This window comes from Paenibacillus sp. BIHB 4019, from assembly GCF_002741035.1.
Lineage (GTDB): Bacteria > Bacillota > Bacilli > Paenibacillales > Paenibacillaceae > Pristimantibacillus.
The window spans coordinates 922,607-980,277 of sequence record NZ_CP016808.1; the positions used below are offsets into that span (position 1 = coordinate 922,607).

Annotated in this window: 45 protein-coding genes (2 of these 45 running past the window's edge); 11 read left to right on the forward strand and 34 right to left on the reverse strand. The window is 49.9% G+C overall.

Annotated elements, in window-relative coordinates; translation table 11 throughout:
- The 16 genes from BBD42_RS04010 to BBD42_RS04085 form a co-directional block, all read right to left on the reverse strand.
- Positions 1–1,611, reverse strand: partial view of an ATPase, T2SS/T4P/T4SS family gene (locus tag BBD42_RS04010; RefSeq protein WP_099517099.1) — the 5' portion only. It extends 237 nt beyond the left edge of the window; the window shows 1,611 of its 1,848 coding nt (coding positions 1–1,611); its start codon is at positions 1,609–1,611; its stop codon lies off the left edge, out of view.
- On the reverse strand, positions 1,604–2,434 hold the full coding sequence (locus BBD42_RS04015) for a hypothetical protein (protein WP_099517100.1): 831 nt from the start codon (positions 2,432–2,434) through the stop codon (positions 1,604–1,606). The genes BBD42_RS04010 and BBD42_RS04015 overlap by 8 nt, the downstream gene beginning before the upstream one ends.
- Entirely contained in the window at positions 2,435–3,007 is a 573-nt protein-coding gene (locus tag BBD42_RS04020) for a hypothetical protein (protein ID WP_099517101.1), read from the reverse strand.
- A 5-nt stretch (positions 3,008–3,012) separates the two neighbouring features.
- A complete protein-coding gene (locus BBD42_RS04025; RefSeq protein ID WP_150131507.1) occupies positions 3,013–4,080 on the reverse strand; it encodes a hypothetical protein in 1,068 nt (355 codons plus the stop codon).
- A gap of 50 nt (positions 4,081–4,130) precedes the next feature.
- A complete protein-coding gene (locus BBD42_RS04030) occupies positions 4,131–4,472 on the reverse strand; it encodes a WXG100 family type VII secretion target (protein ID WP_099517103.1) in 342 nt (113 codons plus the stop codon).
- 53 nt (positions 4,473–4,525) lie between these two features.
- Complete coding sequence (locus tag BBD42_RS04035; RefSeq protein WP_099517104.1) at positions 4,526–5,869, reverse strand: hypothetical protein; 1,344 nt, start codon at positions 5,867–5,869, stop codon at positions 4,526–4,528.
- Positions 5,870–5,998: 129 nt separating this feature from the next.
- On the reverse strand, positions 5,999–6,253 hold the full coding sequence (locus tag BBD42_RS04040) for a hypothetical protein (protein WP_099517105.1): 255 nt from the start codon (positions 6,251–6,253) through the stop codon (positions 5,999–6,001).
- 35 nt (positions 6,254–6,288) lie between these two features.
- Positions 6,289–6,981, reverse strand: coding sequence for a hypothetical protein (locus tag BBD42_RS04045; RefSeq protein ID WP_099517106.1), 693 nt, complete (start codon positions 6,979–6,981; stop codon positions 6,289–6,291).
- A 46-nt stretch (positions 6,982–7,027) separates the two neighbouring features.
- A complete protein-coding gene (essC, locus tag BBD42_RS04050; protein ID WP_172455381.1) occupies positions 7,028–11,020 on the reverse strand; it encodes a type VII secretion protein EssC in 3,993 nt (1,330 codons plus the stop codon).
- A gap of 724 nt (positions 11,021–11,744) precedes the next feature.
- On the reverse strand, positions 11,745–13,085 hold the full coding sequence (locus BBD42_RS04055) for a jacalin-like lectin (RefSeq protein ID WP_099517108.1): 1,341 nt from the start codon (positions 13,083–13,085) through the stop codon (positions 11,745–11,747).
- A 17-nt stretch (positions 13,086–13,102) separates the two neighbouring features.
- The gene (locus BBD42_RS04060) at positions 13,103–14,047 is read right to left on the reverse strand and encodes a sugar phosphate isomerase/epimerase family protein (RefSeq protein ID WP_099517109.1); all 945 of its coding nucleotides are present in this window, start codon (positions 14,045–14,047) and stop codon (positions 13,103–13,105) included.
- Positions 14,047–15,708 (reverse strand): extracellular solute-binding protein, encoded by a 1,662-nt coding sequence (locus tag BBD42_RS04065; protein ID WP_099517110.1) that lies wholly within the window; start codon positions 15,706–15,708, stop codon positions 14,047–14,049. The genes BBD42_RS04060 and BBD42_RS04065 overlap by 1 nt, the downstream gene beginning before the upstream one ends.
- Before the next feature lie 72 nt (positions 15,709–15,780).
- Positions 15,781–16,653 carry a carbohydrate ABC transporter permease gene (locus tag BBD42_RS04070; RefSeq protein ID WP_099517111.1) on the reverse strand — a complete coding sequence of 291 codons (873 nt, stop codon included), beginning with the start codon at positions 16,651–16,653 and terminating at the stop codon, positions 15,781–15,783.
- 282 nt (positions 16,654–16,935) lie between these two features.
- Complete coding sequence (locus BBD42_RS04075; RefSeq protein WP_099517112.1) at positions 16,936–17,853, reverse strand: ABC transporter permease; 918 nt, start codon at positions 17,851–17,853, stop codon at positions 16,936–16,938.
- A 120-nt stretch (positions 17,854–17,973) separates the two neighbouring features.
- A complete protein-coding gene (locus BBD42_RS04080; protein ID WP_099517113.1) occupies positions 17,974–18,819 on the reverse strand; it encodes a response regulator transcription factor in 846 nt (281 codons plus the stop codon).
- 25 nt (positions 18,820–18,844) lie between these two features.
- On the reverse strand, positions 18,845–20,890 hold the full coding sequence (locus BBD42_RS04085) for a sensor histidine kinase (protein WP_099517114.1): 2,046 nt from the start codon (positions 20,888–20,890) through the stop codon (positions 18,845–18,847).
- A 263-nt stretch (positions 20,891–21,153) separates the two neighbouring features.
- Between BBD42_RS04085 and BBD42_RS04090 the strand changes: the two genes are divergently transcribed.
- The 5 genes from BBD42_RS04090 to BBD42_RS04110 all read left to right on the forward strand — a co-directional run bounded on the left by BBD42_RS04090 (position 21,154) and on the right by BBD42_RS04110 (position 27,822).
- Positions 21,154–22,236, forward strand: a complete 1,083-nt coding sequence (locus BBD42_RS04090) for a Gfo/Idh/MocA family protein (protein WP_099517115.1) — start codon at positions 21,154–21,156, stop codon at positions 22,234–22,236.
- Between the two features lie 17 nt (positions 22,237–22,253).
- Positions 22,254–23,276, forward strand: a complete 1,023-nt coding sequence (locus BBD42_RS04095; RefSeq protein ID WP_099517116.1) for a Gfo/Idh/MocA family protein — start codon at positions 22,254–22,256, stop codon at positions 23,274–23,276.
- Positions 23,277–23,373: 97 nt separating this feature from the next.
- Complete coding sequence (locus tag BBD42_RS04100; protein WP_099521441.1) at positions 23,374–24,393, forward strand: AraC family transcriptional regulator; 1,020 nt, start codon at positions 23,374–23,376, stop codon at positions 24,391–24,393.
- A 14-nt stretch (positions 24,394–24,407) separates the two neighbouring features.
- A complete protein-coding gene (locus tag BBD42_RS04105; protein WP_099517117.1) occupies positions 24,408–26,174 on the forward strand; it encodes a hypothetical protein in 1,767 nt (588 codons plus the stop codon).
- Positions 26,175–26,544: 370 nt separating this feature from the next.
- The gene (locus tag BBD42_RS04110; protein ID WP_099517118.1) at positions 26,545–27,822 is read left to right on the forward strand and encodes a glycoside hydrolase family 18 protein; all 1,278 of its coding nucleotides are present in this window, start codon (positions 26,545–26,547) and stop codon (positions 27,820–27,822) included.
- A gap of 101 nt (positions 27,823–27,923) precedes the next feature.
- Here the strand turns inward: BBD42_RS04110 and BBD42_RS04115 are convergent, their stop codons facing one another.
- The 4 genes from BBD42_RS04115 to BBD42_RS04130 all read right to left on the reverse strand — a co-directional run bounded on the left by BBD42_RS04115 (position 27,924) and on the right by BBD42_RS04130 (position 31,826).
- Positions 27,924–28,415, reverse strand: coding sequence for a GyrI-like domain-containing protein (locus BBD42_RS04115; protein WP_099517119.1), 492 nt, complete (start codon positions 28,413–28,415; stop codon positions 27,924–27,926).
- A gap of 175 nt (positions 28,416–28,590) precedes the next feature.
- Positions 28,591–30,240 carry an MDR family MFS transporter gene (locus tag BBD42_RS04120; protein WP_099517120.1) on the reverse strand — a complete coding sequence of 550 codons (1,650 nt, stop codon included), beginning with the start codon at positions 30,238–30,240 and terminating at the stop codon, positions 28,591–28,593.
- A gap of 32 nt (positions 30,241–30,272) precedes the next feature.
- A complete protein-coding gene (locus tag BBD42_RS04125) occupies positions 30,273–30,701 on the reverse strand; it encodes a MarR family winged helix-turn-helix transcriptional regulator (protein ID WP_056030685.1) in 429 nt (142 codons plus the stop codon).
- A 273-nt stretch (positions 30,702–30,974) separates the two neighbouring features.
- Positions 30,975–31,826 (reverse strand): sugar phosphate isomerase/epimerase family protein, encoded by an 852-nt coding sequence (locus tag BBD42_RS04130; protein ID WP_099517121.1) that lies wholly within the window; start codon positions 31,824–31,826, stop codon positions 30,975–30,977.
- A 246-nt stretch (positions 31,827–32,072) separates the two neighbouring features.
- Here BBD42_RS04130 and BBD42_RS32790 point away from each other — a divergent pair, with 246 nt between their 5' ends.
- Positions 32,073–32,126 carry a hypothetical protein gene (locus BBD42_RS32790; protein ID WP_481855961.1) on the forward strand — a complete coding sequence of 18 codons (54 nt, stop codon included), beginning with the start codon at positions 32,073–32,075 and terminating at the stop codon, positions 32,124–32,126.
- Positions 32,127–32,322: 196 nt separating this feature from the next.
- Here the strand turns inward: BBD42_RS32790 and glpK are convergent, their stop codons facing one another.
- The 5 genes from glpK to BBD42_RS04155 form a co-directional block, all read right to left on the reverse strand.
- The gene (gene glpK, locus BBD42_RS04135; RefSeq protein WP_099517122.1) at positions 32,323–33,828 is read right to left on the reverse strand and encodes a glycerol kinase GlpK; all 1,506 of its coding nucleotides are present in this window, start codon (positions 33,826–33,828) and stop codon (positions 32,323–32,325) included.
- A gap of 12 nt (positions 33,829–33,840) precedes the next feature.
- Positions 33,841–34,779: a transketolase family protein gene (locus tag BBD42_RS04140; RefSeq protein ID WP_099517123.1), complete on the reverse strand. Its 939-nt coding sequence runs from the start codon at positions 34,777–34,779 to the stop codon at positions 33,841–33,843.
- Positions 34,780–34,782: 3 nt separating this feature from the next.
- Positions 34,783–35,628: a transketolase gene (locus BBD42_RS04145; protein WP_099521442.1), complete on the reverse strand. Its 846-nt coding sequence runs from the start codon at positions 35,626–35,628 to the stop codon at positions 34,783–34,785.
- 64 nt (positions 35,629–35,692) lie between these two features.
- Positions 35,693–37,126 (reverse strand): L-fucose/L-arabinose isomerase family protein, encoded by a 1,434-nt coding sequence (locus BBD42_RS04150; RefSeq protein ID WP_099517124.1) that lies wholly within the window; start codon positions 37,124–37,126, stop codon positions 35,693–35,695.
- Between the two features lie 47 nt (positions 37,127–37,173).
- Positions 37,174–38,967: a DUF5605 domain-containing protein gene (locus BBD42_RS04155; protein WP_099517125.1), complete on the reverse strand. Its 1,794-nt coding sequence runs from the start codon at positions 38,965–38,967 to the stop codon at positions 37,174–37,176.
- Positions 38,968–39,250: 283 nt separating this feature from the next.
- On the opposite strand from BBD42_RS04155, the gene BBD42_RS04160 reads away from it, so the two are divergent.
- A complete protein-coding gene (locus BBD42_RS04160; RefSeq protein ID WP_172455382.1) occupies positions 39,251–40,291 on the forward strand; it encodes a LacI family DNA-binding transcriptional regulator in 1,041 nt (346 codons plus the stop codon).
- Between the two features lie 673 nt (positions 40,292–40,964).
- Here the strand turns inward: BBD42_RS04160 and BBD42_RS04170 are convergent.
- From BBD42_RS04170 to BBD42_RS04190, 5 genes are all read right to left on the reverse strand, one after another.
- Positions 40,965–42,506: a GH35 family beta-galactosidase gene (locus BBD42_RS04170; RefSeq protein ID WP_172455383.1), complete on the reverse strand. Its 1,542-nt coding sequence runs from the start codon at positions 42,504–42,506 to the stop codon at positions 40,965–40,967.
- Between the two features lie 151 nt (positions 42,507–42,657).
- Positions 42,658–45,297 carry a glycosyl hydrolase gene (locus BBD42_RS04175; RefSeq protein WP_099517128.1) on the reverse strand — a complete coding sequence of 880 codons (2,640 nt, stop codon included), beginning with the start codon at positions 45,295–45,297 and terminating at the stop codon, positions 42,658–42,660.
- 13 nt (positions 45,298–45,310) lie between these two features.
- A complete protein-coding gene (locus BBD42_RS04180) occupies positions 45,311–46,198 on the reverse strand; it encodes a carbohydrate ABC transporter permease (protein ID WP_099517129.1) in 888 nt (295 codons plus the stop codon).
- A 12-nt stretch (positions 46,199–46,210) separates the two neighbouring features.
- Positions 46,211–47,080, reverse strand: a complete 870-nt coding sequence (locus tag BBD42_RS04185) for an ABC transporter permease (protein WP_099521444.1) — start codon at positions 47,078–47,080, stop codon at positions 46,211–46,213.
- Positions 47,081–47,426: 346 nt separating this feature from the next.
- Positions 47,427–48,473 (reverse strand): 2,3-butanediol dehydrogenase, encoded by a 1,047-nt coding sequence (locus BBD42_RS04190; RefSeq protein WP_099517130.1) that lies wholly within the window; start codon positions 48,471–48,473, stop codon positions 47,427–47,429.
- A 134-nt stretch (positions 48,474–48,607) separates the two neighbouring features.
- Here BBD42_RS04190 and BBD42_RS04195 point away from each other — a divergent pair, with 134 nt between their 5' ends.
- Positions 48,608–49,507, forward strand: coding sequence for a LysR family transcriptional regulator (locus BBD42_RS04195; RefSeq protein ID WP_099517131.1), 900 nt, complete (start codon positions 48,608–48,610; stop codon positions 49,505–49,507).
- A 111-nt stretch (positions 49,508–49,618) separates the two neighbouring features.
- Here BBD42_RS04195 and BBD42_RS04200 read toward each other — a convergent pair whose 3' ends face one another.
- Positions 49,619–50,479 carry a YheC/YheD family protein gene (locus BBD42_RS04200; RefSeq protein ID WP_237163364.1) on the reverse strand — a complete coding sequence of 287 codons (861 nt, stop codon included), beginning with the start codon at positions 50,477–50,479 and terminating at the stop codon, positions 49,619–49,621.
- Between the two features lie 287 nt (positions 50,480–50,766).
- Here BBD42_RS04200 and BBD42_RS04205 point away from each other — a divergent pair, with 287 nt between their 5' ends.
- The 3 genes from BBD42_RS04205 to BBD42_RS04215 are packed head-to-tail and all read left to right on the forward strand — an operon-like array spanning position 50,767 to position 54,027.
- A complete protein-coding gene (locus BBD42_RS04205) occupies positions 50,767–51,987 on the forward strand; it encodes a phenylacetate--CoA ligase family protein (protein WP_099517132.1) in 1,221 nt (406 codons plus the stop codon).
- Between the two features lie 16 nt (positions 51,988–52,003).
- Positions 52,004–52,972 (forward strand): 2,3-diaminopropionate biosynthesis protein SbnA, encoded by a 969-nt coding sequence (sbnA, locus tag BBD42_RS04210; protein WP_099517133.1) that lies wholly within the window; start codon positions 52,004–52,006, stop codon positions 52,970–52,972.
- Positions 52,969–54,027, forward strand: a complete 1,059-nt coding sequence (locus tag BBD42_RS04215; RefSeq protein ID WP_099517134.1) for a 2,3-diaminopropionate biosynthesis protein SbnB — start codon at positions 52,969–52,971, stop codon at positions 54,025–54,027. The genes sbnA and BBD42_RS04215 overlap by 4 nt, the downstream gene beginning before the upstream one ends.
- Positions 54,028–54,108: 81 nt before the next feature.
- Here the strand turns inward: BBD42_RS04215 and BBD42_RS04220 are convergent, their stop codons facing one another.
- The 3 genes from BBD42_RS04220 to BBD42_RS04230 all read right to left on the reverse strand — a co-directional run.
- Positions 54,109–55,626, reverse strand: coding sequence for an ABC transporter substrate-binding protein (locus tag BBD42_RS04220; RefSeq protein ID WP_237163365.1), 1,518 nt, complete (start codon positions 55,624–55,626; stop codon positions 54,109–54,111).
- A 152-nt stretch (positions 55,627–55,778) separates the two neighbouring features.
- The gene (locus BBD42_RS04225) at positions 55,779–57,389 is read right to left on the reverse strand and encodes a response regulator transcription factor (protein ID WP_099517136.1); all 1,611 of its coding nucleotides are present in this window, start codon (positions 57,387–57,389) and stop codon (positions 55,779–55,781) included.
- Between the two features lie 16 nt (positions 57,390–57,405).
- Positions 57,406–57,671, reverse strand: partial view of a sensor histidine kinase gene (locus BBD42_RS04230; protein ID WP_099517137.1) — the end only. Its footprint extends 1,486 nt past the window's final position; the window shows 266 of its 1,752 coding nt (coding positions 1,487–1,752); its start codon lies beyond the right edge, outside the window — the gene reads right to left on this strand; it ends in the stop codon at positions 57,406–57,408.

Below are 57,671 nucleotides of genomic sequence, written 5' to 3' on the forward strand. Positions count from 1 at the left end.
AGCCTCTTTATACGTTTTAGGATATTCGTATTGCGTATCAACAGGAATGATTTCCGTAACACGCTCCACGAACCGCTTCCCCGAACGAAGAACCAAATGAACATTAAAGCCCAATGCCTCAACAACCTGGCTTTCAGCGATTTTTTCATTGGAAAATGCGCCTGAAGCAATTAAGCTGTTACGAAGCGCATTTATCAAGTTCGCTAATGTTTTGCCATGATGCGTGAACAAGGTATACTCGGAAGCAACCTGTGCTGCCTGGATGACATAACTAACGACAGAATGGGTAGCCGCCTCACCGACAATGTTAACCGCACCATCCGTCTTCTTCTGAACATCCAGCCCATCTTGTCCACTAACGGTTGGCGTTTCTCTAAAGGACAAAATATTTTTGTGGGGATACATTTTCCGTGCCCAAATTTCAAACGACGTCTCCTGAATCCGGATGTTTTTAGCATAAATATACTTGATTAAAGCTTTAAGCAGTGTTGTTTTACCAGACCCCTGCCTGCCGGTTATAGCCGTAACCTGATGCCCCAAAATAAGATAAATGAGCATATTTATAACTAGCTCGGATCCTTCATCCTTAATCTGTTCTTCTAAATCAACAAGCGAATCATTGAATTTACGAACAAAAAAGGCCCAGCTTTCCGCCATTTTCGGTCTGACGACAACGACCCGGCTGCCATCTGCCATATCGTTGATAATGTAGCCTCGTGCCTCATTGAGCTGTCCCGGATTGCCAAATCCATAAATATTTTGACAAACACGCTTCAATTCTTGCTCGGAGCCGAAGCTCAAAAACTCCAGCTGCAGGGATTTCCCCCGATAAAAAATCCATATTGCATCGTAAGAGCGAGCAATAAATCTTTGCTGATTTACATAATGATTAATATCAATATTTTGCACGACATCTGGAGGCATGCCGCTTGTCCCGCCATTGATTCCGTCTATATTCTGATCACGAAGTTCATCAATGGCACCCAGGCCTTTATAAATTTGATAGGCTCTTTGTACAATAATGTCGACTTTATCTTGAAAAGTAAGCCTCGGTTTTTCCGCGAAATAAATGCTGCGAATTTGTTCCTCTGTTATGCGATAGCCTTTGGAGCCATCCTCCAGCTTCACAAGCTGGTCCAGATTATATTTATCGATGATTTTATTAAAAGCTTCTTGGCGATGATCTTTCTGAAAAACATGCAATAAAATTTCAAAGCAATCCTGAGTGCTAAGCTTATCCATATAATCAAATCTAATGACGGTATTTACATTCGTCTCATTTAAACCATACGTATTCAATAGCAGGTCGCGCATATAAAGCTTCACAAATTTTTTGGCTGACAGGTCTCCATGCATGCAGGAACGCAGCGCCTTCTGCAACTCCCTCCTGCGCGCCTTCCTGCGGTTGTATTCTTCCACCCCTGGACTGCCTTCATATAATGAAGAAGCGATAATTTCTTCAAATGCTTTCCTAATGAACACAACAATTTCATTCATGTCATATTTCAAATAGTTAGCTGACTCTTCCTTTGAATTCCGCTTAGTCATCCAGAAATATACAAACACGATAATGGCGATAATGACAATGACAATCAAAATAAAATTAATCATTGCCGTCATCCTCCACAGTTGTATACATATTTAAAGCGCTAAGAATCTGCGTCCCAACATGACGTATAGAGCTTGTGAAATAAGCATCCTCATTAAACTCAAGAAACCTTTTTTTGGCTATCCTTGCTTTTAACAAATAATTAATAATATTTTGATCATTTTGCGCATCCATATAACGCACATTATGGGGCACATAACCGATCTGTTTCTTGTTAATGCCATATTCCCTTGCTATGCGTTCTATTGTCATTTTAGAGTTCCGTTCGTACGAACCTATACAATACACGACTGGTTTTTCGTTCAACACAGAGGGCCAATCCTCTTTTCCAAAAAAGGAGTCCAGCACTGAGCGATTTTGACTCAAGTTAATAACAATGAGGTCGGCATGCTGCATTACTAACGTTGACATTTCATTACGCGTGCCCGAAGAAACATCCATAAATAACAATTCATAAAACTGTTTATAGGTCTCAAAAATATGAGGAAGCACCTGCCGCAAGGAATCTTCATCTTGATTAGAGGGACCTGCGATCAAATCAAGCCTGTCCTTCAAAATGGACTCTGAATTGTCCCTGACACCTTCCGCCGTCAGCATCCCGCATTGTACGAGCCGCTCAATCGCTCCCATTCCAACAGCGGACAAGGAGGAGGTGCTCGTTTGCCTTAAATTGCTATACGCCTTCTCCAAGGTTGAACGCTCAAAGTGGGTATGTGTCATTAAAATTCTTAAATGATGATCAAGCGCTATAGTGGTAGCAGCAGCAATCATGTTAGAGGTTGTTCGAACCTGTCCATGGACAGGTCCCCAGAAAGCTACAAGCATTTATTTCCCCCACTTCCGTGCAAACTTCCAAAGCTTCTTCATGTCTTCTTTTGGAACATTACAAAATTCAATTAAGAACTCACTAATAGCATCCGCAAAATCCGAGTCAACCTTCATCGTAATATGTCCGTCATGCACCCAATCAATCGTCCGCTTGGAGCTTGCAATATAACTAATAATGGACATAATCATCGGAAAGGACTTTTCAATAAATCTCACGTCCAAGACGCTATCTTCTTCTATAACGAGCAATGCGCTCGGAATCACTTGCTTACTTAAAAGCATCTCTACATGCTCGATTGACTTCCGTTCGTAAGTTGTGGCGAAGATAATCGTCGCATCCGAAACGCCTTCCGGGATATTTGCATGCCAATCATATAAAATAATATCCGCCTGTATCGGCTGTCCCGCCGTTCCAATCATCACTCCAGATACTTCGCCTTCAAAATAATCATAGTTTCTGGAGTTATCCGTCATGATTGCAACTTGCTTCTCCGTATGCAGCTTTAACATCACAGCTGCTGCTAGAATAAAGTCATGTTTAAGACAATCACCAGTCACGACAACATTCATTCTTTTTATTGTCCTCCTAATACTTCCGAGTCTATCTCTGTAGTTGTTTGATCATTAAGATTAGGCTTATCGACGTTCGGATTGATAGAACCTCCATTTTCAAATGATTGTTCCTGTCCAGTGCCCGTTTCGACTCTTTCGACAATGCCATTGACGGATTGGGAATCATCGGTTTGCACTTCAACTGCCCCTTCTTGAACAATTCGCGATGTTACACCGCTTCCGATTGGCGCGCTAGCCCCTATTCTAAATCGGTCGTCCGGTTTGATGAGCGCCAGTCTTTTCTCCAAATCAATACGTATGCTTTCGGTTAAATCCCATTTAGCTTGATCGACAATCATTGGATTGGTTCTAATTAACTGAATTACGTCAATATTCGGAATATAAGTAGCAATCGGTTTTGGTTGGAGCTCAGGCTCCACATATTGCTTCATATATAGCTCTGCATCATTGATATAGGCATCAACTAATGCAGCTTGCAGCAATACCGCTTCTTCTTCCGTATCATTAAAGAATGCATATTGCTTGTTTAATTCGATTTCTTCCAATTTCTTTTTCGCTACAATGATATAATCCTCGCCGTTTGGAAACACAATTCGAATATCGACTACATCATGCTTCTTCGCTTTCAGAGGAAGCTTAATATACTGGGTCTCTTCTTTACGTTCTGAAGGGTCGAGTTCCGCTGCATCCCTAACCATTTCCGATGTTACAGCCGTCCCATATTCCGCATCTATTTTTAAATGCTTGCCTACAATATCCTCTTTCTTCACAATCAAATTACTTGGTGTAGCAAACCCAGGAAGAAAATCTTCTATAAAATCATCTTCTTCAATGACTTCGCCGGCATATTTCATAGTAGCTAGAATAAAAGCCTTATTTGAGGGATCGCGATACCTGTCTAAAACTTCATTTTGCTCGGCAAGCTGTTGTTCATAAGCAAATCTTTCATCAATTAGCTTGGCATTGTAATAACGAGAGCTCATAAACCACACACCTGAAGTTAATAGAGCAGCTAGCCCTCCTGAAATGATGATATTTTTCATCATCTTCTTATTTCTACGTACAGCCAATTTACAACCTCCATCTATATAGTCTGACAACTATTTATGTATGTGATCAATCACTTAGCCTTTACAGTAGTTGACGATTTGGCAGCATTTCTTGCAGCTGCTTCTTGCTCACGCTGCCTTGCTGCCTCACGTTCTTTAGCAAGCTCCTCTTGCTTCAATTGGTTAGAATATTGATTAAGGCTTGTCTGCACTTGCGATAGCTGCCGCTGAACTTCATTCATCGCTTTAATCCAGCTTTGACATTCTGCCGCGAATTGAGCTTGGCCCATTTCATTCCAATAGGAAGTCATGCCTTTAATGGATTGACTCATTTCACTGCTGCATGCTTGAGCACTCCTTATTAGCTCCGTGCATTGGGTGCTATAGCCACTAACCTGTGAAGAAGTAACCATGGTTTACCCTCCCCCGTTATTTTATGAATACACTAATTAGGTAATCGAAGCCTTTACTGGCTTTCAGGAACTATCGCAATTCCCATAAACACTAAAAGTAAGGTAATAAAAATAACAGCCCCGATAATAATCCAATTAATAACCGGCTTACGAAATAGCTTTTTTTGACTACCAAGCAATTCGCTTGCCCATTCTACAGCTGTATCACTCGGGTATAGCGGATCATCATGATCGGGAAGCAATGTCGCCTGGATATCTGCAAAATCCTTCTTTAGCTTTCGCAAAACATCCTGATGCCCTTTTTCTAAAAGCAATCTGCATCTTTTGCGTTCATGCGGTGTGAGCGTATTAAGCTTCTCCTTCAATAACTCATATTTCCACATCGCCCCATTACCGACCATAATAGGGATTTGAGAGTTCCACCATAACTCTAGGGCGCTTATCCCTCTGCGTTCTTTATGAATATCCACCCACAAAATAATATGAGTAAAGCCACTAGTCATTAGCTCCGAAATATCCCACATGTATCCTCGTCTAAAAAAGGTCACACCCTCATACTCAAACATTTTCGAAGTAGAATCTTCCTTTTCGCCGTCGAAGGCCACTTCTTCCAAAGAACTGATTTCCGGCCTATCATCCCCGCAAACTAGAGGCTTCCAGCCAAGCTTCACTAAGCCCGCAGCCATTAAAAATGCTGCCGCACCGACATCCTCTTCACCACCAACTCCACAAACCCCTATAATGAGAGGCAAGTGACTGCCTGTCATAATTCTTGCTGCCGCCGATACCGGAGCTGCGTCTATGTCATCATCTTGCTCAATTTCTTGCAGCGGCAAAGGGTTTTCTGTTCTTGGCCGTATAGTTGAGGGCGCGCTCCGCTGTTCATTTCTTATGCTCCCTGATGGAGAAGGAGGCGAAGGCGGATTCACTCTCCCTCCAGATGCCCCCGAAGGCTGCGGCCTTGTTAAGGATTGCAAAGAACCATTATCTGGAGGAGGAACAGCACCGCCTCCCGCGCCTTGACCAGTCTGGTCTTGACTAGCTGAACGGATAAAGGGAATTCGCCATTTCTTTTTCCCTAGTATGTTGTAGTAATCTCTAGTCGTTTTCTTTTCTTTAATCCAGTTCAGAATATCATCGCTTTTAAATTCAATGGTAAATTGAAGATCATGTACCCCCATGTTGACCATTGCTCTTATAAATTCAACATCGGTTTGCAGCCCAGCTTCCAATTGAACAATAAGGCGAGTATATTTGAGACGTTTTCTTACAGCTTGAATTAAGGCTACAACCTCATTCGGATTAACAGGGCTTCTGAGCCCTGCCCCGCCTTGAATAATAATAGTGGCTGAGGAATCTACTTCCTTCGAGCGCAAACCCTCAATCAGCTTGCTCAAATTATCATGGCTACCCGAAATAACGAACCCTTCCATTTCTAGCGTTCGAGAGAGCAGTAAAGTGAGCTCGGGAGCGCAGACTAAATGTATCTTTTTAATAGGACACCCTCCTTACCTAAAAAAATAAATTCAAATTAAAATAATGCGAATTAACGATCCATCTCCAAAAATAACATTGGAAAGCATTTCGCCGTCCTCAAGGCTGTTCCATTCTTCTCCTGTAGCACTGAATTCGCATTTAAATTGATGCTGTTCAGGCAATAAATAAGCCGTTTGCAACAGGACAAGCAATTGCTTTAGCGTTATGCCGAGCGAAATTTCTAAGTCTTGCACGGTTTCCGTTTGTCCCGAATTGATAATAAAAGTGATGATTGCACTTTGCATACGTTTTACCACCTGCCGATTTCAACTTTAAACTGCTAGAACCATGAATAAATTTCGTTAATTGCTGCGGGCAAACTCAATAATGAACGATCATAATTTTCATGTTCATCCCTCTCAATTTTCCACAGCTGCTTTCCCTCTTTTAAAATAGCAAACCAGCTTACAAGCTCGCTGTGTTCCCCAGACACCTCAAACAAGCAGAGTTTTGTTAAAAACGCCTCTTTTTCCATAGCTTCTACTAACCACTCTTGCACTTCTTCAGAGCTCTTCGTTTCATTCTCAAGCACTTCTCCCTCATCCAGCGAGAAGCGCTCTGCTATTTCGACTTGTATCTCTTGCAAGCTATAAAATTTTCTAACGATATAACATTGTTGCTCCTCATCATAATGCATGCCGAACACAGAAGGCTGAGCTACAAAATAAAACACTTCCCGCTCGGTCCGCTTGCCAAGCTCAATAGATTGACTGTAATAATTTGCTGAGGAGGTCGCGAGCTCAATGAATTCATGCAAGGTAGCATTAACTTTAGCAACGCCATCAAAATCAATTTCCATTAGCTGCTTATTTTCCAAGGAGCGCTGCTGCGTATTCATAACTGAGCGAATTTCACTATCTGATTCGAATTCAAGCTTTAAACGAACACCAGGAATTCCCGTCCCTCCGATTAAGGAGGTTAAATAAACAAGCTCATACTCGCTTAATTGAAAAGTCTCTCTAATGATATCCATGATTCTCCACCTATAAAATCTATTGGTCCTACTCCGCAGTACTGCTTCACAATACGGTCGGCATTTTCAATCTTTTAATTTCAGTGCCTATCACAAACCTTGCTTCGCCTTCTTGCATCTTGCGATTTAATTCCTGGAAATCACCTTTATAGCTGTCCCCAATGAGCGTTGTATGTTCAAATGGCTTGCCACCGACCAGCATCTTAGATTCCCCCTCAGCTAGTAACGGCACCAATGACGTCACCAACTGCAGCTGGTCTATTTCTTCCGCAAGCCCGCCAATCAATAAATGGACTCCTAAGCCCCCGCCAAAACGGGCTATTCTCTCCATATGCTGCAGGGAGTCACTATCCATTCGTTCAATAGAAGCTTTAATATCTGGAAGACAAATGATGAACAGTGGATATCGGCTGAGTATATAGTCACTTTCGTTAAACTGGTCAGGATCGTCCATATTCGCAACATATTCGCGGGAATCATTTTTCCTAATTTGCAATTGCTCTATAACAGAATGGGTTAATAATGAGAACTCGCCTTCCGTTCGCATATAATGAACATGTTCCAAATTAATATTTCCACTTGACTTAAGAACAGTTGAACTATCAAAAACATTGATTTTCACCCGTTCCGAATCGAGAAAAGCACTCATGGAGTGAAGCAAAGAAGCAAACAACAGCTCTGCATTTACAGATGGAGCATAAGAAAGAAGAAGATTGTTTGTGCTGCTTACATCCATCGCAAAGGGAAGAGTGCTATCCCAATCCAGCCCTACTGGAAAAGCATACTTCTGTTCACCTTGGCCGCCAGCATGGCTTTTTACATTTTCAATAAATTCCTTAATGCTCAGCTCATCCGGGATAATAGCAATCGTTTTTACTTGTTTCTTTTTCCATTTGTCCTTCATTTGCCCTGAGAGTACACGAATCCCTTCGGCAATCTGATCATCACTCTCCCCTTCAACAGGGGTAGCTCCTTGGAATTCCAAAGGCATTTGGTCTTTAACAAGTCCTCGTCCAACAACCTTCGCTGGCTCGAGCCCCTCTGTACGTCCAACAATGCTTGAATAATCGGAAGAATCCACCATCTGAAATACAATAGATTGCTTTATATTTTGCGCAATTCGGTAAGGGAACGTGTTTATTGCATTGCCTGTAAAAACAAAATAAATGCCGTAGTTTCCGCCTTCTCTTACTAGCTTCCCTAGCTCCAGCACTTGTTCCACATAGCTTTCAGCGAACCCCGTGTAATTATCTAGAGCAACAACGATAGAAGGAATCTCTTCTTTTGTATAAGAACGGTAAGCAACCAAATTACTAATCCCTAGCTTGGAAAATTTCCGCTTGCGATCTTCTAATTCGGTTAACAGCAATTGGAGTAATTTATCTACTTTTTGCTCATCTTCTGGATAAATAACGTCGCCTAGATGGGGGATATCGTTAAAAACACCTAGTGTCCTCGTACCAAAATCCAAAATGTAAAAATGCACGTAATCTGGATTGTATTTTAGGGCAAGTGACATCAAAATCGTTTTTAACATCGTTGTTTTCCCACTGCTTGGCGCACCATAGATTAGCAAATGCCCGTCTCGTCCAAAATCGATTTTGAGCTGGTACTGTGCTTGCTGTGAAGGGTTATCTATCAATCCCACAGGAGCAACTAGATAATCGCCCGGTTCCGTCCACTGCTGCCCATTCCATCCCTCTTCATTAACCAGCAGCTCTTGCAAGCTCAATAATTCCGGCAAAGGAGGAAGCCACAATTGGAAGGCTTCTCGAATATTTTGTTCTTCAGACACTCTATTAATATATTTCACTACGGATTCCAGCTGATTTAAGCGTTTAGACTCATTATGATTACTGACTTTAGGCAAAAGCCGTTTACGCTCCCCATTGATACTAAGCGAATTGGCTTTAATGGCTACCTCTTCCTCGCTATCCGTATTATTATAAGGAGCACCACTCCAGGAGGATTGGAATAAGGTAAACACTTCATTATTGCCTACTTGCAAATAGCCCCTGCCTTTTTCCTTTATCTCAGCAGCATCAGGACGCTTTAACATTTCCTGACTATCCGATGGCGTTTGGACCTTCAAGCATAATTTGAATCTGGAGTTACTCCATATTTGATCATCAACTACACCCGAGGGCTTTTGAGTGGCCAAAATAAGATGGATGCCTAGGCTTCGGCCAACCCTAGCCGCACTAACGAGCTCTTTCATAAACTCGGGTTGATCAGATTTCAGCTCAGCGAACTCATCCACAACGATAATTAAATGAGGCAGCGGCAATTGAACTTTATGCTCACGGTACAACACAATATAATCATCAATACTGGTTACGCCCGCTTCACCAAATAGACGTTGTCTACGCAAAAGCTCACTTTTAATGGAGGCAAGCGCTCTATTAATCTGGTTGCCGCCTAAATTCGTAATCGTTCCAACTAGGTGAGGCAGACCAGCAAAAGCATTTGCCATCCCGCCGCCTTTATAATCAATGAGAACGAAAGCAATTTCATGCGGATGGTAATTAACAGCCAAAGCAAGCAATAAGGATTGCAATAGCTCACTTTTCCCCGATCCCGTTGTACCGGCCACTAAACCATGAGGGCCATAATTTTTTTCATGCATATCAAAAAGCAACGTTTTGCCCGCACTAGCTTGACCGAGAGGCACAGCTAACGTCCGATTCGCTTGATTTTCTCCCCAGCGGTTAGTAATGTTCAATTCCTCAACCAGCTTCACATTAAAGCTATCCAGAAAAGTAACCATTGGAGGAATAAAGCTGTTATTTTTTGTCTCTTTAATCGTTAGAGGGGCCAACATTCTAGAAAAATGCTCTGCCCTCTTGCAGCTCACGCTATCTGATAAAAAATGATAAGTGGCTTGGCCCATACAGTTATTTTGATCTTTTCTCGTCATGCCTTGACCATTCTTCACTTCAATAATGACTTGGGAATTCAAAGGAAGCGCAACATCAATTCTCTCTGAGATAAAGATGCTTGTTATCCCTAACGAATCATTGTTAGAAACAATGTATTTCATTAGATCGGAGTCTTCCCACAAAGTGGGAGCCAGCATGAGAAAAACGTAATGCGGCAGCTTAATCGTCTTCGTACCATACGAGGGCTTATCCTCATCTCTCCGCTTCATTTCAGCTAATAGGACATCCGCAAGAATAGAAGCTTCGTATTCATTGCTAGCCAAAAAACGAATTTCACGATCTTTATCCCATGTGTGCGGAAGCCACTTCGTCCAGCCCCACATCTCCATTTCAGCCTGATCAAACAACCCCACAATTTTCACATCATCGAAGCCATGATGAGTTGTCAAATGAACAAGTAGGGCATTCAAAAACTCGCTAACTTCCGCCCTTTTTCCAAACAACCCTAACGTGCTAATCGACTGTAACGGAATTTGAACGGGGACATCCTGTACAAAGGCCATTTCCTCACAAATGGTGCTCGCTATTTTTTCTAATGGATTATCTTCATCTACTGCTTTTGTATTGGACGTGTATGTAGGATTAAGAGCTAAAGGCTGCATGCCATTCCCCATTCTGACTGACAAGAAATCAGTTTCAATTGCAGTCCTTTCCCACAATTGCTTCTGTCTCTGTTTAACGATGGAGATACATTCATCTATCGAGGGAGATATAACGCGGAGTGCTTCCCGTTGCTGATTAGATGCTTCCAATAATTCATAGCGGATATTAAATAAATAATCGAGGTACTTCTTTTCCTGCTTTTTCGTTTGCTCTTCATGTTTCTTAACCGTAGACCTGTAATTCAATATGGATACAACGACGGTAACAGTCGTCATTCCAATTGTAGAAATTAACATAATATGTGATTTAGTAAGAGTTGACATAAATATAGCAACAACAAGCATGGCAAGCGGCGGAACTAAAATCGTAAGCCATGAAAATGTCGGCTTGCCCAGCGGCCTCGCGGGGTCCTGAAGAACTAGTTCTCCATCTGGGTAATAAGGCATAATTCGAGGTGTTCTTTGAATTTGAGTGTCACTTGCGCTTTTTATATCCATATTTCTTACCACCATTTATCATATTTTTTATTTGGGAATAAAATAAAAATCATAATTTAAAATGTTAATTTAAATTAAATGAAATACTTATTCATTCATTAAATTGATTTTAATGGATGAAGTCCGGACATTTTCTTTCGCCTAAGCTCCTTTAAGGGAATTACATTTTGCGATAATTTCCAACATAATTTTTGTTTTTATTATACACCCAATTCTTTGAAAATTTCAATACATTAAATTACTCTCTGTACTAATGAAATAAATTTCTAAATCCTTGGTTTTAAACAGAAATTAATTGAAATTCATATTACATTTAAATTACTTTATTTAGGTTATTAAAACGCCGTTTTTATTTACGAATAATTAAAAGGAGACTTAAGGAGGGTGAAATTAGTCCTATTAAAACACTTTATGATTTAAACGGCTTCTAACATTCATTAAAAATAGGAAAATTAACCTATATCTAAAATTAGCTCTTTTCTTCATAATTCTTCCTCCATTTCAGCTTTTATGTGATACGAAATTCATCATCTGTATCAGTTATGAACCACAAATTCCAAAACTTTGATGTAAACACGTCTCTTTTACATTCCCATCTGTAATATAGCCAAATATCTCTTTTTAAGATTTTCTTCACTCGTTTTTTGGAACACAAATATAGGGCAGCAGGATTCTTTCCCTACTGCCCTGTATTTAAAATGCTATTCCCTCCCTGCCGTTTCCCTTACAGCTTCTTATAAATGACGCCCAACCGATCCATCTCACTATCCGCTTTGCCATAAAACCCGGCAATATACCAGCCTTCCGGCGCGGTATAGGTTGCCGCATCGGACGTCGTAGTGCCGCCAGACAGCACTTGCCCTTTGTTAGTCGTAAACTTGGCATAGAAGATGCGCATGCCGCCGTTGCGGCTGCCTTGGTTCAGCACTACACTTTTCACATACTCATCCGAAGCGAGTTGAATGCTGCTCTGCGCAGCTGACGTTCCCCCAGCACTCAGCACCACCCCGCTTGCAAACCCCAGCTGGATGCCATCCAGACGCGAGCCGCTGCGGATGCTGAGCGAGGTCAGCCGCTGACCGCCCGGCAAATGCGCCAGCTGGTTGAAATGCTCGCCGCCAGTGCCGCCGAACGGCGCACTGAGCGAAATCTGCGCCGACAGCTGGTAGTTAAACTTTGTACTAATGGCAAAATGATCCGAAAGCTGATTGCCCGCAGCGTCCACAAATTTCGTATCCTCCAGCTTATACTGGGCCGGGGTCAGCGTAATCGCTGGACCGCTGCGATAGAAGATTTTATCAACGACCTCATTGTTCGGGCCATTGCGATTTGTTGCATCAATAAGCGCGTCGCCCATAGCAGGCACGCTGCCGCCGCGAACCAGCTGCACCCATACGTCGGTCAGCCCCGTCGCTGCCGTCATTTCCTGCAGCAGGGCGAGCTCCCGCGTATACCTCGTATTCGTATCCCCGAATACGATAACGGCATTGCCGTCCGAATGCTGATTGATATATGCATACATTTGGCGAATATTCGAAGCCCGCGCCGCCATGGAGCCGGGATCAACATCCGCGTCGGCATGCAGATTGTACACATCGACATAAGCGCCTGGGGCTAGCTCATGCCGGGATGCGGTAAAGCCCTTCGGCGTAAGCTGGTCGCTGCCGCTGTCAAATACGCCGTAGGCTTCCTTCCATTTTACCCGTGCCAAATCGGTAAAAGGAAACTTGGACAGCATGTTCAGTCCGCTCCCAATAAGTGCCGGGCCACTCGTCGCAGTCTTATAAGAATGGTTCGCAGCAGAGATCAGCTGGCTGTGGTAATTGAAGTCTTCCTGCACATTCACAATATCAAAATCATTGAGCAAAGGACTGATCTGTGTAGTGAACTGCTCCGGATTGGAGCTGGATAAAAAACCTGGCAGCCCGCCTACATTGTAGCTAAGCACCGAGAAGCTTCCCGATTCCCCCGCAGCGTTAGCAACGCTTCCTCCGAAAGGAACAAAACCAACTACTAATGAAACCGACAATGCCACTGCCAAGCCAACGCGTCTGAGACTTCCCATTTGATCGCTCTCCTCCACTATTTCACAAGTATTTTACCCGTGATCCGCTCATGACTGAGATGAATGTCTTCTGGCGTGCACTTATCTTTAAGCTCATACACTTTAATCGGAGCCGCAGCAATAATAGCGATGAAGTTGTCAAAATAGTTCTCGTCTCCGCTATGAATATACGGGCACCAATGATCGGACAAGCCGACGGTCTCATGAATATGGACGCCGAGTATTTTATCCTTAAGCGCATTCGCTTCCTTCACATTATCGTAAAGGCCCATGCGGTCCATCATCATGCCATGCCCGATGTCGTACCACAGATAAAGCGGCGCTCCAGCCAACTGCTTGATTAAATAACCGGCTTCCTGAAGCGTCGGCATTTGGTAGCAGCGCGAGCGTGTCTCAATGCCGATTCCCATGTGAATGTTGCGCGCCGCGAGCTGCTCGAACACCTGCTCCAAGCTTTCCTGCATCAGCCGCAAATACGTGCCGCTCTCCTTCGTCCGCACTTCCAGCATTTCGTTCCACAGCTTCTGGTAAGCTGCCGAATCGCGGCCCTCTGCATGGTAAATCCGCTTCAATTCCTCATCAATGTTGTAGGGAAAAGGAACCTCCCCCGGATGCACGACTACGCCTTCCGCTCCGTAACGTACCGCATGTTCCACCGTCTGAATAAGCAGCTCCACCGCCCGTGCGCGCATAGCCTTATCCGGATAGCCAAGCATTAAGGAGTCCGTGTCGAACTCCTTGCCTGGCAAATGCGGGAACACATGATGCACGCTTGATACGCCAATGTCGCCTCGCGCTATCATCGGTTCAATCGTCTTCATCAGCTCTGCCGTCACATTGTAATTAAGCTCAACCCTGCGGAAGCCGAGGCTTTTAATTTCCTCGATCATCTCGCTCCCTGTTTGATGCCTTTTGATGTTCCAACAGGTAGAAAATGAATATTCCGCTTTGTCTATGCTCATTATTTTGCCAGCTCCTTTTGTTGTTCGACTATCGTCCAAATATCATCGGACAGAAAAGCCGTATCTTTGTTCGTCTCGTACCACTCATTCATAAAATCTATGATTTTTTGTCCGCCTGCTTTTTCCCATGCTGCCTTGGCATCCTTAACCGCCTGCTCGGCGCTGTAGCCTTTGCCATTCACAACTGCCTTGACGTAAATATCCGTAATTTCCTTCAGAGTGTTCGTACGGATCACATCAAGATCGCTAGACAGGCCTGGAATGTGATCGCCAAGCGTAAAGCCCGGATATTCCTTCGTTGGATCTAAGTACATATCTTTCGCCTTTAGATACATGTCCAAGCCTTCCTTCTGCACCGGATCGCCAGGGTCGAATTGATTAGCAACAAAGTTGCATTTATCCGTTCCTCTGCTCAGGAACAAGCCGTAGCCGCCCGCATAGCCAGCTTCCGTCTGCCATTTGTCCGCATCAGGGATGACGGCGCAGCCGTTGTCGCCCTCTGTCCAGTGCACCCCTTTCTCACCCTTCAGCAGCATTTCAGTTGTAGACGGCTCTAAAATAAAATTAATATATTCAGCAGCCGCTTGCGGATTTTTTGTATTTGCATTAAATACCGTCGTCATTTGAATGGGGTTGTCAATCGCACCAGTATATTGGCCGAACGGCGATTTCGGATACGCCAGCGGCTCTACCACGGCCGTAGGCACGTTGCCCTTCAACGTCACCAAATCCTTCGTCGTAAACTCAAACCACGATACGCTGTAATTGACATAAATGCCGAGCTTGCCTGTCAGAAAATCCTGTTTCGCCTTTGTTCCGTCTTTATCGCTAATATAATCGCGGTCGATGGCACCTTGCTCATACAGCTGCTTTTTAAACGTAAGCGCAGCCAGTTCTTTATCCCATTGGCGCACAATTTTTCCATCCTGCAGACCCCAGCTGTGCTCCTGCTGAATGCCGAATAGCTCGTTGACCGCCCCATCGGAGTAATAGCTGATGTTGATGCCATACGTATCGCGCTTGCCATTTTTATCCGGGTCCTTATCTGCAAACGCCTGGGCAACCTGCAGCAGCTCCTCCGTCGTCTTCGGCATTTCCAATCCAAGCTCCTTCAGCCAATCGGTTCGGATGAACAAAATATGCAGCGGATTCGCCTCATTGACGCGGCCCATTTCGTACAGCTTGCCGTCCGGCTTCGTGCCGACCTGCTTAAGCTGCGGATATTCATCCATCAGCGCCTTGTAATTCGGCATGTATTGCAGCAGATCATCGAGCGGCAGCAACTGCTTTTGCTCATAAATGTTGTTGCGGAATGCGGCATTTGTCTCATTAATAATGTCGGGCGCCGAGCCGGATGCGAACATCATATTGAGCAGCTTTTTGGACTCGCTGCGCAGGACAGGCACAAAGGTCGGATCGACCGGGCCCGTGTCCTTGATCCACTTCGTCCAGCGATTGCTCTCATACGAGCCTTCCGTTGAAGCGACCGATCCTCGGTCTTGAACGACGACCGACACTTGTCCCTTCGCCGCTGCTGCGCTGACTCCACCGCCTGCTGCTTGCGTGCCTCCTGCTTCCTTCTCCGAGCTGCATCCGCCAATTGCCAGACCTGCTGCCAGCAGCGAAACGCCTGCGAGCTTCTTCCAACTGTTTCTCATCATCACCGGTTTATCCCTCCGAATGGTTTGAATGGTGGTAGCCTTGCTTATTCAGCCATGACGCCATCAGCCTATTTAGCCTTTAATGGAGCCCAGCATAACACCCTTTACGAAGTACTTTTGCAAAAAAGGATAAATCATCAGCATCGGCACAACCATGAACACGACGCCGACCGCGCGAATCATTTCATTCGTCAGCTTCTGCTGGTCCTGCATGTCATTGGCGGCATTGACGAGCATATCGTTCGACTTGAGCACCGCCTGCACGACAACGGTAAAATTTTGCATGTCGCTTTGGTTGATATACATTAACACATGCATGAACGAATTCCAGTAGCCTACGCCATAAAATAAAGCGAGCGTCGCGATGATCGGCATCGACAGCGGCAAAATAATCCTCGTCAGCAATGTGAATTCGCCGCTGCCATCCATTCTCGCGGATTCATCAATTTCACGCGGAATATTTTCGAAATAACTGCGCATTAGCAGCATGTTGTACGTACTGACGAGCCCAACCAGCCATAGCGACCAGTACGAGTTGATCAGCCCAAGGTTTTTCACGACGATATAGGTCGGAATAATGCCCCCGGAGAACAGCATCGTGAACACCATCGCCAGCAGCATGAAGCGCCGCCCGACCAAATAAGGACGGGATAGCGGATACGCCGCTAGAATTGTAGCTGCCATGCTGAGCAGCACGCCGCCTATCGTAATGATGGCACTGTTTTTCAGCGCCCGAAGTGCTGGCGTTCCTTCGAAGAAAAAGGAATAGGCGGTAAACTGAAAGCCTACCGGCCACAGAAACACATGGCCCGATTCGACCGCACCCCGCTCGCTGAGCGAAACGGCGACAATATGAATAAATGGCAGCAGACAGGTTAGCCCCAGCAGCGCCAGCAGCAAATAGTTAATGACATAAAACACGCGTTCTCCAAGACTACTCCTCATCTCTTATTCCTCCCAAAAATGTAACAAGCATAAACGGTGTGTTCGCTTCCGTTCTTTTTTCCCCCTTTTAAAAGGAGGGTGAAAAAGGCGAAGCGGAATGAAAAGGTTGAGCTGGAGAAACGGTAGTGTTCGCTTAAAGCTTTCCGTAGGAAAGCAGCTTCGGAAGCATATGCTTTTACCCTTGAATTTCCCCTTAGGGAAATATAATTCGGAGAAATTCAAGGGTAATGGCGATCGGAAGCCAAGCTTTTCATGCAGCACAGCCTCTTTTTCACCACACTTTTAAAACAGCCCTTGGTCGTATTTGCGAGCAATCCTATTCACCCCAATAACGAGCAGGAAAGCGATTAACGATTCGAACAAGCCCATCGCCGTCGTCAGGCTGAACTGCGCCTGCTGCAAGCCCATTTTATAAATATAGGTGCTGATGACCTCCGACACGCCGGATACCGCATCATTTTGCAAATTGTACACTTGGTCAAAGCCGACCTCCATCACCCGGCCCATCGCCAAAATCAGCAGCAGCACAATCGTGTGCCGAATGCCTGGCAGCGTAATATGCCAAATTTGCCGCCACTTGGTCGCACCGTCGATGCTCGACGATTCATAAAGCGCCGGGTTGATCGTTGTAAGCGCTGCCAAATATATGATCGTATTGAAGCCCATTTCCTTCCAAACACCGGCGCCGACGAAAATCGCTGTCCACGAAAACGAATCGTACAGGAAGGAGCGCGTCTCCACCGAAAACAGCTCTAAAATTTTATTAATCGACCCGCCGTCGGTTGCGAACAGCGTCAGAACGATGCCCGCCACAATAACCCATGAGAAAAAATGCGGCAAATAGACGATCGTTTGAATCCATTTTTTAAACCAGGATCGTCCGATCTCGTTAATCATGAGCGCCAGCACGATCGGAATCGGGAAGCCGAACGCCAGATTGAGCAGACTGAGCCAGAAGGTGTTCCAAATAATTTGCGTCGTGTTTGCTGTCGTGAACAGCAGCTCATAGTTTTTCCAGCCGACCCACGGACTGCCGAGAATGCCGTCAGCGAAATTATAGCTTTTGAAAGCAATAATCAGCCCGCCCATCGGGATGTACTTAAAAATCACATAAAACGCTATGACCGGCAGCAGCATCGCATAGAGCCATAGATTTTGCTTGAATTTCAGCGTGCTTATCGTTTGCCTTGGTGTGCTCATGTGGCCCTCCTGTCTGCTTTGGCTTTCATCTACCTCAAGTATAAACAGCGCAAAAAAAAGAACCCTTAAAAAATTATAGATAAAAACTATAACTTTTTTGGCTCTTTTCCAAACTCGTGCCTAGTGGCCGCGGCGGCATTCCTTTGGCGATATTTGATAATATTGCTTGAACACGTTGGTAAAATAGTTCGGCTCATCGAAGCCGGTCGCACTCGATATTTCGAAAATTTTCAAATCAGTCGTTTTCAGCAAATGCATCGCCTGCTCCATGCGAACCCGGGTGACGAAGCTCGTGAAGCTTTCACCCGTCGTCTTCTTGAACAAGACGCTGAAATAGCTCGGATTCAGGTGTATGTGTGCGGCAACCTCCGCCATGCGGCAGGCCTCGGCAAAATGCTGCCCGACATAGGCGATTGCCTTGTCAATCGCGCTTTCCGGCTTCCCTTGCATGAGCTGGGCGAGCTTCGCCTCATGCGAGGTTGCAGGGCTGGATGAAGAATGTACAACTGACAAACTTGCCTGCTCACCAAGCGGCAGCGTACTCGCGAGCGCCGCCGTCTGCTGTTCCCGCTCCATCAGCTGCCTGCTCTGGAAGCGTTCATTGGCTTTGCCAAGCACGAGCCGCACATCCTCCTCCGTGCAGGGCTTGACTAGATAGTCCAGCACGCCAAGCTTAAGCGCCGCCTGCGCATAGTCGAAGCTGCGAAAACCCGTCAGGACGATGACAATCGTATCCGGATGGCAGCGCCGCAAATGGGTTACCAGCTCAATGCCATCCATCGCCGGCATGCGGATATCTGTGAGCACTAAATCCGGCTTGTGCTGCTCAGCCAGCTTGAGCGCATCCAGCCCGTTAGCGGCCTCGCCCACCACATTCCATGCATGACCGCTCTCTTCGATCATTCGAACAAGCCCTCTGCGAAAATGACGCTGATCCTCCACTACCATTGCGTTGCCGAATCCCATTGGCGCTGCTCCTCTCTTTTCGCTGCTAAGCGGTCAGCTTAGGCAAATATAACCGCATTATTGTCCCCTTCGTCAGCTCGCTCTCGATTTCCAGCCGATACGGCGCTCCGTACAGCAGCTCAATACGGCGCGACACGCTGCGAACACCTAAATTGTCCCGGCGCTCAGCGCTGCTGCCTTCATCTGTGTCCGCCTGCCATGACGCTGCCGAAAGCCTGCCGCCGGATGGTTCCATCCCCATCGCAGCATCCGCTGAGACATCTGCTAGGGCATCCGCCGCTCGTTCCGCTCGCGCCGCCTGCTCTTGCGCCTGCATTTGCCGCGCCGTTGCTGCCATTCGGGCCTGCTCCTGCGATCGCATTTGACGCGCCGTTTCTGCGTTCCGGGCCTCCTCCTGCGATCGCATTTGCCGCGCGGACGCTGCTATCCGAGCCTCCTCCAGCACGCCCGATCCGCCATGCAGCAGCTCGTCAATAAGCGCTTGCGGCATGCCGCACCCATTATCTGCAATATCGAAGCGCAGGAAGCAATCCTCCTCGGCGATTCGAATATGCAGCGTTTTATGCGACAGGGTGCTTAGAAACGCATGCTGAAACACATTTTCCACCAGCGGCTGGAGCAGCGAGCGCATCACCTTGTAAGGCATTACCTGCTCATCTGCATCGATGGTGAATGCCAGGTCCGTCTCGAACAGCTCCGCCTGAATCTTCACATAGTTGCGGATCTGGCGCACCTCTTCCTGCACCGTTGTCGGCGTTCGGACGGGCATCAGCGAATGGCGCAGCAGTCCAGATACGGCCGCGATCAGTGCAGCTGTGTCGCGCTCGCCCCCTGCCTGCAGCTTCCAGTACACCTCATTGAAGAAATTGTACAAAAAATGGGGATTCAGCTGCGCTTGCAGCGCCTTAAGCTCTGCCTCCCTCTCGCTGAGCTGCGTCATATACACCTCTTTAATAAGCTGCTCCACATGCTCAGCCATAGCATTGAAGCTGTCGCCGATATACGCAAGCTCATCATTTGATCGCACCTCAATGCGCGTCTCGAATTTGCCGTCGCGCAGCCGTTTGAGGCCGCGCAGCAAATCGCTCAGCGGACGCAGCAGCCGCTCGGCAGCGAGCGCAATCAGCATGCTCGCCAGCACGGCGCTGATCAGTCCGGCGATGACGATCTTTTCGGCAATACGCCGATTTTTATCTTGAATTTCCAGCATTGACTTGGCATTGACCAGCTCAAAGCCGTCTGTGCCGGCGCGGCTCGACTTGCTGCGCGCATACACCTCGTCATCGCTCGCCCAAGAATCGGGCAGCTGGCGAATTTCCGCTAAGCGCTCTGCCGTCAGCCCTTTCTCATTGGTGTAGAGCAGCTGCTCGCCATTAAACAAATACACCTTGCCTGCATTATTTTTGGTCAGCTCGCTTAAGCTGCCTGCCAAATATTGCTCGTCAATCGTAATGACCAGCATGCCGTAGGGCTGAAGCGAGTTATTTTTCATCAGCCTGGTTGCCACAATCGTATGCCTAAAGCCATCTGGCTCAATGCCGCTTGGCAGCGCCATATTCATCCACACCAGCTGGCCGCTCGTTCCCTTCACCTTGCCGCGAATTTGGCCGAGCGCCTCCTCATCCAGCGCATTTATGACCGGCGTATTGTAGCGATAGTAAATCATGCCGTTCGTCAGATTAAACATGTAAAGGCCCGTTATGTAGGGCGCATCGGACTTTAGCTGATTGATGAGCTCATCGATGCGCTCCTTCTCCAAATACAGCTCGAACGCATCCTCATCCTTGTAGGTATTGAACCGTCCGATCATTTCCTCGATTTCCTTGTGAAAAACAATCGTCTGCGAGATGCGCTTCATTTCCTGCACCTTAAGCTCCAGCTTCGTCAACGCCTCGCAGTTCGTAATCGCCACCTGCTTGCTCATTTCCTCCTTGAACAGCCGCTGATTGCTTTGGTAGGTCAAATAGCCTGCCGTGCCGGAGGCGACCATGAGGATACACGTTAAACTGGCGATAAGCTTGAGTTTAAAGCTTTTGGTAGCGCTTACCCAAATCTTCGGCCAAATTCTCATCTACCGCTCACCCCCATTATGTATCCAGTATAGGTAAGAGGATCCAAGAGCGCAAACCCCTTTTTTAATATAGCTTGCACAAATCGCAAACCCCTATAAATTTTCTGTTATAAAGAACCCCTTCCTCCTCAACCGTTTTTAACTTTGTCGCAAAAGTGCATATTTCATTGTCGCAATCTGCTCATTTCATTCGGTTCTCAGCCCGTGATAGAATGAGCGCAAGAAAAGCGATATGCAAGCAATATACTTGAGGAGGATGTACGATGTCAGCAATATTTAAAGTCGCGCTCATCGGCTGCGGCGGCATTGCAAACGGCAAGCATCTGCCAAGCCTAAGCAAAATCAGTGAAGCAAGCCTTGTCGCCTTTTGTGATATTCAGCGCTCCAATGCGGAGCAAGCTGCTGCCCAGTATGGCACGCCAGGTGCAATAATTTACGAGGATTACCGCGAGCTGCTCGCTGACCCATCGATTGATGTCGTTCATGTGTGCACCGCTAACGATACCCATGCCGAAATCGCCATTGCAGCGCTGGAGGCTGGCAAGCATGTCATGTGCGAGAAGCCGATGGCGAAAAAAGCCGCCGATGCCCGTGCCATGGTAGAAGCCGCGAAGCGCTCCGGCAAAAAGCTCACCATCGGCTACAACAACCGTTTCCGTTCCGACAGCCTGCTGCTCAAAAAAATGTGCGAAGCCGGCGAACTTGGCGACATCTATTATGCGAAGGCCCATGCGCTGCGGCGGCGCGGCGTTCCCACTTGGGGCGTATTCCTCGACGAAGACAAGCAAGGCGGCGGCCCGCTGATCGACATTGGCACGCATGCGCTGGATTTGACGCTGTGGCTCATGAACAACTACGAACCCCATGTCGTGCTGGGCACGTCCTATCATAAGCTGTCCAAGCGTGAAAATGCCGCCAATTCCTGGGGCCCATGGGACCCGGCGAAATTTACCGTTGAAGACTCCGCCTTCGGCATGATCGTCATGAAGAACGGCGCGACCATTATGCTCGAAGCCAGCTGGGCGCTGAATACGCTCGATACGAAGGAAGCCCGCACGACGTTAAGCGGTACAGAAGGCGGCGCAGATATGACAGATGGACTGCGCCTAAACGGCGAGAAATATGGTAAACTGTACGAGAATCAAATCAAGCTCGATCCGAAGGGCGTCGATTTCTATGAAGGCAAGAAGGAATCGATGCAGGATGTGGAAATGAGGCTGTGGTTTGATGCGCTGCTGAATGATACGGAGCCGGTCGTCACGCCAGAGCAGGCTTGTGTTGTTTCGGAGATACTAGAGGCCATTTATGAATCCGCTGCGTCAGGTAAAGCGGTATACTTCGACTGAAAGCGAGGCTTCTCTACATGCAAAAACCGATTCGCACAGCTGTATTAAGCTTCTGGCATGTGCATGCGAAGGACTACGCCTTGCAGGCACAGCAGCATCCAGGCACCGAGCTCGCCGCTATCTGGGACGAGCAGCCGGAGCGCGGCCGGGCGGAAGCTGAAGCCCGGGGAATCCGTTTCTATGAGCAGCTGGACGAGCTGCTGGCGGAGGCCTCCATCGACGCTGTGATTGTGACTGCCCCAACGGCCGACCATCCGGAAATCATAAAAGCAGCAGCAGCGGCGGGCAAGCATATTTTTACCGAAAAGGTTATCGCCTTGACGCTTGCGGAGTGCGACGGCATTTTGGAGAGCGTGCGGCAAGCTGACGTTGCGCTAACCGTATCGCTGCCCCGGCTGAATACGCCGTTCACGCAAGCCGCACAGCAGTTGGCTAGCGATGGCTTGCTTGGCGAGTTAACGCTTGTGCGCGCTCGCCTGTCCCATAGCGGCGCTTTGCCCACCGAGCTTGAACCGCTCGGCTATTTGCCGGAAGCTTTCTTCCAGCAGGCTCAAAGCGGCGGCGGCGCCCTAACTGATCTCGGCTGCCATCCGATGTACTTGGTGCGGCTGTTTCTGGGCATGCCGAGCAGCGTGAGCGCAAGCTTCGGTTATGTGACCGGCAAAGAAGTCGAGGACAACGCAGCCGTCACGCTGCGATATGCGAGCGGAGCGCTTGGCCTTGTGGAGGCCGGGTTCGTCAACCACGCCTCCCCGTTCACGCTTGAGCTGCATGGTACCAAAGGCAGCCTGATTTACTCCGCGCTGGACGGCAAGCTGATGTACCGGAGCGTGCTGCTCGAAGAAAATGGCAGCAAGCGCTGGCATGAAGCTCCGCTTCCAGCCGCGCTCCCCACCTCCTTCGAGCAGTGGGTCAGCCACATTCGCGGCGGTACGAGAGCCGAGCATAATATTGCTCTCGCAAGGGATTTAACAAGGTTAATTGAAGCATCCAATCAATCGGCTTTAAGCGGCGTTGCCTGGCAGCTCGGGGGCCGCTAGCCTAAGATGCCTCCTGCCGGAAACAGGCTGCAAGCAGCCTGTTTCCAGCAGGAGGTTTTGAGCATTATCATTTCTCTTGGTCATGGAGGAGCCTGGCATGGAAACGAATCACCAGCAGCGGGGCAGCGGCAGCACATATCCCTATGAGCTTATGCAGGAGCAGCAGCATGCGCTTGAGCATCTGCATGCCGATTTTCGCTGGGGCGGCTACGGCATCAAGGTCATGCGTTTTCATCATGCGGCCTTCCCACCGGGCAAAATCATCCCCTTCCACAAGCACTCGGAGGAATTTGAGTTTCATTTCATTGCGCAGGGAAGCGGCTCCGTCATCATCAGCGATACGTTCCATGCGCTTACGGCTGGCATGATGTATTTAACGAAGCCTAATGTTATGCATTATCAGGAGGCAAGCGCAGATGAAGGCATGAATGAGCTGTGCCTGCGCATTCAAATTGTCGATTTGGATGCGAAAAGCCAGCAGGGGGAGCAAGCGACCGCGGCCGCTATCGCGAGGGACAACGAACCGTTCGAAGGTCGCGGCTGGGGCGAAAGTTGGGAACGCGCCGAAGCGAAGGCCTGCATGGAGCAGCTTGCGCTCATTCCCGAGCTTCCGATTGCTGACAGCTTCCGCTGCATGGAATGCTTTCTGGATGCTTATCGCGCCTGGTACGAGGGACAGCCCGGGCTTTATTCGATTTTGAAGCAATCGATCATTAACATTATGCTGCGAATGAGCCGGGGTTATTTTCCCATTGCAAGGCAGCCGCTTCCATCCAGAGATATGATCCATTTCCGCTATAAGCTGGCGGAGCAGTTTATTAAAGACAATTACCAGGAGCCGTTCACGCTGGAGCTTGTGGCAGAGCGCGTCCAGATTAGCGCGCGCCAGCTGCAGCGCATTTTCAAAACGCATTCCGACCAAACGTTCAGCAGCTACGTAGAACAAGTCAGATTGGCCCATGTGTGCACGCAGCTGCTTGAAAGCAGCGAGACGGTCGAGGTGCTGGCCCAGCAGCATGGTTTCTCCAGCGCAAGCTATCTACACCGTGTCTTTCGCAAAAAATACGGCTGCACTCCCGCTCAATACCGCAAGCATTCAAAACAACCACAAACCTAAAAAGGAGCAACATCATGGACTCCATCTATCAGCGCTTGGTGCAATTGAATGATCAGCTTGTCACATTATCTCTTGACCTTCAAATTAAGGACTCGGCGAGCCGCAATGTCGGGGGCATCATCGACTCTTTTACAGGCCTGCCCCATCCAAGCCATGTCGGAACAGGCGCTGTTATCGCAAAGTGGACAGCTGCTTTGTGCAGTCCAGAATCGGCATTCTACCGCGACAACCAGCTGCTAGCCAATCTTGAGCTTGCCCTGCAATATATGCTGAACCGCCAGCATAGCGACGGAACGATTACGCTAGGATCAACCAACTACCATTCGCCGCCGGACACCGGTTTTGTGGTTATTGGCTTTGCGCAGCTTTATGAGCTATTGGTGCAGCAATGTGTGGAGCATCCTGCTTTTGAAAAAGCCGCCTCCCTGCTTGCGCTGTTCCTGAAACGGGCAACGCCAGCTATGCTTGAAGGCGGATGCCATACGCCAAACCACCGCTGGATTCTGACAGCGGCCCTTGGCCTGCTGAACAGGTCGTTCCCTGATCCGGCGCTCGTCGCTCGTGCGAATGCTTGGCTTGCGGAAGGCATTGATATTACGGCCGATGGCGAATGGACCGAGCGCAGCAATGGCATCTACAATGCCGTAAGCGATATTGCCCTGTATCATACCGCGCTATCGCTTGATCGCCCTGAGCTGCTGGAGAGCGTACGCAGCAATTTGCGGATGATGCAATATTTGGTCCACCCATCCGGCGAGGTCGTAACCGACTATTCCGGCAGGCAGGATTATGGACAGCCTTCGGATATGTCCGGCTATTTTCTCACCTACCGCTTGATGGCTTCGTATGACCGTGATCCGCTATTTGCCGCCCTATCCGATTATGCAGGTCCTTTCTATAAGCAATTTTTCTCGGTGACAGACCATCCGCTTATTGGCTACCTGCTCTATCCTGAGCAAATGGACATCAGCCATCTTGAGCGGGCTTCACTTCCAGACCAGTATGTAAAAGTGATCAATGGACAGCACCCGATTCATGAAGATTTGCAGCAGATGAAAAAGCTAGGGCATCAGCTCCACATTACACACAGCTCCGCGCATACCGCCTTCGGCGCGCCGCTAGTCCGTGTCCGCAATGGACAGACAAGCGCAACGGTCATGACGAATGCGCCATCCTTCTTCTCGCTCCGTCATGGCTCGGCAAATCTGCTTGCCGTTAAAGTTTCGACCGCCTTTACACCAGGCGTTGTCAGCTTCGACCAGTTTCAAGCGGAGGACGGGCATTACAAGCTCGGCAAACGCATGTATAAAGGCTACAACGGGCCTATTCCAAAGGGTTCGCTTCCGCCGCTGAAAGCAGACGGTGTAACAGCGGCTGCTCCTTGGTACCTGCTTCCCCATGGAGAGCGGGAAACGACGCATTTGCAGGAGCATATTATTGAATCCGAGCTAACGCAAACAGCAGATGGCTGGGACATTCATCTGTATTCCGATAAGGTGCAGGAAGATGTAATGACGCAGCTGACGTTTATTTTTGCCAAAGACGGCAAGCTTAGCGGCGAAGGTCTCGAAGCCATTGCGGGCAGCAGCAACTACTTTTTGAAGCAGGGCTCCTGCCGCTTTGAAACCGCCGATGGCTCAGCAATTGAGCTGACGTCCGGCGCATTCGAGCACTGGATGCCTTCTGTTCGCGACGATAGCCACCCGGTTGGGTGTCAAAGCGTTATTGTGAATCTGGTGGCCCCAATCGATAACCGCTTTTCGATTCGGTTATCGTCGTAAAAGCCTTGGTGAAAGTTGGCTGCGCTGCATGAAAGGCTTGACTTCCGATCGCCATTACCGTTGGATTTCTGTGAATTAGCCCCCATAGAGGGGGAAATCCAACGGTAAAAGCGAACGCTGCGCTTCTCCAGTTCAAGCCTTTCATTCCACTCCACCCCCTTCACCATACTTTTAAAACAAAACAAATCAGAAAAGCTACAATACTTCATGTAAGGCCCCCATATTTATTTTGGGGGCCTTTTTAAGTACAAGGGAAGAATAGCGAGTACCATACCACACAAGTCGAAAAAGCGAAGCCGAAGTCTTTTTTCATAGAACCCTCGAATATAAGTAGATAAAGAACTTATGCTTGGGGGAGGTTGGACACGACATGTTTATCCATACTATTAAAAAAGGCGATACGCTCTGGCAGCTCGGACAGCGCTTCGGCGTCAGCACAGATGCTATCGCCTCAGCAAATGGCATATCCGCTGATGCTCCACTCGTCATCGGCCAAGCAATCATTATTCCTTCAGAAGCCGGCAATCATAAAGTGCTTCCAGGAGAAAGCCTATGGTCGATTGGCCTGAAATACGGCGTTACCATCGAACAACTCATGAGCGCCAACGAGCTCAAAAACCCCGCCCTCATTAAGGCAGGCCAAATGCTCGTCATTCCGCAGCCAGAGAAGCCTATCATTGAAGTGAACTGCTATACGGAAAAATTCGGCGCAAACGGCGTAGCACTCGTACATGAAATTGGTGCCAATCTTACTTACCTAAGCCCGTTCAGCTATCGTATCCAGTTGGATGGTACACTCGTGCCGCTCGACGACAGCGCTATTATTGAAGCGGCCTTTCAAGAGAAAGCAGCACCAATGATGGTGCTGACCAACTTCGAGAACGGCACCTTCAGCAGCGATATTGCCCACGCCGTGCTGACGGATGCCGCCATTCAAAACGCGGTCATCACGAGCGTCTTATCTGTCATTCAGCAGAAGCGTTATATGGCGCTGAATGTAGACTTTGAATATGTACGGGCAGCAGACCGGGAAGCTTATAATGCTTTTTTGCAAAAGCTGGTGGATACGCTGCATCCCTATCACCTGCTCGTTTCTAGCTGCCTTGCCCCGAAGCAAAGCGCAGAGCAGAAAGGCACGTTATACGAGGGGCATGATTATGCCGCCCATGGCCGGATTGTTGATTTTGTTATTTTGATGACGTATGAATGGGGCTGGTCTGGCGGACCGCCACTCGCTGTCGCTCCTCTCAACGAAGTCGTTAAGGTGCTGAATTATGCGCTGTCCGTTATCCCCGCCTCCAAAATTGTTATGGGGATGCCGCTCTACGGCTATGACTGGACGCTGCCCTACGTGAAAGGCGGCAAATGGGCACCTACAGTTAATCCGCCCCAAGCCGTCGCCCGTGCCGCTAAATATGGGGCGACGATTCAATATGATCCGATAGCCGAGTCGCCTCATTATACTTATTATGATGAACAAGGCGCACAGCATACAGTGTGGTATGAGGACGCTCGCAGCGTACAAGCCAAATTCAATATTGTGAAAGCCTATAAGCTCAGAGGCGTCAGCTACTGGGTGCTTGGCGTACCCTTTCCCCAAAACTGGTACGTCCTGCAGCATAATTTCACCGTCCGCAAGCTCGTGTAAGAGTACGATTGCTGCCTTGCCAAAAAGCCCTCCGCTGCCGGAGGGCTCTCGCTTTTGGTTATGTCCATCGTTCGTTATATCATTCGCTTGTTATACACTGGCTATCCTTTCAACGCCACAAATATATCAATCTCGTTATCTAGGCTTTCCGGATGATATCGCTCGTCCCAAATCTCAAAATCATAATGCTGCGGCACATGTCCCGTCTCCTCCATCCACTCGCCATACAGATAGCCATACGAGCGGCTTAGCTCCGATTCGGGCCCCTTATGTGTATAGACCGCATATTTGCTTTCAGCAACCGTATGGCTTGCCATATGCAAGGGCACATCGCAAAGCTCGCTTACTTCGCAGCAGACGATATTAGTGAAGCGATCTGACTGGGGATTAAATTCAGCATCCATCGGATAAATTTGAATAAGAAGAATATGATCATTTTTCCTATGCACAATTTCTGCTTTTCTTTCAATTAAAGAATGATAGGTCTGCTTTCCCAGCCCCGATTCAAACTCTTGAACGCTGGCTTCCACTTTGTAACCTACGACATGAAAGAGCGGCAATGCTACGACCTCCGCCTTTCTTTTCTGCTTCATGCTGCATCCTCCATTCAACCATTTATGACTAAGCGGGAAATACGGCTATTTTACCATAAAAAAAAGCATCTCCTGCGCTCATCGGTTTGCCTGCTTCCGATGCCGCATTTGGAGATGCCTTTTTATTTTGCGAAATATACTGCTTTCGCTGAATGGACCCTATTCAACCAAACGATTATTCTGTCGGCTGACCGACAAGCTTGCCGCGCAGCTTGCTGTCCGTCTCAGCAGCCGTTGCTGCTTCCGGGGTTGCCGGCTGCGGTGCTGTATTCGAGGTGCGGAGCGGAATTTCTTTCAGGAAGAAAGTCAAAATGACCGCACCGACCAGAATAAGCGCACCTGTAAGAAATACGGTAGAAAGCGATGAAGCGAGCGCTTCACGAAGCATATCAACCATTTTTGTAAACAACGGTTGAAGATCTGCTGGCAAGCTTTGGTGCAGCTTCTCCAGCTCCGGCTGATTCGTCAGCATTTGCGGATTGGCAAATACGGCGAACTCTTGAGCCACTTTCGGATCAAGCTTGCTGAGGTCAACTGCTTCTCCAGACTGGGCAAGCTCGGTCAGATTGTTTTTCAAGCTGGTTGACAATACAGTTCCCATTACAGCAATACCGATGGTGCCGCCCATATTACGGAACAGCTGCATCGCAGCGGTAACCGCGCCAAGCTCCTTGAATGGAACTGCATTTTGAATCGCGAGCGAGAATACCGGCATCCCCAGACCGAGGCCTAAACCGAAAACGATCATGGCAAGAACCGCCATCCACACGCTGTTCATGAATACCATCAGCACCATACCTGCTACCATGAGCGGCATGCCGATTAAGGCGAATTTTTTGTATTTCCCTGATTTGCTGATCAATTGACCGCCAATCGCACTTGTAATAACCATCCCAATCGACATTGGCATCGTTACATATCCAGCGTAGGTTGGCGAAATCGCCAGCACGCCTTGCACGAAGAAGCTGAGGTAAATCAATGCGCCCATCATTCCAAAGTTCATCAGGAAGCCGATCACATTAGAGAGCGTCACAATGCCATTTTTGAAAAAATGAAGCGGCAGCACCGGGCTTTTCGCCTTGGATTCAACGAATACAAAAATGAGCGCCGATACGATCGTTGCTGCGAATAAACCGATCGTTTGGGCAGAGCCCCACGCATATTTCGTGCCTGCCCATGTAAAAGCAAGCAGCAGCGGCACAAGCGTTGTCGTCAGAAACAGCGAGCCCAAGTAGTCAATCGACTCGGATTGCTTGCGTTCCGTCTTCGGAAACAGCGTCAAAATCATAACGAAGGCGATAATGCCGATCGGCAGGAAAATCCAGAACACCCAATGCCAAGCCATGTGGTCTACAATGTAGCCACCGAACGTTGGCCCAATAACGCTGGAAAAACCAAAAACGGCTGTCATAATTCCGGTCCATTTGCCGCGTTCCCTTGGCGGGAACAAGTCGCCTACTGCGGTAAAGGCCGTTGCCATAATTATACCCGCGCCTACACCTTGAATCGCACGGTAGAAAATCATTTGGTAAACGTCAGTCGACGTCCCTGCAAGAAAAGCGCCGATGATAAAAAATAAAATACCAGCCAATATAAATGGCTTACGTCCGTAAATATCCGACAGCTTGCCGACAAGAACGGTCGCAATGGTTGAAGTGAGCATGTAAATCGAAATCGACCATGTATACAGCTCCATTCCGTGCAGCTCCGCAATAATTCTTGGCATCGCCGTACTGACGATGGTTTGGTTGATCGCTGCAAAAAACATAGCGAACATAATCGCCACCATAATGGTCAGCTTTCTCTTTTGTGATAAATGTTCCATAAATGAAATCTCTTCCTCTCATCCGGTGTGAATTAAGTATGAAATTGTACGCTTAGCTTTTTGAAAATCCGTTTTAAATGCGCGATGTCCTCTGGATCCAAACAGTCCAACATCATGCTCAGCGTCTCTTTTTGATCATCCGATATTTGGTCGAGTGTAGCTTTCCCTTTATCGGTAATATCGATGTATACGACACGGCGGTCTTCCTCATCCCGAACCCGATCAATGTTGCCGTCAGCAGACAGCTTATCAGCCAATCCCGTTATGGCGGCAGCGGAAATGCACATTTTCTCCGCCAGATCGGACACTCTTTGCTGGCCGCCCTGCTTGAGCCAATAAAGCAGCTTGAACTGGGACAACGACATATTCCCTTGCATCCGCTTGTTCCACTCTGTATTTGCATTTCTCATGATCAATTTGAACATAGTGGAGAGCTCGACGACGTCTTCCCTGCTTGGCATGTATTCACTCCTTTCTTGATTGCATTCATCGTAATTGCTTTCCTCGAACAATCATTCCAACGCTTAGCCATAAAGCGCAATTAATAAATATTTCATCACTAAACTATTTATCACTATAAATCTTTTCGCGAAATTAGTCAATGCTTTAGCCCCTTCGATTTTGGGTCCGCTGGCGATTCGCTTGGGCAAAATCAAAAAGAGCCGAAATCTGCAAACCAGATCACGGCTCTTCCTTTTTCAACTATGATAGCAGTCGCTTATATTTGCTGTGTTCTACAGCTCAGCCAACAGCTTAGTCAAAGCTTTATAGCTAATCTCAATGCTTTCCAGCTCGCCTTTGTTTGTTGCGTCCTGCTCTACTATGATGTATTTGGTGCTTGTATGCTTTTGGGCCGCCCGCAAAATGCCCGCAATATCCATCATGCCTTCTCCAATTTCGGTGAATGCATCCGGGCTGCCAATTGACATGAACGTTCCCATCGTCACAGGCTCATTTTCATCAAGCGTTTCAAAAAGGTTAACCGGGTTAACGCTCGCCGGCAAATCCTTCTGATGAATAAATTCGCAGCGGCTGCCCAGCTTCTCGATATAGCTTACAGCATCAACGCCGCCTCGCAGCGCCCAGTAGGTATCAAGCTCAAAGCCGACATTTTCAGGAGAAGTATGCTCCAAAATAATATCGAGCGCATAGCTTCCATTGAACTTCTGAAACTCATGGAAATGGTTATGATAAAGCAGGCTGATGCCCTGCTCGCGCATTTGGCTGCCATAGCGGTTCAGCTTCTCGCTGAAGGCAAGGACGTCCTCGTAATTGGTGAAAAATGAAATCGGAATAATCGCTTTCGTACTGCCCAGCTCTTTATTGAAGGCAATGACTTCAGCGATTTGCGCATCGTCCGAGACGAATATATGCGTGGCAATCACATTCAAGCCTGCTTGATCTACCATTTGCTTCAAATCAGCAGCTTTTAAATCGCCCAGCTTGAACAAATCCTGGCCTGTAAAATCGAGTGGAATTTCGATGTTTTTGTAGCCAATTTCCGCAATTTTATTTAAAGTGCCAGAGCGATCGCGCGCAAATTCAGTTTTGGCAGAAAACAGCTGCAATCCAATTTCCAATGTCATAAAGGTAATTCCCCTCTCGATATGAGCATAAAAGCGTTTACATTCTTTTTATACCTTAAAGCTTGTACCCGCGTCAATGTTGGCTATTTTGCGCTGCTAAAGCTTATTCTAAATATACATATCTATCCATTCAATCCATTGTCATGCTATAATTGCGAGGCAATAGAATAGGCTAAAAGGGTCGGTCGGCTACCTCCTTATAGAAGGGAGGGATGCCCTGTGACAGTGTTTGAAGCAATTATGTTGATGCTTACCTTCGGTACGCTTATCGTGATGCTGCTGTCCAATAAACGGAAATAGACCGCCCCCCTTGCACAGGAATGCGGTCTATCCGTCGTAGTCCTCTTGTTTGAAGCCTACCGCCCTTAAAAGCGGCTATTGCGCAGAGAGTCGTGTTGACGCACGGCTCTCTTTGCATTGTACGCATAATCTATAAGCATTATAACATGCTTCGTTGCCTAAAGTCATACAAAAAGTCGTCTAATTGTTGACTTAACTAGCCATCATGCAATACAGAGGCAACCGCTTGCTTCCAGCCTTTGTACAAGCGTTCTCTCTCTTCCTGCTTCATCGCAGGCGCATACGAGCGATAAGCGCTCTCCTTAGCGCCCAATAGCTGAACCAGTTGCTCCTCATTCGCCCAAAAACCTGTACCTACTCCGCCCATATAGGCAGAGCCCATTGCGGAAAGCTCCGCTACGCCGGATTTAGCGACGGTTTGCCCGAGCATATCCGCCTGGAACTGCATGAGCACGGCATTGTCCGACGCTCCGCCATCGGCCCGCAAACCTTTCAGAGCGATGCCGGTCTCCGCCTGCATCAGCTCGGCCGCATCGCGCACCTGATAGGCGATGCTTTCCAGGGCGGCGCGCACGATATGCGCCTTGCCCGTTCCCCGGCTCATGCCGGTAATCGCCGCCCGGGCATGCGGCTTCCAATAGGGCGCGCCCAGCCCAACGAAGGCTGGGACAAGATAGACGCCATCATTGTCTGGCGTCTCCTCAAGCAGCTGCGCAAGCTCGCTAAACGAGCTGAACAGCCCAAGATTATCCCGCACCCAGCGCATGCTGTCGCCGGAGGTGCGAATGACCGCTTCCAGCGCATAGGTCATTTTGCCGCTGAGCCCCCAAGCAATGGCGAGCACCAGCCCATTGCTGGAAGCGACTGGCTTGCTCCCCACATTCATCAGCACCGACGTCCCGGTGCCGTAGGTCGCCTTCGCCATGCCGGGCTCCAAGCACAGCTGCCCATAAAGCGCAGCTTGCGAATCGCCAACGACGCCCGCAATCGCCACGGGCTCAGCGAATAAATCCGAGTCGTTCGTGTAACCGAACCGCTCATCTGAGCATTTCACCTCGGGCAGCAGCGCAGGTGGAAGGCCGAACAGCGCACATAATTCCGCATCCCATTCCAGCGTATGAATATTAAACAGCGACGTTCGGCTCGCATTCGTATAGTCGGTCGCATGCACGTCCCCGCCCGTCAGCTTCCATAGCAGCCAGCTGTCGATCGTACCGACGAGCAGCCTGCCTGCTGCAAGCAGCTCCTTGGCGCCAGCGGCATGCTCCAGCAGCCAGCCCCATTTTGCCGCCGAGAAATACGGATCAAGCAGCAGGCCTGTCTTCGCCTGAACAAGCGGCTCCAAGCCATCTGCCTTTAGCGCATCGCAGCGCTCAGCAGTACGCTGGCACTGCCATACAATGGCGCGATGAACGGGCTCGCCCGTCTCCTTATCCCACATTACAGCGGTCTCCCGCTGATTCGTAATGGTAAGGGCCGCAAGCTCGCCCGCTGCTATGCCTGCCGCCTTCAGTGCTTCCTTCGCCGTCCGCTTCACCTGCTCATAAATTTCCAGCGGGTCATGCTCCACCCAGCCGGCTTGCGGATAATACTGCTTATGCTCCGCAGCACTGCGGGATACAACCTCGCCCGCGCGATTAATGACGAGCGCCTTCGTGCCGGACGTGCTTTGATCAATCGTCAGCAGATAGCTTTTGTCCATCGCCAAAGCCCTCTACTTTCTCAGCATGCCTAGAGCAACCGCTTTTATATTGCTGCTGCTAATGCCATAATGGTCAAACACTTCGGTCGATTTCCCAGCTATCGCCGGTTCATCTGGAATGCCCAAAATTCGCATCGGCACCGGATGCTGCTGCACGACCACCTCGGCAACCGCTGCTCCCAGCCCGCCATGAATGCTGTGCTCCTCAACGGTAATGATGCCGCCCGTTTCCTGCGCAGCCCGCACAATGGCTTCCTCGTCAAGCGGCTTGATCGTATGCATGTTCAGCACGCGTGCCGACACGCCTGCTTCCGCCAGCTCTGCCTGCGCGTCCAAGGCGATCCGTACCGTCTCTCCCGTCGCAATAATCGTAATATCGCTGCCTTCACGCATCGTCACTGCCTTGCCAATGACAAATTCGTAGTCATCCGACTCGTAGCTGTCTTCAACCGGATTGCGGCCGATACGGACGTACACGCCGCCCTCATGCACGGCAAGCGCTTCGGTCATCCGCTTCGTCTCATGTCGATCCGCCGGCAATATAATCGCCAGCCCCGGAATCGCCCGTGCCACAGCGATATCCTGCACCGAATGATGCGACATGCCGAGTGCGCCGTAGCTGATGCCGCCGCTAATGCCAACGAGCTTCACATTTGTGCCGGAATACGCGACATCGACTTTTATTTGTTCAATGCTGCGCATGCTCAGGAAGCAAGCCGGCGACGTTACGAATGGCTTTTTGCCGCTGTGGGCAAGGCCTGCCGAGATGCCGACAATATTTTGCTCCGCGATGCCTACCTCTACAAACTGCTCGGGATAAGCATTGGCGAAAGGCGCCATTGCCGCCGAGCCGCGCGAGTCGCTCGCCAGCACCATAATATCTTTGTCCTCCTGCGCCAGCGTCACCAGCGTCTCGCAAATGACTTGCCGATTCGGTATTTTATTCGCCATCGCTTATTGCACCTGCCCTTCCTGTGAGTAGCTGTTGATGACGGCTTCAAGCTCGGCTAGCGCCTTTGCCAGCTCCTCATCGTTAGGCACATGATGATGCCAATGCGGAACATTTTCAGCAAATGACACTCCTTTGCCCTTCACCGTATTCGCCATAACGAGCGTAGGTTTGCCAGCCACAGCCGGGGCAGACTCGAAAGCTTCTACAAGCGCGTCTATATCATTGCCATCGATGGAGACGACATGCCAGCCGAAAGCGGCCCATTTTTCCTCCAATGGCTCCAGTCCCATAACCTCTTCCGTCGAGCCGCTAATTTGCAGCCGGTTGCGGTCAATAATGCCAACCAAATTGTCGAGCTTGTAATGAGCGCCAGCCATCGCCGCTTCCCAGACCGAGCCTTCCGCCTGCTCGCCGTCGCCCATTAGGCAAAATACGCGGCTCGCTCTCGCATCCTTCTTCGCAGCAAGCGCCATGCCTACCGAAATCGCCAGCCCGTGCCCTAGCGCGCCTGTATTCATCTCAATGCCTGGCACTTTATTGTTCGGATGGCCGATAAGCCTCGTTCCAAATTGGCTGAACGTCGCAAGCTCCTCCTTCGGGAAAAAACCGCGGTCAGCCAAAATGCACCATAACGATTCGACAGAATGCCCTTTGCTTGCAATAAAACGGTCGCGCTCCTGCCATTTTGGTTGGGCCGGATCAATCGTCATAATTTTATAATATAAGGCCGTTAAAATATCCGTATTGCTCAATGAACCGCCCGTATGTCCCGTCTTTGCGCCATGAATCATGCGCAGCAAATCCATCCGGATTTGTGCTGCCTTGCTTTTGAGCTCCATGCTGCTCATGCTTGCATTGCTCCCCATCGCTAGCCCTCCTCGTTGTTTTCCTCCGCGTTGCCTTCTATCCCGATTACAAGCCTGAACCGCGCAGCCATGCCTGAATTTCCCGCTCTGTCGGATCAACTGCGTCTGGCTTCAAGCCAGGAATATATTGGCACGCTTCATACAGCGCCGGAATCGCATTGGCGTGAATGCCGACGGAGTGGTGAACGTAAGGGCCTTTAACCAGCTTTTCTTCCCATAGCGGCCAATCATTAACCTCAACCCATACATACGAACCGCGCGTATATGGCCCCTGAATCCCGCGGGCTTTGCCCAAAAACAGCTGGTATTCGCCGTGGTCGCCGTCAAAGCGGGCCAGCGTCATGCCGCCGCCTTTAATCTCTCCTTCATGCGTTCCCGGCGCATGATCGTCAAACAGAAAATGCTTGCGCAGCTTTGGCTTGTTCTCGACAGTCAAGGAAACCGGGAAGTTGCCGCAATGGAAAAGCAGCTCGCCATTGGCGTTTTCCGGGTGGCGCACAGTCAAATCCGCGAAGAAGGTTGGATGCTGATTCATCGTCGCAGCTTGCACCATGACTGACGTAATAGCGCCGTGAATATCTGTCTCACAGGTAACCGGAATTTGCTCATCGGTGAGGATTGCATTGGCTAGGCAAGGCATAATGCCCATCGCATCCTGAAGCGAAGACCAGCATTGGATTGCAATCGCTGTGCTGCCTGTCTGCACCGCATATTGCTTCATCGCTACCTTAAGCGCAGCTATACGGCGCACATCGGCTTCCGTCACTTCCGACCAGTCGAGCTTTGCTTTAATATAGTCTATTGCTTGCGCCAGCTCGGAGCTATTGCCTTTCTCAATGCGCTGCGAAGCGCGCTGAATATCGACGAGCGTAATCGGATGAATCTCAATGCCGAACCGCTCAAGCAGCTCGCCTTCATTGCACATCATCGTCCAAAAGGAAGCCGGGCGCGGCCCGATTTGCAAAATTCTTAAGCTGCGAAATTGGCGGACCACATTGGCTGCGGCGATAAAGTTCGTGAACCCGCGCTCAAACACCGGATCATCGACTCGGGTGTTCGTCACATAGGTGAACGGCACATTGAAGCGGCGCAGCACCTTGCCGGAAGCGAATAGTCCGCACTGCGTATCGCGCAGGCGCATGCCGTCCTCAAGCGGCGACTCATCGCGCGGGCCCCACAGCAGCACCGGCTTGCCGAGCGCCTTGCCTACGCGGGCAACGGTGTCCTCCGTGCCGAAGTTGCAATGCGGGAAAAAAACCGCATCGACATTTTCACGCCGGAAATGCTCCGCAATCTCCTCCGCATTAATATGATCATCATAGAGCAGCCCTTCGCTGTTGAGACCCTCCAGATCGACAATGTCAATATCCATGCCGAAGCTTTCGATTTTTTCCTTAATGAGCACCTTATATCGAAACGCATCCTCTGCACTAAAAACAAACCGCCTTGTTGGCGCGTAGCCAAGCTTCAACTTTTTCACCGCTGACTCCCCCTTGTTGACTCATAATGAACGATTAGGCCAAGCTATTATCCATTCGTATTTGCACGCTGCATTCGAATCGCCATATAGGGCCTGCCCGGCAGCTCAATGCGAAACGTTCCTTCATAAATACCAGCCTGCTTGGTCACCGTCATGTTCCACGTATCCAGCACTTCCACCTCATACGCGATGCCCGGCTTCATCGTAAAGTTCCGATAGCGCGGCTGATTGAAGCCGTAATAAAACAAATAATAAGTGTCGGCAATGCCAGCCGATGGTGCGTCCCACTCGGATCGCAATGGATTTAGGCCATGCTCCGGCCCTTCCTCCAGCACTTTTCTTAGAAAGGCAATACGCTCTGGGCTTGTGCCATGCAGCTTGCCGCCCTTCGACCACCACAAAATGTCCTCCGGGTGCAAATAGGTCTCTCCATGGCCGACATAGCCGCCGCGAACCGCACCTTCCCAGAAGCGGCGCACCATTTCTTCGCCCGAAATATTGCCCCAGCCCATATCGATATCGCCTTCATAGGCACATTCGTCAATGACGATCGGCTTATTCCAGTCCTTGCGCCACTGGTCGGTGTTCTCCGCCGTCCGGTACACATCTACTCGCTGAACGCTGCAATGCGTCACCCAAGCCCGGGTATAGTCATAAAAACCGAAGCAATTATGGATGGAAATGAGATGCCCGTAAGGATCATTATCCGTAACGATCTGGGCAAAACGCTCCCAGTCCGGCTCCTCCTTCGCCCACATCAGGTCATATTCATTGGCGAGCGACCACCAGACGTTGCGGTAAGCCGCCAAACGCGCTGTAATGTAGCGCAGGTAGCGGTCATCTGCCGCTTTCGACATTTCGGAGAAGCCCCAGCGATCATATGCATGGAACAAAATCAAATCCGCCTCGATGCCCAGCTTCCCTAAATCAGCGATCCGCTGTTCCAAATGGCGGAAATACGCCGGATTAAAGCGCGTGAAATCCCATTGCCCATCTGCCAAGCGCTCATACGGATAAAGCGGCGGTTCATTATCATTAAATAGGTAGGCTTTAGGGAATACGCACATCCGCAGCTTGTTGAACGGCGTCTGCGCGAGCGTGGCGAGCGTCTGCTCCTCAAGCTCCTGCCCTTGATGCGTCCACGCATAACAGGTCGTTCCTACAGGCAAATAACGGCTGCCATCCTCGTAGGAAAAATGATACGTATCCGCCACCCGCACCGGACCGTGGTTACCGGCTTCGGCCCCGCGGCAGGCGAAGCTGCCGGCAATGCCGTTCATGGCGCGGACGCTGCTGCTCGTGCGGTAGCGCCACTCGCCTTCGGCATCGGGCATGAAGCGCACGCGATAGATGCCGTCTCCGTCGTAGAAGCCTTGTACAGTCAGGCTTCTATCGCCTTGGCTGAACACGGCGCTGAGAGCCGCGTCCGTGAAGGGATTGCCATGAGCAGGGCCATGAAGCTCCAGCTCATAAACGTCCCAGCGTGCGGCTTCGCCCTGCGCGAGCAGCTTCGCCGATCCCTCAGCCTCTAGCGGTGCGTCGTTCGGCAGCTGAGCTGCTGAAGCTTCCTTGCTCACCGGATCTAAAGCAGAAGCAGCCTCCTGCGCCGTTACATCCTCTATCACATATTCAATGCCAGCAAGCTCAGCCAGCACTTCCGCCACCCATTCCGGTGAGCGCATTAACGCTTGGTTTGAGGTTGCGAAGCGCGGCAGCGTGTTCATTTTTATAAAAGAAAGATAAGGCGAATGCGCAAGCTCAGGAGCATGCTTCAGCAAAACCTTCCGTCCCTCAGGGCTCGCCCAAATGTATCCGATCTTCGTTTCCTCACTAAAAATCATCCTCGCATCCTCCTATTGGCTGCTGCTTCTAGCCTATTATAAGTTTAGCGAAACAAACTAAACTAAAATGAAACTTGTGATGGACTTTTCCTGCATTCCTATTCCCAATTTAGCAGCAAAGCAGCGACTAGTCAATAAGTTTATATAAATAAAACGCTTTAATTTAGTGTATTAACTAAATTATTTAGCTAAACTACGAATGTCCATTGCTTTTAATGTCCGCTGGATATACACTAAACTTACTAAACAAACGGTTTGAAGCTCGAAGGGAGAATCACTTATTGTGAAAATGGAAGACATCGCCGCCCTTGCTGGCGTTTCGAAATCAGCAGTTTCGCTTGCCTTCAGCGGCAAGCCGGGAATCGGACAAGAAACCCGCGAGCGCATTTTGCAGGTTGCCAAGGACAATGGCTATCTGCCTAAAACACGAGCCGCACAGCCGGAAGCCGCCAGCAAAACGCTGACCTTTCTCGTTTTAGCCAACTCCGGCATCGTGCTGGAGCAATATTATCAGCAGCCTTTTTTCCGCGAGCTCATTCATTACATAGAGGTACGCTGCCGGGCCAAGGGCTATTCGCTGCTGTTTACGTCGATTGACGTCAACGCTTTTTCCAGTGACAGCCATGCCTTGGCGGAGGATATCCGCAGCGATGGCGTCATTTTGCTCGGCACGAACCTCGATAGAGAGCAAATCGCCAGTTTGGCTGAACGCTTGCCCGCGCAGCTCGTCGTGCTTGATACTTGCTTTGAGACGCTTCCCGTCCATTTCATTACGATCAACAATGTGATGGGCGGTTATCAGGCGGGAGAGCATCTATGCCAGCTTGGCCACGAACATATCGGTTATTTGGCATCCAATGTGCGAATCAGCAATTTTGATGATCGGCGCAAAGGATTCATGTCCGCGTTAGAGGAGCGGGGGCTGTCGATCGACGAGAAAGACATTTTTTCCGTCGCCCCGACGATAACCTCATTCCAGGAGGAGCTGAAAAATCAGCTCGCCGCCTATCAAGCGGCCGGGAGCCAGCTGCCAACCGCCTTTTTCTGTGAATGCGACTACATCGCGATCAGCGCCATTAAGACGCTGACTGACCTTGGGTTCCGCGTTCCCGAGGACACCTCTGTCGTTGGCTTCGACAACATTTCTGAGGCGCGCATTGTTTCGCCAGAGCTCACGACCGTACATGTTGAAAAAGAGCGCATGGCCCATCTAGCCGTCGATTTAGCCATTGAAGCGATCGAACAGGACCATGCGGTCAAAACTAAAATTGCCGTCGACACGCAATTTATCGTCCGCCATTCATCCAGCGCGCCATCCTATTGATGACGAATAGCCCTTCCAGGAACGCGTTGAGCGAAAGCCAGGAGGGCTATTTTTTTATATTATTTTGCAAATGCATGATTATGCAGCTTGTTTAGTTCAACCGAGGTGTGTATGCAAAACTTAGTCTGCTTAATGCTGCAAGCTAGAGCCTACTGAGGTCAATCTCATCCCACGATTCATGGTGTGGAGACGCAGCCTACGATTGATGCTGAGCTCGCGCAGTTCGGGTCGGCACGCTCAGACCTTTTTGTGAGGACTCAGGTTCCGCTATTCAGGCTATTGACCCGATTTCAGGCTCTACGCGGACAGGAAATCCGTTATTGCCCTCATTTTGCCGTCAAAATGGCTATTTCAAGCGCATTAGCTGCTCCTGAGTCCGCAAACGGTGCCATACCCTGGATTCTGTTGAAATAGCGGCTGCTGTGTCCGCCAAGCCACTCTTCACGCACGATGTGAATCCCTGAAACAAAAAGAACGAAGCTATCTCTCGGCACGTATGCTCGCACTGATAAAGTCAACGAAGCTATCTCTCGGCACATATGCCCGCACTGATGAGGAGAATGCTGCTATCTTGCAGTACGTATGCTCGCATTGTTGAGGAGCAGCACTCCCGGTAGTACGTTTGCATAGATGCCCTAGGTACAGCGACGATTTTGTTTGTACATATCAAGCCTTATTTGTACGTATACGCCTCAATATATAGCGCCGAGGCATAATCGCCTACCGCAATGCGATACGCAGACTCGTCGCCGTTCAGCACTCTGCCCCGCACCCACTCATTTTGCTCGAATGCTCCTTCCTCCACACGGATCAAGCCGACCTTCGCGCGCTCGCCCTGTTTGGGCAGAAGCTCCACCGAAAAACCGATCCCCGCGAAAATAAAACGATCCTCGGACAGCTCAATAACGAGCCCGCCTGCTGGAGGCGTTCCTTCTGCCGGCCGTTTGTAGGACAGCTTCACATCGTAGCGGGAAAAGGGAAGGATGCAGCCGCCATCGTTTTGCTGGAGAAAGCCGGTCATTTTTCCTGTGCCGCGATTTTGCTGAATCAGCCCGAGCATGCCGCCAAGCAGCTTGTAGCTTTGGGCAAGATAAGGCCCTGTCCCATTCACGACAAAACCGGAAAAATCAATATTCAGCGCCATCATAATGCTGAAATCTGGCCCGCCGCTTGCAGCTTCCTCAGGAAAAAAGCCTTCTACGCCGAACGGCGCAAAGCCTAGTGCATCGTGCTTGCCCATAGCGTAAAACACATTGGCTGCTGAGGAAACATCGCGCCGCGCTTCAGGGATGAACAGCGGATTGCCTTCCTGCGTGTACTCTTGGCATACGTCCGCGAAGCTGGACAAATAAATATCCGGTGCGTATAGGCAAAGGGTCGGTGCCGCAAGCTTCCACATTTTCATCACCTTGGCGACTGGCCCGCCGCTCGGATACGTGCCTGCCCGCCATGGATATTGCTCCAGCCACGCATTGACGAACATCGGCAGCGGATATGATTCACTGCCTGCGCTCGCAATGCGTTCAACCGCAAGCGCGTAGTGGTACGCCATGAACCATTCGCCTGCATCAGCTCCAAAAGCCTGCTCCCAGCTGCCCTGCACGCCATAGGCCTCAGCTAGCTGAGTAGGCACAGCCGCTTCAAATCCAGCGTTCGCCGCTGCTGAATAATCACGCTCACTGCCTAGCAAGCCGATTTCATTTTCCACCTGCATCATGATCACGGTGTGGGTTCCCTCATCAAACGCTTTAAGAAACGCCATCAGGCGCTTGAAAGCTGCCGCATCAGCCGTTACCGCCGCTTCGGACAGCGGAGAAATCGTATCCGAGGGCGAACCATCGGCATAACAGGCACGGAAATACGTTATATAATCCCGTTTTACCCAGCTCGGCACATAGCTGGACTTGCCATTTTTCCATAAGCCAAACCAAAGGAGCACTAAGTGAATCTTTTCCGCACGAGCCTGCTCAATTAACCCCTCAACAAGCGAAAAATCAAACGTGCCCTGCTCTGGCTCGATTAATTCCCAATAGACCGGGGCAATAATTGTATTTAAATTCAGCTTGCGAACTTCCGGCCACACTTTCTCCTGCATATAGGCAGGATTAGAAGCGCTGGAATTATGAATTTCCCCGCCAAGCGCAAGGTAAGGCTCACCATTTACATACAAAGTGGATGTTCCATTCTCGCTCACTAAATGAGGGATCTGCTCCATCGTGTCTAGCTCCTTTCGATTCAACCATCTAAGCATAGAAGCGCGGCGAAAAAGGAGCCTTACTCCATCGTTTTCACCACGCTTCGATTTACAGCTTTACAAAATTCGCTGCTACCTTAGCTCTTAGTCCTTAGTCCTTAGTCCGTACCCCTTAGACCTTCGGCGTTACAAGCAGCTGCACGGGTCCAATCAGCCCACCCGGCTCCTGCTGCATAAAACGCGAGAAGAAATCCTTCTGCTGCTTGCCCAGCGTATTGGTCACTTCAATGACAAGCTGGTTCGTTCCCGGCTTGATGGCCACTCCAGCTGCAAAGCGATAAGGCGGGGCAATCGCCGTACCCAGCTTCACGCCATTCACCGTTGCCTCGGCCGTCTCAAACGCCGCACCTAAATCCAAGTACAACGGCTCGCCCTCGCCATCCCAATCGAATGCAAGCTCATAACGAATCGTTCCGGTGAAATCCGGCAGAAGGTGCGGGCCGTTGATATTTTCCAGCTCGCTCAGCTTGCCGTAGCTTTCAAATACCGGATACTGCAGCGAACCGGAGGTTGAAACCGTCCATTCGCCAGAAAGCTCTACCGGCACACATGCTGTATAATTGGGCAGCGCCTGTACCGTAGCTTGCGGCAGCTCTTCGCCAGACAGCACGATCAAAGTCTCGTAAGCACTCAGCCTAATTCTCAGGCGGTTCACACCAGCTATATGTTCCACATTCGCATCGCTCAGTTGATTGTCAAAGGCGTTATAAACCATCATCCGCGCAGAAGTCTGAAAGCTGACAACCGTATCCACGACCTCATAAGGATGCTCGTTGAAAAAGAAATATACATCGCTGTCCTGATGCCCATAATGGTAATAACGCAAATACGGCGCGGCATCTGCCGTTTCAATATCGTACAAACCTTCATGGCGCAGCGTCGCCGCCAGGTCTGCAAGCGGAACAATTGCTGCGTGCTCCAGCGCTTTCAGACGCTTAAGCTCCGCCGCTTCTCCGCCGCCCTCAATAGTCCGGGCAGGCAGCCCCTCTACAAACAGCACCTTCAGCCCTGCTTCCGCCAGCGCTGCCAGCTGCTCCACGAGCAGTGCCGGCAGCGCTTCAGCATAAGGCACGATGAGGCATTGATACGCCTCATTTCCCACAAGCAGCTCGCCGCCCTTCACCGCGTGCGCTCCTGCTGCCAGAACATCAAACGGAATGACATCGCAATCGATTTGCGCCTGCATCAGCGCCTTAATCGGCTTCTGGATCAGCATCGCCTCAGCGCCTGACCACTCCGCATCCGCATGGTACAGCACCGCCGCCGTCGCATAATGGCGTCCTCCGTTCAGCAAATGGCTGATGCGGTTCGTATAATCATTCAGCTGGCGATAATACCGATATTGCGGATTTTCGCCGCGGGCATATAGATGAGGCGGGCAATCGGCATCCGGGAACTGTTTTTGCGAAAAAGCATGAGGCACGAAATAGTTAATGCCGCGAACGAGCATATGGTCGGTCAGCCATTTCATCAGCTTGAGGCCTTCGCTCCAGCCATAGGCGCCGAATACTTCGCACATCGCCCGGCCCTTTTTCTTCGGATCGATATGCGCCAGTGAAGAACCAAGCTTCGCTAGAGCATAATGAAAAAACTCGCTGTCCGTTTCTCCGGCAATCCATGTAAACGGCACCTCGTCAAAGCCCGGCATAATTTGATGCAGTACAACGTCGATGCCTGCCATATCCTGGCCCCACATCGAGCGGAAGAAATGTCCCGGCCCGCAGCCCAGCCGCGCATGCACATTGTTATCCTCAATGATATGTCCGATATACTCGACGCCGCGCTCGCGGCACCAGTCGCCCAGCTTGCCGCTGAAGTGCTCGGCATACAGCTTGCTGACCGTATTCATGAACGTATAGCGCAGCGCCTCCGTCTGCTCGCCGCCCTCGTACCAAAGCAGCGGAAGCAGTGCCGCGACAGGCTGTCCGAACTCGGCGGACAGCAGCTCCAGCATGTCGTGGCGCCACGGCAGCACGATGCCCTTTTTGCCTAATCGGGAATTGAAGTCAAACGTCGTTTTATCGTTATAGAAGCCCGGCTCATCGGAGAAAAAACCTGCCAGCGTCTGGCCAAAGTCATCCCGATACCGCTCGTAATAACCCTCATAAATCGCGTCGATCAACACTTGCGTTGACTCCGGGACAATCGGATTAATATAGTTCCGCTTCGCTTCCTCCGCGCCTTCCGCCGTCTCAATCAGGACGAAAATGCGCCAGAAGCCTTCGGGAATATTCCAGTAAAGCACATTATTTTGCACGCTGGACGTCAGCTCGATAAATTCGCTAAGCTGCTCAGCAGCATTAATATCCTGCTTCCTTTCACGCTTGACTGCTGCAACCGCAACCAGCTTATCGGCCGGCTGGAGCAGCGTATTAAGCAGGAAGGAGGCTTGCGGAGCTGGGCCGACAGCATCGATATGCCGCTCCGCTACATACGTTCTGCGCAGCTCAGCCGGAGCTTCCTTCAGCTTGCCTGCTGCATGTCCCGTCGGAAAATGGTCGTCATCGAAAAACCACACCTTCATGCCGCGGCTGCGCGCCTCGTCCATAATGATATCGATATCCCGCCACCAGCCGGGACCAAGCATATCTGGATGCGGGCGGGATTCCACGATGACCGCCTTAATGCCTGAAGCATATATGCGCTCCATTTCCTCGCGGATCTGCCCTTCCTCCTCGCCGCGCTGCCACAGAAGAGGCATAATGTAGTTTTCTTCCTCTCCTGCAAGCACACGCCGTAAACGTTCCGCCATCGCCGTCGTCCCCCTATCCTTTTACCGCCCCGATTGTAATGCCTTTAACAAAATATTTTTGGAAAAATGGATACGCGATAAGAATTGGAATCACGCCGACTACTGCAATCGCCATCCGCACGGTGCCGCTTGGCATTTTGGCCATGCTTTGGCCTGCATTGGAGCCAAGGCCGCTGTTCGACAGAAATTGAATATCCGTCAGTATCCGGTTCAAAATGTTCTGAATGCTGAACAGCTTCGGATCTGTTAAATAAACGAGCCCGTTGAACCAGTCATTCCAATAGCCAATCGTCTGGAACAATCCAATCGTTGCCAAAATCGGCAGCGACAGCGGCAGCACGATCGAACGGAACGTTCTGAATTCAGTTGCCCCGTCAATGTAAGCCGATTCTAAAATCGGGACAGGAATGGACGTAATGAAAAACGTGCGCATGAGCATAACGTTAAAGCCATTCATCAGGAGGCCCGGAATAATGAGCGCCCAGATCGTATTTTTAATATCGAGATATTGGGTGTAAATTAAGTAAGTCGGCACAAGCCCGCCGTTGAACAGCATCGTGAAAAAGACGAAAAACGCCAGTGGGTTGCGCAGCGGAATATCTCTTCTCGACAGCGGATAAGCAAGCATGGACGTAATAATTAAGCTCACCGATGTACCTAGAACGGTAACCAGAATTGTAATGCCATAAGCCCGCAGCAGCTCCTGCGATTGATCAAGCAAATAACGGTAGGCCGTCAAGCTGAATTGTTCTGGAAAAAAGGAATAGCCATTGCTGATAATAGCCTGCTCATCGGTGAAAGAAGATATTACCAGCAGGGCGAAGGGCAGCAGGCAGGCAATTGATATGGCCATCATAAACAGGTTGGCTGACCACTGCCATAATTTATTTTCATGCGTCATGTCATTCACTCCTTAGAATAATGCGTTGTCTTTGTTGATTTTGCGTACAATGTAGTTGGCTAGCAGAACCAGAATGAATCCGACCAACGATTGATACAAGCCTGCCGCAGAGGACATCCCGATATCGCCGAGCTGCATCAAGCCGCGATATACATAAGTGTCGATAACGTTTGTCGTATCGCTGAGCGCGCCTGCGTCCATCGGAACTTGATAAAACAAGCCGAAGTCGGAGTAGAAAATCCGGCCGATTGCAAGCAGCGTCATCATTGTAATAACTGGCGAAATGAGCGGCAGCGTAATCGATTTAATTTGCTGCCATTTGGATGCGCCATCGAGCGTTGCCGCTTCATAATATTCCTGATCGATTCCAATAATCGCTGCCAAATAAACGACGCAGTAGAAGCCAACGCTTTTCCACACATGCACAATGGTTAAAATATAAGGCCAGTATTGCGCCTCGCTGTACCAGGAAATCGAATCTAGACCGAGAAACGGCAGCACCGTCTTGTTCATAAAGCCCGTTTCAATGCTAAGCACCGCATAAACCAAATAGCTGACAATGACCATGGATATGAGAAAGGGCAGCAGCACGACGCTTTGATAAAAGCGGGCCATAATTTTACTGCGAATCTCATTGAGCAATATCGCTATTCCTACCGCAATGACCAGATTCAAAATGATAAAGCCGCCATTATACAAAATCGTGTTCCGCGTAATGATGTAGGCATCTGTCGTTTTGAACAAATATTCGAAGTTTTGCAGCCCGATCCATTCGCTGCCCCAAATCCCTTGTGCAAAATTGATGTTTTTGAAGGCGATAATAAGGCCGAACATCGGTGCATAATTGTTAACGATCAAATACGCCAGCCCCGGAAGCATCATTAGAAACAAAGGCAAATAGCGCTTGAACTGTTTCTTTTTCACGTTTGATTTGGCAACCTGCTTTGCCTGCTGGGGAGCTGCCGCTGCCACTGTCCCTTTATTTCCCGTCGTTTGTTCCATAGGTGAACCCCTTCTTTCTTCAGCATGAGCTTGTCGCTGTCTTATACTTTGATGATAGTGCATGCGCCCTTGCGCCCTCTACCGCTCAGACGACTTCTCATTTGCACTATTACGACGCTCCTGCTCCACCATTGAAAGCCCCGTGCTAGACGAAAAAAACAAATAGGCTGTTCCAAGGCCCATTTGCATGACCTTTGGAACAGCCTATTTGTTTTCAATAATAGAATCAGGATTGGGTATGAATCAAAATTTTAGCCTGCGCTTTGTCTTTGATGAGCAGCTCCAGACCTTCCTCAACGAGGTTGTCCAGCTTGATTTTTTTCGTAATGACCTTCTTCACATCAAGGCGGCCCGAGGAAACCATCGCGATGACCTCTGGGAATATATGATGGTAGGCCAATGACGTTTTAATCGATATCTCCTTCACCAAGATGCTGTTCACATCCAAAGTAACCGGACTGGCATAACCAGCAATAATGAGCAGCTGCCCGCCTTTTTTGATGACCTCAAGGGCACTTGTGAATGTCGCCTGAGCGCCTGCTGCTTCAAAGGCCACATCGACGCCGTTCACATGCTGGGCCAAAATTTCTGCAGTTGCATCTGCTTCCAAGCTGTTCACAACCGAGGTTGCGCCAACTTCAAGCGCTTTGCTTAAACGTTCCGGCGAAATATCTACAGCCATAATGCTCGCAGCTCCAGCCGCCTTTGCTGCCATAATCGTTAACAGCCCAATTGGGCCTGCCCCGTAAACGACGACCGAATCACCGATCTTCAACTGGCTTTCCTTAACGGCATGAACGGTGACGGCAGTTGGCTCCATCAATGCCCCTTCCTCAAGTGTTACATTATCCGGAAGCTTATGAGCTTTGCTGGCATTTGCGACTGCATATTGAGCAAATCCGCCGTCGTCCTGCAAGCCAAGGAAAGCAAACGGACTAGCCAGATTGTATTTGCCTCGCTGTACGTAATAGTCATCTTCGGCATACACGATCGGCTCTACAGCTACGCGGTCCCCAACAGCCAGATGGGTTACTCCTTCGCCAAGCTCGGTCACAACGCCCGCAAACTCATGGCCTAGCACAAGCGGAAGGCCGCGGCCTGTAACGGGATGAGGCTCGGCCGATACGCCAAACCCATGATGGTAGGCATGCAGGTCGCTTCCGCAAATCCCGGCCCATTCCACCTTTATTTTCACTTGGCCTGCCGCAGCTGCAGGCTCGTTCACATTTTCGATACGGACATCTTTAGCTCCATAAATAACAGCAGCTTTCATATAAAGCATCTCCTTTAGCAACAAAATGATAGCGCTTATATTGTCTTACCGTTATTGTACTCCTGTTGTTAAATTAAATATAATTAATTATACTTACATTTAATTAAGCAACACTTATGTAAAGGAAGCGGCCTATGAACCTTGAACAGCTAATGTATGTCGTCGAATTGAGCAAATCCAAATCGTTATCCGAAGCAGCGACGAATCTTCATATTTCCCAATCTGCCCTCAGCCAATCCCTCACTAGCCTGGAAAAAGAACTCGGGCTAAAGCTGTTCAAACGTGCCCGAACCGGCACATTGCCTACCGCTGAAGGTGCAGCCATTATAAAAAAAGTGCATGAAGCTGCCAAAATAATCGAGGAAATCCGTCTGGAAGCCGCTAGCAATTTGAACAGCCTGAGCGGCGAGCTTCGCTTGTCCACGATGCCCGCCCAAATGAAGACGATGGTTAAAGTGATCGCCTGGCTGAAAAAAGAGCATCCCGCTCTGCGCATCGAGGTTACGGAGGATGGCTCATTGAATACGCTTGGCAGCGTGCGGGAGGGGATGGCTGATCTCGGGATGATTGCGATGCGGGAAGACAAGCTGCCGATAGAGGGCCTCTCATTCCATTCACTATGCAGGGGAAAAATGGTCGCACTCGTTGGTGCCCAATCTCCGCTTGCCTCCCGGGCTTCCATATCGCCGGAGGAATTGCGGCAATACCCTTTCGTCCTGTACAAGGACGACCATGTCGACCAGTTCATCCATGATTTTACCAGGCAGCACGGGGCTGTGGAGGTGCTGTTTCGAACCGATTACGATGTCGCCATTCAAAGCGCTTTGCTGGAGGGGCTGGCTGTCTCGATCGGCCATGACTATTCCTTCCGGCAAAATGCCAACGAAACGATCCGGCAATTTGCAATGCTGGAAATTGAAGATTTTTTTCAGCAGCCTGTCCACTTTGGCTGGGTCCGGGCGAAAAACCGGCCGAATGCGCCGGTAATGGATTATTTTATCAACCGTTTTGAGCATGAGTATACGTTCAAGTAGGCCACTGCCGTGGGAAACAAGCAGGCTGAAAAAAAGGCCTTATGCCTGGCCTGCCCCCTACGGCAGGCCAGGCATAAGGACACCTGCTCGCGATAGCTACGGCCTCCTCGCTTATTTTCCGCGCTTCGCCTTTTTACATTTCAGGCTATACGTTTTGCCGTATGCTTTGCCATACCGGACGATACGCCGCAGCATCGTCTGATCCGCGAGCAGCGAAAACGGGCATGGATCAGGCACCGTATTCACCTCAAGAATCCACGGCTTCAGCTTGCCGTCAATTGCAAAATCGAGCCCGAGCTCCTTAATGCCGGGAGATGTGCGGCGCAGCAGCTTCGCGGTTCGCAGGGCGAGCCGGTCCATCTGCTTCAGCAGCCGCTTCCGCCTTGCGGGACCCGCATATTTTTTCAGCAAATGTACAGTTGAATAGATCGTGCCGCCCTGGCTGCCGTTTGTGACGATTTTGCGCGGATGCGCGGCTCTGCCGACCGTTCCCGTCGCCTCCCAGCCACCTTGCGGAGCGCGCTGCACCATAAGCCGAATATCGAAGGGACGGCTTTTATGCTTAAGCAGGCGAATGCCCTTCTGCACCAAATAACGCTTCCCCTTCATATCCTTGTGAATCGCACGGTAAGCTGCCGTGTATGTGGTAAAGGTCGATTTTTTCAAGCCTAATTGATACGAGTATTTCGGTTTCGCTTTGCGCTTCTCCATCTTCATGACGCCGCGCCCCTGCGAGCCTCTAGTCGGCTTTACATACACCATTCCATATTGCGCGAGCATGCTGCGAAGGCCGTCCTTAGTCGCCAGCTTCGTCCGCGGGATGTGCTTCTTCAGCGTTAGATCCTTCCGCATCGCAATCGTTTTGCTCCACTTGTCCCCAATAATCCGGCCTTTGGTACGTACACTTTTGCTTCCCTTGCCGCTATGGCTCCTTGCTCGCAAACCCTTCGCTATCTTTCTGTTCCTCGTCACTTTACCCCTCCATTCCAGTCTCCTATTAGCATACGAACCTTTTCAAAAATGGTTGTAGGCCGCTGTCGGCATAGAACGAACCATCATGCAGCGGCTTCATATGCTTAATTAAGGCAGCCTGTCAGAATGTTTGTTCCATTCTAAGCATTTATAAGTTTCATCCTTATATCCGCTTAGAATTCTAGGGCAAAGCCCTTCGCTTGTCCCAGAAGGACGACAAAGTCGTTTTGCTTGGATTTCCAATACGTGACCGCCAGCGGTCCGTTAGTTAGGAGGCATATGCATAGATGGAGCCAAAACATACGCTTCAGCAGCAGCTTGCGCTTATTTGCCATTTTCATCCTTGGTATGGAGAGCTGCTTGCAGAGCGAGGCATTGATCCAAACGCCGCCGTACTGCCACAACTGCCGCTGATGACGGCGGACAAATTGGAGGCGCATTATTTCACGCAGGAGCTGCGGACGGAAGCCGGACTCTCCGTGTACCGTACGTCGGGAACGTCCTCGGGCATACGCAAAGCGATTTATTATTCTCCGGAGGATGATGAGCAATATATCGCCAGCAAAGCGGCCTGCTTCCGGGAGTGGCTGGCAAGGGGCCCGGCAGTTGTCACAAGGGCGCTTGCCGATATGGGAACGGGACATGCGGCTAGCACGGCCATTACGATTTTTCGACAGCTTGGCTTCCAAGCAGACTCGCTTTCCTTCGCCTTGCCGATAGAAGAACATATCAAGCGCCTCGCCACTTTTCGCCCGCAGCTGCTTTATACGATGCCTTCCATTCTCGACGCCATCGCTTCTGCCGCACCAGATCCGAAGGCCTTCGGCATACAAAAAATCATTATTGTCGGCGAAATTGCGCCTCCAGCTTGGCAGTCCAATATGGCTGCGCGGTTCGGCATCATCGCGAGCGATATTCTCGACACCTACGGCTCCATCGAGATCGGCGCCATTGCTTCCTACTCTCACGAGCATAGCGTTTATGTACTGGATGCTGGCATCCATGCCGAAGCGCTCCGTGCAGACGAAGTAGATCCACGCTTTGATACGCTCGAGGACAATGAAACGGTGCTTGTGCTTACATCATTCAAGCGTGCTCTGTTTCCCGCCGTCCGTTATGTCACCTACGATGTGGTTAGGGACTTCGGCACGGTCACGATTGACGGTCGGGCAAGGCAAACATTCAGCTGTATCTCGAAACGGATCGGAACCGATCTGAAGCACGGGGAAAAAATAAGCCTCTACGACATTGAAAGCGTCGTTCAGCAATTCGTAAGCGACGCCGAACTGCGCGTCCGGATTCGCGACAATAAACTGTCCATCCATATTCGCAGCAAAATGCTGGAAGATGGCATGCTTGCCGTTATACAGCAAGCCATTGAGCAAAAAATTGAAGCGATTGGCCAAATGATTCGGGGTCGCATGCTGTCCGGCATCGTGGTGACGCGGGCAGCGGAGGATGAGACGCTTGAGCGGGGAGCGGTCAAGTCGAAAAAACTTTATTTTTAGGAGGCGTTAATCGCCCATGGGAAAAGATTGGCTTTCTTGTATCGGCCAGACGCCGCTCGTCCAGCTATCAAAGCTGTTTGCGAATGATCGCGGCATTACCGTGCATGCCAAGCTGGAAATGCTTAACCCGAATGGCAGCGCGAAGGACCGCTCCGCCGCTCGCATTATTGCTGCGGCCTTGGAGCAGGGCCGCATCGGGCCCGGCTCTGTCATTGTCGAATCCAGCTCGGGCAATATGGCAATCAGCCTCGCCGCGATCTGCTCCTATCTCGGGATGCGGTTTATTAGCGTCGTAGACCCTAGAACGACGCAGCAAAACATCCGCATTATGCGCGCTTATGGCGCCGACATTGAGCTCGTTGAGGAGCCTGACCCGGACACAGGCGAGTTTCTGCCTGCCAGGCTGAACCGCGTTCAGCAGCTGCTTGCCGACATTCCGGGCAGCTATTGGCCGAATCAATACAACAATGAACATAATTATTTGTCTCATTATGAAGGCACCATGCAGGAAATTGTACAGGCGCTGGGCCGCGTCGATTATGTCATTGGCGGCGTCAGCACCTGCGGCACCATGCTCGGGTGCGCGCTGTATGCCCGCGACCATAAGCTGGATACGAAAATTGTGGCGGTCGATGCGGCGGGCAGCGTTATTTTTGGCGGTGTCAGTGGGAGCAGATTGTTTCCGGGCCTCGGAGCCGGCATCATCCCTCCGTTCGGGCAAAACCGATTTATGGACTATGCGATAAAAGTGAACGATGCCGATATGGTTGCTGGCTGCCGGATGCTGGTGAAGCAGGAGGCGATTTTGGCCGGGCCATCGTCCGGCGCCGTTATTTTTGCCCTTCAATCGATGATGCATGAGCTGCCGGATCGCTCTATTTGCACCGTTATTTTGCATGATCGCGGCGAACGCTATATGGATACGGTCTACAATGATGATTGGGCTGAGCAGCAATTCCGCCATGAGGAAGGAGAACGAGCTTGATTTACCTTGGGGAAAAACATATCCGTGCCGCTGGACTCCATTGGCAGGAGCTGGTGGATCGCATTGAAGATGCGGTGCATGTGATGGATAGCGGCGATTATGCCCAGCCGGTAAAGCCTTATTTGCGATACGGCGGCCATGCGGCAAACCGAATCATTGCCATGCCCGCCTATGTAGGCGGCAGCATGCACACAGCCGGCATAAAGTGGATTGCCAGCTTCCCTGGCAACCTGCAGGCCGGACTGCCCAGAGCGCATAGCCTGCTGGTGCTGAATGATGCAGACACGGGCATGCCGTATGCGATTGTCCATGCATCCCTGCCGAGCGCAGCACGGACAGCTGCCGTTAGCGCTGTGCTGCTTCGCCATTATTTGCGTGCGCGCAGCGCTCAGCAGCCAAGCAAGCCGCAGCGCATAACGCTCGGCATTATCGGCTTCGGCCCAGTCGGCCAGCTGCATTACGACATGTGCGGGCAGCTGTTCGGCGAAACAATCGATGAAGCTTACGTTTATGACATTCGCGGAGTCGAGCTGGATGATATCAACCTCGCCGCAGCTGCTGCTGCCGATGTTGTCAGCACTGCTGGTACCGATACAGCCGACACTGGCAAAAATGTCGGACTACGTGGACGAACGAAGGTGGCAGGCAGCTGGCAAGAGCTATACAGCCGCTGCAACGTCATTATTACTTGTACGGTAAGCGACAGGCGCTACATCGATCTTCCGCCCCTTCCAGGCAGCCTGCTGCTGGACGTTTCGCTGCGCGACTACACCGCAGCAGCCTTGAGCAGCGTAAACGCCATCATCGTCGATGATTGGGATGAGGTATGCCGGGAAAACACCGACATTGAGCTGCTGCATAAGGCGCGGGGGCTCGCGAAAGAAGGTACCCGCTCGCTCGCCGATGTCGTATGCCGCAGCGCGCTTGCTGGATTCGACCCGGCTGAGCCCGTTCTATTTTGCCCGATGGGAATGGCCGTCTTTGATATTGCAACAGCGAACTATTGGGTGCAAAAAGCTCGGGAGCTCGGCATTGGACTGGAAATCGAAGCATAGTCGGCAAAACACAAGCAACCGCCGACCCTCACGAGGAGGGTTGGCGGTTGCTTGTGTTTGCGCCAGATTGCTTGGCCTATTTTATTTCGCTGCCGCCCATGCATCAAGCTGCTTCTGTTTTTCGGCTACGATTTTTTCGATTCCTGCTGCTTTCAGCTTGGAGATAAATTCTGGCAGTGTTTTGTCCGGATCAAGCGTACCTGTTTCCAGACCCAATCGGTATTGATTCAGAACATTCGTTACCGAAGCATATTCGGTTTTAACCGATGCGGAATCAAAGGTGAAGCCCAGCGCTTTGGATTTTGTAGCATTTTTGTTGAACTCATCTGTTTCTTTCCAAATATCCGGGTTGTCGCCTTCAAAAGTGTAGGACATAAACTGGTTGCCAAACAACCAGCCTGTATTCGGATTGTAGCCGCTGTTGTTGGCATCTACACCGTCAGCGTATTTAATGACGTTTTCTTGGTCTGTTTTGACATAATGCTTGCCTTCAATACCCCAGTCAATCAGGTTAATTACATCTTTGTCGCTATACATCAGATTTAGGAATTTCATGGATGCCTCTGGGTTCGTCGCGTTGCGCGGAATTCCCCACATAATATTCGTTACCGTTTCTGTTTTGGCTACAGGCTCTGTAATTTCGCCTTTAGCAATTGTCGTGCCGACGAGGCGCGACTCCTGCATTTCAATGCCCGGCTTCAAGTTCGCTACATAAGCAGCGGTACGGCCAGCTTTAATCAGATCGGCGATGCTTTCTTTATTCGTTGCCGCATCCTTTAAAATATACCCGGCTTGGTACCAGCCGCGAATGCGTTTTAGCAAATCGGCATATTCTTGTGTCTCATAATAGTTGACGACCTTCAGGTCATCCTGTCCATTATTAAGCAGCACGCCATAACCGTCGCCCAATTTATCCAGCTTGTACAAATACTCTGCAATGGATGCCCCTGCCGTACCCGGAGCGATTACAGCCATGTTCGGTTCTTTCTCTTTCATAATCTTCATCATGTCTTCCAATGCATCAATGGAGTTGATTTTTGCAGCATCGATGCCGTATTTGTCTGCCAAATCCTTACGGATCAATACGCCATAGTTGAGCGCGAGATCGCGGATCGAAGGCACAGCGTAGATTTTGCCTCCAATGCTGCTCGCTTTAACAAACTCTTCTCCAACGGCTGTTTTGATCCCTTGTCCATATTGCTCAAGCAGGTCATCCAGAGGCAGCAATTGGCCTTTCGCCACTTGCGGGGCATAACCAAGCGTTGGGCTGCTGCCGGTAACGATCAGGTCCAGCTTCTCGTTGCTTGTCAGCATCAGGTTCATTTGCTGATTCCATGCACCGATGCCGATTGGCAGCAGCTTCACAGTCGCATTAATTTTCTCTTTAGTCAGCTTGCTCAGCTCGTCTTGTACCGCCTGCAGGTCCGTAGGCGTGTTGCCAAACGTAATGTACGCAACGGTTAGTTCAGTCGCCGCTTCTGTCTTGCCGCCGGAGCTGTTGCCGCCGGTTGTGCCTGTGCCCGCCTCTCCATTGCTTCCCGAGCCGCCGCCGCCGCATGCGCTCAGCACCAAGCCCAGCACGAGGACCAAGCTGATCATTGTTGTTATCCTTCTCATTCGTAATTCCCCCGATGCTTTATAGTATCGAGATTCGGCTCGTCTCTAACGAGTGAATCTATCCTCATTGTAGAGAATCCCCATACCCGCTACTGCCCCGCAGACGACTTTTTGGTAAGCGTTTTCCGACCATTTCAACGGCCCTGCTGCTCGAGCTCATAGTTTTGCCTGAATTCCAGCGGATTGACGCCTGCGTACTTCTTAAACATCCTTGAAAAATGCGAGAAGTTCGCATAGCCTACGTGAACGGCTATCGCGCTGACCGGCATATCCGTCTGCATCAGCAGCTCCTTTGCTACAAGCAGTCGTTCATTGAGCAAATAATCGGAAATGGACAAGCCTGTTTTCTTTTTGAAAATGCGCGTTAAGTAGTCCGGGTTCAAAAACACATGATTCGCCAGCTCCTCGCGCGTAATTTCCTTGTTCTGATTCAGCTTAATATAAGCAATGACCCGCTCGACTACCGTCTGAGTCTCTTCAACAGACTTCGCATAATCCGCCGCTTTGGTCACAATATGGTCGATCCAGGCATACATGTCCGTCACCGAACGGCTCGCCCGGCCCGACAGCTCAATCGACTCGTCATCGCCAAACAATTGATGGGCCTGAATGCCCTTCAACTGGAGCATATAATACATCATTTGCAGAAAATCCTGATGGAACGTGTGCAGCCGCTTTGCATCAAGCGTTCCCAGCCGAATGCATTCCTTAAGATGAGCGTCTATTGCCGCGAGCAGCTTGTCCTTGGAGCCTTCCTTCAGCAGTACAGCCCACAGGCTTAAATCGGGCAGCTTCATCTCGGGCGTCAGGCTTGATCTGCCGCTAGTATGCAAAACGATATTGCTAAGCGCAACATTGTTCTGATCGAGATTTGCAAGCCGCCTAGCCATCGCCGACAGCTGGTAGCTAGGCACAGGCTCGCCAATGTAACAGGAAAGATCGCAATAGAAGTAGGCATTGCAAGCGGAAATAAACAAGGAGCAGGCATCTCGCAAGGCGGCGAGCTCCGGCTCATCATTGATCTCCATCGGCAGCAGCGCGATGAGCTTGTCTTTTTCCCATTGCACCAAATGCCCGCTTGCGCCATGGTTCAAAATCGTCTCCTCCGCCGCATTGCGCAGGGCGATTTCCATAATTTTTTCATCGCGTACCGACAGCTTTTTGCGCCAGCGCTGAACCGAGATCAGAATTGGCAGATGCCGCAAATGCTCCATATAGGGCAGATAACGCTCGGTAGCCGCCTCTTTAATCGAGGTTTCATACGCTGGAATCGTCTGGTTCAAAATGTCCAGCCAAAACCGCTCCGTCATAATCGGCTGCTGCTTAAACCAATATTGCCCGTATTCGCTGAATTGGGCGAGCTCGCTGTCCTTGTTGATTTTGTCGGTCGCTTTGACAATAACCTTCTCCAGCTCCGCGTAGGGAATCGGCTTGAGAATATAATCCAGGCTGCCGAGCTTCATCGCCTGCTTCGCAAATTCAAAATCAGCGTGGCAGGTCAGAAACACCGACTCCGTCTTCGGGTATTTCTCCCGCACCCACTCCAGCAGCTCCAATCCGCTGCCCTGCGGCATTTCAATATCGCACAGCATCAGATCGATGGCCTGCTGCTCGAATATTTCCTTCGCTTGGCGGATATTATAGGCGGTATACACTTCGCTCACTTGAAGCTTGTCCCAATCGATGGCCGATTCAATTGCCTTGACCGCATGCACTTCATCATCGACTATGAGTACCGAATACATGTAAATTCCCCCTTCGCTAGCTATGTTCCGTCTCTGCATTCATCGGCAGGGTGATTTCAACAATCGCTCCTCCACCATGAGCGTTGGCGAATGATATTTGCGCCCGGCCTTCATAAAGCAGCCGCAGCCGTTCGCAAATGTTCCAAATGCCGACCTGACCGCCTTGTTCCCGCATTAATTTTCTTCCTTCCTGAAGCTCCTTCAATACCTCTTCATCAAAGCCTTTGCCGGTGTCCTGCACGACAATTCGCATTTTGGGTTCATCGGTCGTATCCAGAAGCT

Bases quoted from the DNA above. Each gene is read 5' to 3' on its own strand.
- BBD42_RS04015 (WP_099517100.1), bottom strand. From the start codon at position 2,434: ATGCTTGTAGCTTTCTGGGGACCTGTCCATGGACAGGTTCGAACAACC.
- BBD42_RS04020 (WP_099517101.1), bottom strand. From the start codon at position 3,007: ATGAATGTTGTCGTGACTGGTGATTGTCTTAAACATGACTTTATTCTA.
- BBD42_RS04030 (WP_099517103.1), bottom strand. From the start codon at position 4,472: ATGGTTACTTCTTCACAGGTTAGTGGCTATAGCACCCAATGCACGGAG.
- BBD42_RS04040 (WP_099517105.1), bottom strand. From the start codon at position 6,253: ATGCAAAGTGCAATCATCACTTTTATTATCAATTCGGGACAAACGGAA.
- BBD42_RS04045 (WP_099517106.1), bottom strand. From the start codon at position 6,981: ATGGATATCATTAGAGAGACTTTTCAATTAAGCGAGTATGAGCTTGTT.
- essC (WP_172455381.1), bottom strand. From the start codon at position 11,020: ATGGATATAAAAAGCGCAAGTGACACTCAAATTCAAAGAACACCTCGA.
- BBD42_RS04055 (WP_099517108.1), bottom strand. From the start codon at position 13,085: ATGGGAAGTCTCAGACGCGTTGGCTTGGCAGTGGCATTGTCGGTTTCA.
- BBD42_RS04060 (WP_099517109.1), bottom strand. From the start codon at position 14,047: ATGAGCATAGACAAAGCGGAATATTCATTTTCTACCTGTTGGAACATC.
- BBD42_RS04065 (WP_099517110.1), bottom strand. From the start codon at position 15,708: ATGATGAGAAACAGTTGGAAGAAGCTCGCAGGCGTTTCGCTGCTGGCA.
- BBD42_RS04070 (WP_099517111.1), bottom strand. From the start codon at position 16,653: ATGAGGAGTAGTCTTGGAGAACGCGTGTTTTATGTCATTAACTATTTG.
- BBD42_RS04075 (WP_099517112.1), bottom strand. From the start codon at position 17,853: ATGAGCACACCAAGGCAAACGATAAGCACGCTGAAATTCAAGCAAAAT.
- BBD42_RS04080 (WP_099517113.1), bottom strand. From the start codon at position 18,819: ATGGGATTCGGCAACGCAATGGTAGTGGAGGATCAGCGTCATTTTCGC.
- BBD42_RS04085 (WP_099517114.1), bottom strand. From the start codon at position 20,890: ATGAGAATTTGGCCGAAGATTTGGGTAAGCGCTACCAAAAGCTTTAAA.
- BBD42_RS04090 (WP_099517115.1), top strand. From the start codon at position 21,154: ATGTCAGCAATATTTAAAGTCGCGCTCATCGGCTGCGGCGGCATTGCA.
- BBD42_RS04095 (WP_099517116.1), top strand. From the start codon at position 22,254: ATGCAAAAACCGATTCGCACAGCTGTATTAAGCTTCTGGCATGTGCAT.
- BBD42_RS04100 (WP_099521441.1), top strand. From the start codon at position 23,374: ATGGAAACGAATCACCAGCAGCGGGGCAGCGGCAGCACATATCCCTAT.
- BBD42_RS04105 (WP_099517117.1), top strand. From the start codon at position 24,408: ATGGACTCCATCTATCAGCGCTTGGTGCAATTGAATGATCAGCTTGTC.
- BBD42_RS04110 (WP_099517118.1), top strand. From the start codon at position 26,545: ATGTTTATCCATACTATTAAAAAAGGCGATACGCTCTGGCAGCTCGGA.
- BBD42_RS04115 (WP_099517119.1), bottom strand. From the start codon at position 28,415: ATGAAGCAGAAAAGAAAGGCGGAGGTCGTAGCATTGCCGCTCTTTCAT.
- BBD42_RS04120 (WP_099517120.1), bottom strand. From the start codon at position 30,240: ATGGAACATTTATCACAAAAGAGAAAGCTGACCATTATGGTGGCGATT.
- BBD42_RS04125 (WP_056030685.1), bottom strand. From the start codon at position 30,701: ATGCCAAGCAGGGAAGACGTCGTCGAGCTCTCCACTATGTTCAAATTG.
- BBD42_RS04130 (WP_099517121.1), bottom strand. From the start codon at position 31,826: ATGACATTGGAAATTGGATTGCAGCTGTTTTCTGCCAAAACTGAATTT.
- glpK (WP_099517122.1), bottom strand. From the start codon at position 33,828: ATGGACAAAAGCTATCTGCTGACGATTGATCAAAGCACGTCCGGCACG.
- BBD42_RS04140 (WP_099517123.1), bottom strand. From the start codon at position 34,779: ATGGCGAATAAAATACCGAATCGGCAAGTCATTTGCGAGACGCTGGTG.
- BBD42_RS04145 (WP_099521442.1), bottom strand. From the start codon at position 35,628: ATGAGCAGCATGGAGCTCAAAAGCAAGGCAGCACAAATCCGGATGGAT.
- BBD42_RS04155 (WP_099517125.1), bottom strand. From the start codon at position 38,967: ATGATTTTTAGTGAGGAAACGAAGATCGGATACATTTGGGCGAGCCCT.
- BBD42_RS04170 (WP_172455383.1), bottom strand. From the start codon at position 42,506: ATGGAGCAGATCCCTCATTTAGTGAGCGAGAATGGAACATCCACTTTG.
- BBD42_RS04175 (WP_099517128.1), bottom strand. From the start codon at position 45,297: ATGGCGGAACGTTTACGGCGTGTGCTTGCAGGAGAGGAAGAAAACTAC.
- BBD42_RS04180 (WP_099517129.1), bottom strand. From the start codon at position 46,198: ATGACGCATGAAAATAAATTATGGCAGTGGTCAGCCAACCTGTTTATG.
- BBD42_RS04185 (WP_099521444.1), bottom strand. From the start codon at position 47,080: ATGATGCTTCCGGGGCTGGCGTATTTGATCGTTAACAATTATGCACCG.
- BBD42_RS04190 (WP_099517130.1), bottom strand. From the start codon at position 48,473: ATGAAAGCTGCTGTTATTTATGGAGCTAAAGATGTCCGTATCGAAAAT.
- BBD42_RS04195 (WP_099517131.1), top strand. From the start codon at position 48,608: ATGAACCTTGAACAGCTAATGTATGTCGTCGAATTGAGCAAATCCAAA.
- BBD42_RS04205 (WP_099517132.1), top strand. From the start codon at position 50,767: ATGGAGCCAAAACATACGCTTCAGCAGCAGCTTGCGCTTATTTGCCAT.
- sbnA (WP_099517133.1), top strand. From the start codon at position 52,004: ATGGGAAAAGATTGGCTTTCTTGTATCGGCCAGACGCCGCTCGTCCAG.
- BBD42_RS04220 (WP_237163365.1), bottom strand. From the start codon at position 55,626: ATGATCAGCTTGGTCCTCGTGCTGGGCTTGGTGCTGAGCGCATGCGGC.
- BBD42_RS04225 (WP_099517136.1), bottom strand. From the start codon at position 57,389: ATGTATTCGGTACTCATAGTCGATGATGAAGTGCATGCGGTCAAGGCA.